Here is a 57,671-nt window from a genome sequence, read left to right on the forward strand (position 1 = left end):
ACAGACCACCAACACCAGGGTGCGGGGCATGAATGCGACCAACAACACATAGAAACCCACCAGCCAGCCACGGTGCGCGCCGCGCGCCCGGTGCAGTTGGTGGATGACCGCCAACCCCTGCAACAGCCACAGGGGGGAGAGTACGAGCAACAGGTCGGTGAGCAGGCCGGGACCGGGCCACCAGCCGCCGGCCACCGCCAGGGCCACCCCGGCGATGCCAAACACCGGATGCAGCCGGAAGGCGCGGAAATCCGCCCCGAAGCCGCCCGGATTGTAGACCTGGGCCTGCCACCAGCGCCCGATGAAGAGCCCCAACAACACCTGGAGCATTAGGCCCGCGGCAAAGGTCCCGGTGAGCCAAGGCGCCAGGCCCTCAAAGAGCGCCTGCGCCGCGCCCGCGTCCAGCCCGCCATCCTTGACCAAGGCCGTCTGAAAGGGCTCCATCAGCCGCAGCCAATGCCGGCTGGGATCGGCGATGAGGGCATGAATCGCCAGCATCGCCCCGGCCCCGGCCAGCCCCGCCACCTGGGCGGTGAACGCCAGTGAGCGGGAAAAGCGCAGGACGGCGGCGAGCACCCACACCGGGAGCCAGAGGATCAGCACCACCGCCAGGGCCGGCCAGGGCGAGCCCAACAGCATGGCACACACGACCATGCAGCCAAGGCCCGCCAAGCCGCCGACCCGGGCCCCATAGCCGATGCCGTTACGCAGGGTCACCAGGGCGACGGACGCGCTGCTCAGAAGCCCGACCAACGGGATCAGCAGGGACAGGACCCCGGTCCCCCAGGCGACCAGCACGGCGCTCGCCGGTCCCCGCATGATGAATTGAGCCAGCGGCTTCATCGGCCGGGGATGGGCGTGAGTCCTGGGCGGTACCGGGTGCGTAGCGCACCCGCCCGCATCAGGATCGGGCTCAATGCGCGTCGGTGTAGGGCAGCAAGGCCAGGAAGCGGGCGCGCTTGACCGCTTGGGCGAGCTGGCGCTGATACTTGGCCGAGGTGCCGGTGATGCGGCTCGGCACGATCTTGCCGGACTCGCTCACATAGGCCTTGAGCAGGTTGAGGTCCTTGTAGTCGATCTCGACGATACCTTCGGCGGTAAACCGGCAGTAACGCTTGCGACGGAAGAAACGGGAGCTATTTTCCATTTTATCTGGCCCTTTGAATTCGTTGGTGGCCGAGGTCGGTCTCAGTCGTTGTCCAAGTCGCCGCCAAGCGGCTCAGGACGCTCGCGCTCCTCACCGGTCTTCATCAGCGGAGACGGCTCGGTGACCGCCGCGTCACGGCGCAGGATCAGGTTGCGCAGGACGGCATCGTTGAAGCGGAAGGCACTCTCCAGCTCGTCGATCGCCTCCTGGTCGCACTCAACATTCATCAACACATAGTGGGCCTTGTGGACCTTGTTGATGGGGTAGGCCAAGGGCCGGCGGCCCCAGTCCTCAAACCGGTGGACCACACCGCCGCGCTTCTCCAGGTTACCGCGGTAGCGCTCTACCATGGCCGGCACCTGTTCGCTCTGGCTCGGGTGAACCAGAAACACTACTTCAAAATGTCGCATTACTGCTCCTCACGGATTGGCAGCCTCCAGTCCTGGTGTCGACCACCCGGGGACGGTGAGGCAAGGAGTTTCCCGGATTGCGGGAAACCGGGCATTATACGGAGCAGGGACGCAGAGTCAAAGAGAAGATTTTTTGTCCGCCAAATAAACGCAAATAAACGCAAATAAAACAGCCTATTGGACATCATCGATGGCATGTCCGTCGGGCGACGGACGCAGTGCCACGCCGTAGGTAGGGTCCGCTGTGCGGACCGATCGCCACTGGCCCGCGCCGCATCAAGCCACTGCGTCAGCCTCCGACCCGTCTTAATTTGCGTTCATTTGCGTTCATTTGCGGACAAATCTTCTTCTATCAGCCGAGCACCTCGGTCCCACCCAGGTACGGGCGCAGGACCTGCGGGACGGCGATCCGCCCGTCTGCCTGCTGGTAGTTTTCCAGCACCGCCACCAGGGTCCGGCCCACCGCGAGCCCGGAACCGTTGAGTGTATGCAGCAGTTCCGGCTTGCCGGTCTCGGGATTGCGCCAGCGCGCCTGCAGCCGGCGCGCCTGGAAATCGCCAAAATTGCTGCACGAGGAGATCTCACGGTAGGTCTGCTGGCCGGGCAGCCAGACCTCAAGATCGTAAGTCTTGGTCGAGGAGAACCCGAGGTCGCCGGTGCATAGGGTCACCACCCGGTAGGGCAGGCCCAGGCGCTGCAGGATCGCCTCGGCGTGGCCGGTCAGGGCCTCGTGGGCCGCCGCAGAGTCCGCCGGACGCACCAATTGGACCAGTTCCACCTTCTCAAACTGGTGCTGCCGGATCATGCCGCGGGTGTCCTTGCCGGAGGAGCCCGCCTCGCTGCGGAAGCACGGGGTGTGGGCGACCCAGCGGCGCGGCAGGGCATCCGCCTCCACGATGGTGTCGCGCGCCAGGTTGGTGACCGGCACCTCCGCCGTCGGGATCAAGTAGAAGTCACGCTCGCCCGGAACCTTGAACAGGTCCGCGGCAAACTTGGGCAACTGACCGGTCCCGCGCAGGCTCTCGGCATTGACCAGGTACGGGACATAGACCTCGGTATAACCGTGCTCCTGGGTGTGCAGGTCCAGCATGAACTGGGTCAGCGCACGTTGCAGCCGGGCGAGCGGCCCCGACAGGACCACGAAGCGTGCCCCCGTCACCTTGGCCGCCAAGTCGAAGTCCATCCAGCCGAGCGCGGTGCCCAGGTCCACATGGTCCTTGGGGGCGAAGTCGAACGAAGTCGGCTCACCCCAGCGGCGTTCCTCCCGGTTGTGGGTCTCATCCGCGCCGTCGGGGACGCTGGCGTCCGGCAGGTTCGGCAGGCTGAGTGCGATCTCGGCGATCTCGTCCTGGATGGCGGTCAACCGCTCCTCGGCGGCCTTGAGCGCTGCACCCAGGTCCGCCACCGCGGCCAGCAAGGGCGCCGTGTCCTCACCCGCCGACTTGGCCCGGCCGATCGCCTTGGCGCTCGTGTTGCGCTCATTCTGGAGTTCCTGCACCCGGACCTGCAGGCCCTTGCGCTCGCCCTCCAGGGACTCGATACGGGCGGTATCCAGCCGCATCCCGCGGCGGGCGAGTTGGGTGGCGACCAGGGCGAGGTCGGTCCGAAGCAGGCGGGGGTCTAACACGTCGAATCACCAGTCACACTACGAAGGGGCCAGGGCAGACAAACAACTGCCGGATTGGCCCGCAATTCTACACCGGTCGCCGCCCCGGCTTGCCTCAAGACAGCGAACTGTTTAGCCTCAGCGGACCATGAACCCCAGCGCCCCCCTCCCCCCGTCGGCCCACATCAAGGGCACCACCAAGCTCTGCGTCACCCGCCACGGCGAGACCGACTGGAATATCACCGGGATACTTCAGGGCTGGACCGACGTACCGCTCAACGACACCGGCCGCCAGCAGGCGCGCGACCTGGCCGAGACCCTGGCAGACTGCGGCTTTACCCTGGTCTGCACCAGTCCGCTGCGCCGCTCCGCCGAGACCGCGGAGATCATCGCCGCCGCCTGGGGATTGCCGCCGCCGACCGTCTCTGAAGGCCTGAAAGAACGGCACTTCGGCCGCTTTCAAGGCATGCCCAAGAGCGAATTGCTCATCTCGCATCCCGGCCTGCACCAGGAAATCGTGCGGCGCAATCCCGCCTGCCCGTTCGAGGAGGGCGAGTCGGTCGGTCACTTTGCCGACCGGGTCCTGGCCGCCCTGGAGGAGATCGCGCACACCCACGCCGGCACCCGCGTGCTGATCATCACACACGGCTGGGTGATGGATGTCATCACCCGCCACCTGCGCCATCTGCCGCGCACCGCCGTGCTCGACTTGAAGCGCAAGAACGGCGAGTCCATCTGGATCGCCAGCACCCCCGACACGCCGCTGGCCGAGAGCGACGCCACCTGAGCGCCCGCGACCACTCGGCCAGGGTCATAACAACCACCACCGAAGACACCCGACAGCATGCACCAACACCGCCCCCGGGCCGCGGCCCGGACACTGCTCCCGCTACTGCTCGCCGCACTCGCCGCGCCGCTGGCCGCCGCCCCGCCGGAGATCCAACCCATCCACACGGCGGTCATCCGCGCCACCACCGGACTGTGCCTGCGCGGCGCCATCTGTCATGTGGACAAGGCCGGGGTCTGGGTGCCCAAGAAAAAGGTCGCCATCGTCAGCGTCTCGGTGGCCGAGCAGGCGGAGATTGCACTTTACGTAGATTTGGAGGTCGCCACGCGCCCCGAAATGTACCAGTGCGCCGACAGCGACGCGACCGGCTGCATCTTCCGCATGAAATACGCCGGCCCCGGGCTCTTCGTCTACGGCGCCGAGCGCGGTAACACCTACCTGGGCTCCAACATCACCACCACCAACCTCACCTTCCCGACCGGCTACGGCATCGTGGTCCCGGCCGGCACCCCGATCTATGTCCATCTGGACGTTCGCAACCAGAGCCTCATCGACCTGAAGGTGGATCAGGACGCCTGGATCTATTACGTGCCGTTGGAGTAAGACGCCCCAGGAGACGGCGCAAGTTCAGTTGAAAGCGCCCTCAATGGTGCAGAATTTTGGACAGGAATAACTGCGCCCGCTCTGACCGCGGGGTGCCGAAAAAATCGTCCTTGGCGGCGTCCTCGACGATCCGCCCGTGGTCCATGAAGATCACCCGATCGGCCACCTTGCGCGCAAAACCCATCTCGTGGGTGACACACATCATGGTCATGCCCTCGGTCGCCAGTTCCACCATGACATCGAGCACCTCAGTCACCATCTCGGGGTCGAGCGCCGAGGTCGGCTCGTCGAATAACATGCAGATCGGGTCCATCGCCAGCGCCCGGGCAATCGCCACCCGCTGTTGCTGGCCGCCGGACAAGGCGCCCGGGTATTTCTCCGCCTGTGCCTTGAGCCCGACCCGCTCCAGCATCTTGAGCCCGCGGGCCGCGGCCTCATCCTTGGAACGGCCGAGCACCTTGATCTGGCCGATCGTGAGATTATCGAAAACGCTCAGGTGGGGAAACAACTCAAAGTTCTGGAAGACCATACCAACGTGTGAGCGCAACTTGGACAGATTGGTCTTGGGATCGGTGAGCGTCATCCCGTTGACCAGGATCGTGCCCTGCTGAATCGGCTCAAGGCCATTGACACAGCGGATCAGCGTACTCTTGCCTGAGCCCGACGGCCCGCACACCACCACCACCTCGCCCTTATTGACGTGGGTGGTGCAGTCGGTGAGCACGGCAAACTGACCATACCATTTGGAGACCTGCTCGATCTCAATCATGCTCATACTGCAATCCTCTTCTGTAGCCGGCGGACCAGTAAGGAGGCGCCGAAACAAAGCACGAAATAGACCGCCCCGGAAAACAGCAACAACTCGACCAGGCGTCCATCGCGATCGCCAACCTTATAGGCCGCCCCAAAAAAGTCCGCCAGGCCGATTACATACACGAGCGAGGTATCCTGAAACAGGATGATCGCCTGGGTAAGCAGCAGCGGCAGCATATTGCGGAACGCCTGTGGCAGCACCACCAGGCGCATGGTCTGGGTATAGGCCATGCCGAGCGCCTGGGCCGCGTTGACCTGGCCCCGCGGCACGCTGCGCACGCCGGCACGGATGATTTCCGAATAATACGCCGACTCGAACAGGGCGAAGGCCACCAGCGCCGAGGCCATACGGATATCGGTACCCGCACCCAAACCCGCCCAGTCCTTGAGCAGTGTCGGCACGATCAGATAGAACCACAGGATGACCATCACCAAGGGCACGGCGCGGAAGAGGTTCACATAGCCGGCCGCGAGCCATCCCAACATGCGGTTACCCGACAGCCGCGCCAGTGCCAGCAGGGTGCCCCAGAGGATACCCACCACCATGGCCACCAAGGTCAGCCGGAGTGTCATGAGCATACCGGAGCCCAGGATCGGCAGGGCGCCAGGGATGGAAGTCCAGTCGAATTCGTACATCACTGACCCTCGCGATGACCGGGCAAGCGGGCGCGCCGCTCCACCCAGCGCATACCGAACATGACGCAGACATTGATGAGCACATACAGTAAGGTCACGGCGATAAACGCCTCATAAGGCTGCGCCGTATAATCGACCAGTTGTTGGCCTTGGCGCGACAACTCGATCAGCCCGATGGTGGAGGCGACCGCCGAGTTCTTGAAAACATTCAGGAACTCTGAGGTGAGCGGCGGCAGGACGATACGCATCGCCAGCGGCAGCAGGACATAGCGATAGGCCTGAGGCAGGGTCAGGCCGATCGCCAGGGCGGCATTCTTTTGACCCCGCGGCAGTGACTGAAGACCGGCCCGCACCTGCTCGCACACCCGTGCCGCGGTGAAGCAACCCAGACACAGCAAGGCCGCAATAAACTGCTGAATCAGCGGGTCGGATTGCTTAATGGCGTCGCCTAAGCCCCGGGGCAGCAATTCGGGCAAGACGAAATACCAACTGAACAACTGCACCAGCAGCGGGACGTTGCGGAAGGCCTCGACATAGCCCGCGGCGAGCCCCGCCAGCCAGCGGTTCGGGACGGTGCGCAGCACCCCGAGCAGCGAACCAAGGACGAAGGCGATGACCCAGGCGCCGAGCGAAAGCAGCAGGGTCCATTCGAGCCCTTGGAGCAGCCATCCCAGATAGGTCCCCGAACCCGACGGCGTCGGGCTCAGGAACACACCCCAATTCCAGCTATAACTCATAGCGCCCGGTCGTTGGGATTGGCGTACAGCTTGACCATCTCAGCGGAGAGCGGAAAATTCAGGTTCAGCCCCTTAGGCGGGATCGGGCTCTCAAACCATTTGCGATAGATCGCCTTGGCCGCGCCGCCGGTCTCCAGCTCGGCGATGGTCGCGTCCACCAATTGCTTGAACTGCGGATCGTCCTTGCGCAACACGCAGCCATAGGCCTCCAGTGACGCCGGGGTGCCGACCACCGCCCAGTCGCCCGGGCGTTTGGCCTTGGCCAGCTCGCCATAGAGCAGTGCATCGTCCATCATGAAGGCGACCGCACGCCCGGTCTCCAGCATCAGGAAGGACTCGCCATGATCCTTGGCGGAGACGATCCGCATGCCCATCTGTTTATCTTCATTGAGCTTGCGGAGCAGCCGCTCGGAGGTGGTACCGGCGGTGGTCACGACCGTCTTGCCGGCCAGGTCGGCAAAGTCATGAATACCAGAATCCTTGCGGGTCAAGAGCCGCGTACCGACTACAAAGATGCTGTTGGAAAAGGCCACCTGTTGCTGGCGTTCCAGATTATTGGTGGTCGACCCGCACTCCAGGTCCACGGTGCCATTCTGCACCAGCGGGATGCGGTTCTGCGAGGTAACCGGATTGAGTTTGACCGCCAGGTCCGGCAGCTTGAGATCACGTTTGAGGGCATCCACGATCTTTAACGCAATCTCCTGCGAATAGCCGATGACCCGTTGCTGATCATCGTAATAGGAGAAAGGGATCGAGGATTCCCGATGGCCCAGGGTGATTGAATGCGTCTCCTCGATCTTCTTGAGTGTGCCGGTCGGCTCCTGGGCCTGCACGGCACTAGTCAGAAACACACAGCCAAGCACAGCAACCGAAAGACTGGACAAATTCATGGGCTATCTCCGTTCAGGGCATGTACAGATGGTGAGACAATCGTTGGTCTGAGGTTGGCGCCGGCACGCCGCTTGTTCGACATTATCGAGGGCCCGGGAGAAAACACAACCGGCACGGACGCAGTATCCGTGAACCGCAGCGACGGCGAATCGGCAGAACTGCTGAGGGTGCCTTGCTCTGCGTTGCGGCCGCGGCACGTCAAGTAAGGCGCCCCGAGGAACGGACACTGGTGGCGAATCATGGAAACCGCTGAATTCGCGCTTTCAAGTAATGCTGCCATGAAACACTGCACGGGGTGGGCGTGCCGCGTCTCTCGACCAACGTCACGCTCGGCACGCGCACTGACCGCCCGCAGCGGATGGCTGAGAAGCTATCCAGCGTGCAGGGGAAATTGGCGGACCAGCAGTGAGACGAGGCGCCGTCGGCCCCGGCGCGGCCGGGGGCCGCTCCTACGAGGGTCGCGCATGAGGCCGATCCGATCCGCTGGCCACCTGAAGATTCGCTGACAGTCATGCTCAGGCTTTGCCCAACGCGCCGGTCTTATGCTGTGCCTGGGTCTTGATAAATCGCAACGGGGGAGAAAATATGTGCAAGAATAAATATCAAGCATTGCATCGCTCGTCGCCTGGGCGCGAGTCATAACCACTAAGACGATAAAGTAATCGGCCCCCAGTTCCCGCGCTGCTCGCTCAGTTGTCGATAAATCAATGATCTGGACTAATATCCAAAGGCCAGTAACGCCGATAAACCGGTGACGGGCGCCGCCGGGATCGCGGGCGCCGCTACACCACAACCTGATCAACCACCATGCCGCCGACCGCCGATGCTCCGCACATCAAGCTTCAATCGCTGGTCGACATACACGATCAGCCATTCATTATCATCGACCGTGCGTTTCAGGTCGTGGCCATCAACCGCGCCTTCGAGGCCGTTTATCGCGTCTCGCGCACGTCGGCCGTGGGACGCCCCTGTTATCAAGTGGTTCCACCGGATATCCGGCCCTGCCCCTGTAGTCCGCAGGGCGGTCGCTGTCCCTTTATGGCCGTGTTCGCGGGGGAACACAGCGAGTCCGTGACCCACGCCTACCGCGACGGCGAGGGGCGCGAGCACTTGGCGCGCATTCAGGCCTACCCAATCCATACCGCCAGCGGTCAAAACGCGGTTGGCGAGTTGATCCAGCTCGACGCGGTACACCGGGATCCCAAGGTCGCGACTGCGGCAGGCGGGTTGCCCATGATCGGCAACTCACCGGGCTTTCGGGAGGTCTTGGGGGGGATTCTGACGGCCGCACAGTCGCTCGCCCCGGTCCTGCTCCAGGGGCCGACCGGGACCGGCAAGGAACTGGCGGCGGCGCACATCCACCGCCTGTCGCGGCGCAGCGCCCACCCCTTCCAGGTCCTGGACTGCACCACCTTGACCGGCGACCTGTTCGAGAGTGAGGTCTTCGGGCACGAGCGGGGGGCCTTTACCGGCAGTACCGGCGATCACCGCGGGATCTTCGAGCAGGCGGACGGCGGCACCCTATTCATCGACGAGATCGGTGAGATGCCCCTGCCGCTCCAGGCCAAGCTGCTGCGCGTGCTGGAGAGCGGGGAGTTCCGACGGGTCGGCGGGACCCGCATCCACCGGGTCGATGTGCGGGTGATCTGTGCCACCAATCGGGAACTGCGCGGAGTCCCCTGGTTTCGCCAGGACCTGTATTACCGCATCGCGTGCATCGCGCTGCGGTTGCCGTCACTGGCGGAGCGACGGGCCGACATCCTGCCCCTGGCCCAGGAGCTCCTGGGGCGCATCGGACGCGCCGACGGGCGGGACTACAGTTTGGAACCCGCGGCCATGGACGCCCTATTAGCCTATGATTTCCCTGGTAATGTGCGCGAGCTGCGTAACCTCCTGTGGGCCGCCGCGGCCACCGCGCAGGGGGGGCGCATCAGCGCCAGCCAGATTGTTGCGGCCCTCCCACGCGAGCCACCGATACCGCAGCCGGCCGCGCACGGCCACTGTCGGGCACCGCGCCCGATCGAATCGCGCCGCGTCCACTGGGAGGCGCAGCAGCTAGAGACCGCGCTCGCGCTGCACCAGGGCAACCGCCGCGCCGCCGCCCAGGAGTTGGGGGTCAGCGAGCGGACCCTGTATCGCAAGATTCGGTTGCACGGTCTCGATTGACGGACGCGCCGACGGGCACGCCAACTTTGATGGGCTTTTCGGGCGCCCGCCGTGCGGCTGGGCGTCGTGCAGGTCATGCCGGTGATCCTAAATCCGGCAGTTGCTCACGCCAAGTGAAAACCGCGATTTCTAGGGCGATTGGCCAACACGGTGGCCGCAACCTATTCTTTGGCATCAGCGTTTCGCCTTGCTGCGGGGGCCGCCCGGCAGGGGATTCCTGGCATCCGGGCTGCCCACGCGATCTGCTGGTTTGCCGCACAAAAAAAAATGGCCCCGCCGGCGGCTGCCGAGCGGGGCCAACGCACTAGAGTCGGTCTTGGGCTAGTTGCCGAAGCTCTTGCTCACGCTGTGGCACACATCGCAGCCGACCGCTTTGCCCGCTGCCACCGTCTTGCCACTGAACGTGCGGGCCACCGGGGTGCGCGAGAGCACGGTGCCCAGGTGGTCCGCACCGTGGCAAGCGCCGCAGGCACCGCCGCCAGGCTTGGCGTTCTCGGTCTTGGCCAGGCTCTTGTGCGCCGAGGACCAGAAGCGGCTGTCGTTCACCAGATGCATCCCGTGGGGACCGGCCAGGGTGTTGGAAGCCAGGGCGCTGGTGGTATGGCAGGTTGTACACTCGTTGATGGTCCCGGTGTGACCCTGGAGCTGCTTCGACGTCAGGTTGTCGTTGGCCGCGGCAATCCCGTTGGGCCACTCCGCGTGCGTTGCACCATGGCAGCCCTCGCACATCACCCCGCCGTGACCCGTGCTCATCCGATACAGGCGGGGATTGCCTGCCGCCGGATTGGCGAAGCCGTTGAAGGTCGCGGGCACCACCGACTCGGCGAAACGCTTGTTGACCGGCACGATGGGCGTCGCCTTGGCGTCGCTGGTCTTGAACGCCTGGCGCAGACGGATGCCGTCCTTATTGCCTGCGCTGTCCTTGGTGTTGACCAGGACCCCAGTGGTCGCGGCCAGGTTGGTGACAGCGTCGCCGGTGTGACAAGAGCCGCAGCCTGGCTCGTTGGCCCAAGGTACGCGCGGGGTGGCCGGGTTGGTATAGAAGTCCTTGGCCAGGATGAAGGCGCCCGGGTTGGTCGTGGAGACGTTGCGGGAGAAGTCATTGCCGATCTGGGCCATGCTGCCGTGGCAGTCAGAGCACAGCATGCCGCCGTTGAACATGGCCCCACGCAGGCACTTGGTGTTCTTGCCGGGGTGACATTGGTAGCAACTGTTCTCCAGCGCCGTGACCCGCGTCGCCTGGTTGGTGATGACCCCGTTGGCGTCCTGTACCGGGGCCGGGATGGCCATGAACAGGTTGCCGGGCAGCGACCCGTGGTGCCCATGCATCACGTTTGAATTGGTCTTGTGGGCGAGCTGATTGCGGCCATTGGCCGCGGTCCCGGGGGCACCGGACTGGGGGCCGACCTGGGCCAGGTCGAGCGCCGGGGTGTAGTGACAGACCTGGCAGACGACTGGATTTTTTTGCACCAAGGCCTTGTTGATCAGACAGCTCGGGCTGCCGTTAGGCGCGGCGGCGCTGATAATACACGGATCGGCACCACCGGCCGGACTCACATAGGCCGCCCCGTGCTTCAGGTCATGCAGACGCAGCACGTTGATGTCCGTTGCGTACTCGATGCTGACCCGGGCCGGCAAGGTGGTATCCGGGTCGTCCAGCCGGGTCGCCACCGGCAGCCCGGCATCGAGCAGTGTATTGGTGGGGGCACTGCTGCGGCTGCCCTGCACATCCGTCGGGTCGGCGTGACAGTTGGAGCAACTCGTCTCGCCGGAGATCGGCAGGACGGTGTCGGTGGTGGTGAGGACGGTGCCGCTCGCATTCTTGGCCTGGACCCGCACCAGCGGGAAGGGGTTCTCGCGCCCGAAATCGTCGAAGGCCGAGAAGGGGATGCCCGCGCCCTCATGCCAGTTGACGCCCTCGGCCACATAGCCGAAGGGGAAGTTCACAAAGAAGGGTTTGTTCTGGTAATGCTCCTCGACCGCTTGGGGGGTATTGGCCACATAGGAAGCACCGACTCCCGGCATGGAATGCTGCACGGCCGACAGGAAACCATCATGGCTACCCGGCTGCCCGGCGGGGCTGTCGACGATGCCGTCGGGACCGATATAGAGGTTCTCCACGTTCGCCACCGGCAGACCGCGGTCGGAGGTGGTCGGGAAGCCGCCCGTTGCCAGGGGGGTGAGTCCAACGCCGCCGGGGTAGAAGGCGTCATAGGCACCGTTCTTCAGCCCCTCCCAGAAGTTGGTCTTGTAGGTGCTGCCATCGGACTTGAGTCCCTCCATCACGGTCTGGCTGAGGATCGGGTCAGTCGGGTTGGCGACCGCGGAATAGGCCAAGGTGACGCCGGCTGGGTTGAGCACCGGCTTGCTGGCGGTCCCTTTCTGGATCACCTGCGCGAGCATCACCTGGAAGGGTGGCAGGATGCTGGCGATGCGCGTGTCGAGATCGCCGCAGTGCATCCCGAGATCGTTGATCGCCAGGACGCGGTAGTTGGTGTCGATCACCTGGCCCTGGGTCGGTACCAAGCTGCTGTTGGGGCCGCTGGAGTCGGTGCTCGTGGAGTTGATGGACACGCTCGGCGCCGTGCCCATGACCACCAGACTCAATAGGTTGGAGTTACCGACGTTACCCGCCGCATCGTAAGCCTTGGCGGTCCACGCATGGGTGCCCGCATCCGCGCTGGTGACTGACCAGGCGTAGCTGTAGGGCGCGGTAGTGTCGGTCGCCTTCAGCGTGGTCCCGTCATAGAATTCCACCCGGGTCACGCCGACATTGTCGCTGGCGTTGGCCGTGATGGCGACTGTTTGCGGGGGTGTCAGGGGACTCACGGCATTGGTGCCGATCGACGCGGTGGGGGCGACCGTGTCCCCAGCGCTGGGGCTGACGACGGCGCTGGCAATCGGCGAGTAGCCGCCCAGATTATCGGCGGCATCAACCGCGCGGACCCGGTATCGGTAGGTGTTGGGGGCTAGACCGGTGTCGCTGTAGGTGGTCGCCGTCGGGGCGTCGATCTGTAGGAAATTGGTACAGGATGCACCGCCGCAACGCTCCAGCCGGTAACCGGTCACGGCCACATTGTCGGTGGCAGCGGCCCAGGTCAGGTCGATCTGCCCGGTGCCGGCGGCCACGGCGGAAAGGGTGGCGGGGCGGCTCGGGGCCTGCGTGTCCACGGCGGTCCCGACGGTGACCGCGGCGGTGCAGTTGGCGACCGTACTACCGGAGCTCAGTCGCAAGCTGGTACTGAAGGTGCCGGTCTTGGCATAACTCACCGCCTGGCTGGCGCTGGTGGACGAGCTTGGATTGCCGCCCTGAAAGGTCCAGCGACGACTCGGGGTCTGCCTGAACCCGCTGGCGCTGTAACTCCAGGTGACACGCTGTCCGGGCTTGATGGTTGGGTTATTGGGCGAAATGGTACAGGTCGGGGGGCTTTGATTATCGTTCCGGCCGGAACGATTACTATTTCCTTCCTCGGCCTGGGCCCCGCCGGCCCACAAGACGGCGAGCCCCAGCACCATGGCTCTGGGTATTGGAACGATTAGGCGTTTAATCTTCATTGGCTATCACTCTTGCTCTGACTGCAATTGACGCATCGGATGATCGGGCGTTCCTGTCGGTATGGGGCGGCTTGCAACCCCAACCCGTGGTGTTGAGCCCCGAGCGGCAACCGCTCGATCCGGTCTCACTACCCCTTATGTGCGATCCGGGGACCTGGGACGTTCGACCCTGTGGAATGAGGGCCGCGGCCACTTGCTCTTTAATGACAGTTTCGGCTTGAACAGATGGCGCACGAAGGCCGTCCAGTCGGTGCAGAACACAAACAGCAATGCAAAGAACGCGCCATCGCCCGGCTAGCAACGGCCAATCGCGGGTAACCTGCGGGCCGGCTTGGCGGGGGGGATGGGCGCTGAGGATAGAAGGCAGGGGCGCTGGGGAGCGGGGCGCGGGAGGGGGTGACAACGCTGTCAGACGCTGGACCTGACAGACCTGACAGCGCTGTCAGGCGCTGTCAGGCGCTGTCAGGGACTAGAGTGGGTGCCGAGCAAGCTCAGTCCAAGGGTCGGATCGAATGTCGATGCGCATTAATTCGCATCGACACTTGGCTGTATGGCAAATGGTTGGATATCGCCTTAACCCAAGACCACCGGATTCTGCCAGCCGTCGGGGGGCGACAAGGTCGGGTCGGCCCCTGCCGGTCCCCAGGTCCCGGGCTCATACTCGTGGACCTGGATGCCTTCTTTCAGCATCGGATCGACGATGCGCCAGGCCTCCTCGACATAGTCCTCGCGGGCGAACAGGCTCGCATCTCCCGCCATGGCGTCGCCCAGCACCCGCTCGTAGGCGCCCATCTCGCCGGCCCCCGGGTTGCGGCTGGCGAGCAACTCAGTGTCTCTGCCGACCTGGGTACCCTCCGGGTCCATGACGGTGACACCCAGACCGATCGCATGGTCTGGGCCGATGCGGAAGCGGATATGGTTGGGCGCGGTCGTGCAGCACGGAAAGAGGCTGGGCGGGCGGCGCAGACGCACCACCACCTCGGTGCAGGTCACGGGCAGGCACTTGCCGGCGCGGATATAGAACGGGACGCCCTGCCAGCGCCAGGAGTCGACATAGAGGCGCAGGGCGGCGAAGGTCTCGACCTGCGAGTCCGGTGCCACCCCGCGCTCCGCCCGGTAGCCGCGAAACTGGCCGCAGATCAGGTCCGCCGCGCTCAGTGTCGGGATGGCCCTCAGCACCTTGATCTTTTCGTCGCGCACCGATTCGCTGTCGGTGCGGATCGGCGGCTCCATGGCCAGGTTGGCGAGTATCTGGAACAGATGGTTTTGGACCACGTCGCGCACCGTGCCGACCTGTTCATAGAAGGTGCCTCGGCCCTGGACCCCGAAGTCCTCCGCCATGGCGATCTGGATGCTCTCGACATAGTTGCGGTTCCAGATCGGCTCCAGAAATGCATTCTGGAAGCGGAAAAAAATCATGTTTTGAACCGGACGCTTACCGAGGAAATGATCGATGCGGAAGATGCGCCGCTCCGCGAAGCTCCCGTGCAGGATGCGGTTGAGCGCACGCGCCGAGTCGAGGTCGCGCCCGAACGGCTTCTCGACCACCACCCGGGCCTCCGCGGTACAGCCGGCCGCCGCCAACTGCTGCACCACCATGGGAAAGGCCGCGGGCGGGATCGCGAGATAATGGGTTGGGCGCCGGGCGCTACCCAGCGCTTGGCGCAGCGCCTGGAAGGTCGCCGGGTCGCGGTAATCGCCATCGACATAGCCGAACTGGGTACACAACTGCGCGAACGCCGCCTCATCGACCCCACCGCCGTGTTGCTCGAGACTCGCGCGGGCGTGCGCCTTGAACTGGTCGAGGTCCCAGCCGGCCCTGGACATGCCGATGATCGGCACCTTGAGATTGCCGCGCTTCACCATCGCCTGCAAGGCCGGGAAGATCTTTTTGAAGGCCAGGTCACCGGTGGCACCAAACAAGACCAGCGCGTCGGCATGGGGTTCGTTCATTGCTCGCCCCCCTTCTCCACATGCCCGCCGAACTCAAAACGCATGGCCGACAGCACTTGGTCCTGGAAGTCCGCCTGGCCGCGTGAGCTGAAACGCTGGTACAGCGCCGTCGTCAGCACCGGCACCGGCACCGCCTCGTCGATCGCGGCCTTGATGGTCCAGCGCCCCTCGCCTGAGTCCGACACCCGGCCGGCAAAGCCCGCAAGCTCAGGGTCTTTGGTGAGTGCCGCGGCGGTGAGGTCCAGCAACCAGGAGGCAACCACACTGCCGCGGCGCCACACCTCGGCGATGTCGGCCAACGGGAACTCGTATTGGTAGTGCTCGGGGTCGCGCAGGGGCGTGGTCTCGGCATCGACGTCATGCGCCTGGCGGCCGACATTGGCGGCGCGCAGCACGCCCAGCCCCTCCGCGTAGGCCGCCATCATCCCGTACTCGATGCCGTTGTGGACCATCTTGACGAAATGCCCGGCGCCGTTCGGCCCGCAGTGCAGGTAGCCCTGTTCAGCGGTGCCGCTCGCGGTTGTGCGACCGGGCGTGCGCGGCACCTCGCCGAGGCCGGGCGCCAAGGCGGCGAAGATCGGGTCCAGGCGCGCGACCACCGCGTCCTCGCCGCCGATCATCATGCAATAGCCCCGCTCCAGACCCCACACGCCCCCGCTCGTGCCGACGTCAACGTAGTGAACACCGTGCTGACCGAGCTCCTTGGCACGGCGCAGATCGTCCACATAATAGGAATTTCCGCCGTCGATCAGGATGTCACCCGCAGCGAGCAAGGGTGTGAGCGCGGCGATGGTCGCGTCAACCGCCGCCGCCGGGACCATCAACCAGAGCGCCCGCGGCTGCTCCAGCTTGGCGACCAGGTCAGCGAAGGAGTCGGCACCGACCACCGACTCCTGCACCAGTGCGTCCACCGCCGACGCCGACCGGTCGTAGACCACACAGCGATGGCCGGCGCCGACGATCCGCCGCACCATGTTGGCACCCATGCGCCCAAGCCCAATCATTCCGAGTTGCATCTGTTTGTCCTCATTAGACCGATTGCACCAAAATCCGGTAATCGCTCACGCCAAGGCGCCAAGCTCGCCAAGCTCGCCAAGAAATACAAGAGTGTAGACCGACTATCCAGATTACCGGCCGCGCCCCTGACCCAACGCCGATCACGCACTGAAAAACCTTGGCGGGCTTGGCGCCTTGGCGTGACAATGGCCCTTTCCAGGTTGACGGCGGCGCGGGCCCGGGAGGCGGCAGGCCTAAGCGGCGCCCCAGCGGCTATGGTCCTCTCCAATGTGGGTCTACCCAAGTGTACAAAAACCGGACAATCGTGTTTGATGATGAGCGAGCCGAAATGAAGGCAGATGGCAAACAGGTCAGCCGCTGGCACACCTTCGCGAACCCGCTCGAGCTTGAGCGGGCGGCCACGCGGATCGTACTGGCGAGCGCGCAACAGGCAATCGCCGAGCGCGGGGCCTTCCGTTGCGTACTGGCCGGGGGCAATACCCCGCGCGCACTGTATGGGTCACTGTGCAACGCCGTGACCGATTGGCGGGCCTGGACTCTCTATTTCGGCGATGAACGCTGTGTGCCGGCCGCTGACCCCAGCCGCAACAGCCGCATGGCGGGTGACGCCTGGCTCGATCGGGTCGCGATCCCTCCCCGGCAGATTCATGCGATCCCGGCGGAGCTCGGCCCCGAGCTTGGGGCCATCAGCTACGCCGAGGCGCTGGCGGGGGTCGGCGCATTCGATCTGGTGCTGCTCGGATTGGGCGAGGACGGGCATACCGCCAGCCTGTTTCCGGGCCGCGACTGGGAGCGCTCGACTACCTGGCCGGACGCCATCCCGGTGCATGACTCACCCAAACCGCCGCCACAACGGGTGTCGCTCAGCCCGGCCCGTTTGAGTCACTCACTCAAGGTTCTGTATCTGGTGGTTGGCGAGGACAAGCGGGACGCCGTCAATGCGTGGCAGGCAGGCCATCCGCTGCCCGCCAGCCGCATCTGCCCACCCGGCGGGGTGGATGTCTTGATGCACCTTTAAGATTTCGTGGGATGCCGGTGACGACGAGCGGCCAGTTGCCGGCCCCGGAGGGCAGCAGGGGCGAGCCGGACAGGACAGCTACCGTTTGCGGGCCTTGATCGTCACAGGCCGCTGGGCGGCCTGCGGTGGCGCTCGCCCAAACGCCGGAAAATGGTCTACACTTCGCCCTCAACAGCCTCCTTGGTCACGCCAGCCACGCCTGCGGAGCCTCGCGAATGCCCGGTTTAGGTCGTCTCAACCGCCCCCGCTGCCCGGCACCCCCCCCGCGGGTGGCCGACGCCCCCGGCCCCGCGGATACAATCCCCTATCTCTAGCAGGCTGTCGGACTTAGTGATGCAACCGATTGAATGCAAAGAGTTTCCTCTTTTGCGCCAAAAAGTCGTTTTCCTGTTTAATCAATCGGTTACGCCATCAAGTCCGACAGGCTGCTAGGGAGTCCCGGGCCGACGGCGGGCACCGTGCCAGGATCGGATTAGTTCAACACACATTTAGACTCGGCCTTGGTCATATTCCCGGCCACTGTGCTAGCCGCGCGGTCGTTGGTTCGCGCAGCGGACCCTACGGGGGCAGAGTAAGGCGTAGGGTCCGCTGTGCAGATGGACCCTCTGGTCGGAATTATGATCTAACGCACCTCTGGTGTTTCCCCGCAAACAGGAAGGATCTATGAAGACGAAACTGTTGAGTTTGATCTTTGTCGCGGCGGCCCTTAGCGGCTGTGCCCCAAACATGGCATTGCAGACCAGCTTGCAAGATGCACGCACTGAGAGCTGCAAGGCAACCTCGGAAACGGAGATCGCGGCGCTGTTCGATCGCTGGAATCGGTCGCTGCAAACCGGCGATCCGCGGAAGGTGGTCGCCAACTACGCGGAGCGGTCAATCCTCCTGCCCACCGTATCGAACAAGCCGCGCCTCACGCCTGCCGAAAAGGAAGACTACTTCAGTCACTTTTTGGAGAACCGCCCCTCCGGCAAGATCGACTTGCGATTCGTTGACCTCGGTTGCAACACGGCGCTTGATGCAGGCCTTTATACGTTCACGTTTGCAAAGACCGGTAAAACAGTCAGTGGTCGCTACAGTTACACCTACCGTTGGAATGGTTCTAAATGGCTAATTACCAGTCACCATTCCTCGGCAATGCCTGAGAAGCCTTGATCGTGGTTTCGGCCAGTCCGCTCTGTTCTGCGAGTCTGCGGCGGCCGAGTGGTTGGCGTCTCAGATCTGAATTCCGGCGTCCCGGCCGGAATGACGATCAAGACCGCCACGCGCGCAGGGAGAGGTTCAGTGGTGAATAATCAGGGCTCCGGTCTGCTACCGCGCCGCTTGGCCCGCCAAAGTCTTCTCGCGATGGCGCTCTGGTTGTCATTCACGATCGTCAGTTACCCAACCTGGGCGGCAACGGGCGCGGCGGGCGCCTGTGCGGTCAACCTCGATTCACCGATCCAAAATTTTTGCGAGGTCCAGCCCGGCGTCCTGTGGCGCGGTGCCAGGCCGGATCAACGCGGTGCCTCCTGGCTGATTGCGCAAGGCGTACGCACCATCGTCAACCTCGAGCTGGCAAACGAAGACGACTCCGCGTTTAGTAAGGCCGCAGTCGCGGACCCGCAGCGTCATGACATCGGGCTCTTTCGTCTTCGCGACTCGGAACTTGCGCCCATCATGCCGCCCGCGCTTGAGGACAATCGCTTGGCTTGGTTCCTGGCCATCGTCGCCCAGCAGCCAAGACCGATCTATGTCCACTGCCGCTCGGGTGAGAACCGAACCGGAGTCATGATTGCCGCTTACCGGGTGATCGTGGAAGGCGTGAGCGCCGAACAGGCCATTGAGGAGATGGGGCGCTACCATGGATTTTGGTTTACGAGCAGCGCCAACTATATCCGTGGGCTGTCACCGGGGCGCATTGCTGCCATCCGGCGCCAGACCAAAGAGCGGCAATCGAACGCGAAAGAGGATGCTCAGGTCGTCTGCGTCGAGGGGACCTGCACGGTGACCGATCGCTGAAACGGCCGCCATTGGCGCGTCGACCGCCGGCGTCACACCGCCGAGCGGCATCAAGAGAACCCGGCCTGGGTGTCAGGGCCGACCTCCCCCCTCCCCTCACGAAGCGCCGCGGGCCGCAAGCGGGCGGCCATCTTCTCTGGAGTCCAAGGCTTCAGCCTTGGTCCTGTCCATCCAAGGCTAACGGCCATGGCGCCCGCACCACCCCGCGAGATGGAAGTGGCGGGCGCTTTGGCCGTTCCCCCACCCCGCCCTCCCCCAATAGGGGAGGGAGAAGTGGAGCGCGCTCCCGGCGCAACTTTCACGATAAGCCTTGGACTCCGGCCCCGGGGTGGCAGCTATTCTCATCTTTCTCTGCGCCTCCGGGTCTCTGCGTGAGTCAATAATGTCTCACGCAGAGGCGCCGAGACGCAGAGAACGGTAAAATCCGGCTTGTCTCTGGGGCGAGTGGCCGGAACGATGATAAACGCCTATATTAGATTATCCGAATATTAGAGCAGCGTAATGCGCTTGCCCTGGCGCAAGGCCTGACACGCGCTCCTTGAAGCCGGGGCGAGAGCCGGTTAGCATTCAGTAACCCTGGCCGGACGCATTGGGGCAACCGACTTCACTTTTCAATTTTGCGAACGAGATTGGGTATCCGCCAATGGACCCTCGCCAGGTGTTAATTAAGACTGCCAAGGGCCAGGACGAGATCCGGACCAAGGCGAACAAACTCTCGATGCGTTCGCGTCGCTTCCTGATCCTGGTGGACGGGCAGAGCACGGTGGGCGATCTACTGACCCGGCTCGCGGTGCTCGGGGATGATATCGAGGCGCTACTGGAGGACCTGGTCGCCGATGGCTTTCTCGCCCCGCGGGACACGCTGCCCCCGCCCCGGGCAGCAGCGCCAGCGGCCCAAGCGCCCTCGCTACCCACGGAGTTCAACCTGGACAAGGCGAAGGGCTTCGCGCGCTACATCGTCCTGGGCAACCTCGGACCGCTCGGGGGGCGCCGCGCCGAGCGCATCGAGGCGGCACGCTCCGCGGGCGAGCTGCGCGTGGAGCTGGACGAACTGCGCGAGCAGTTGCCCAAGCTGCTGCCCAAACGGCAGGCCAAGCAAGTGTGGGACCAGTTGGAGCCGCTGATCCTGTCGGCGACGGTCGCCGACGACGTGCTCGCCCCGCGGGACCGTGTACCGGACACCCCCGCGGCGCCCCCGCCTGCGCCGGCCACGGCCGCGCCCCCCCTGCCGGCAGACTTTAACCTGGACAAGGCAAAGGGCTTCGCTCGCTACATCGTCCTGGGTGCCTTAGGACCCGTCGGGGCGCGCCGCGCCGAGCGCATCGAGGCGGCGCGCTCCCCGGGCGATCTGCGCCTGGAACTGGAGGACCTGCGCGAGGCCCTGCCCAAGCTCCTGTCCAAGCGACAGGCCCAACAGGTGGGTGAACAGATCGAGCCGCTGATCCAGTCCATCAGTCAACTCCAGGTGTAACGATGGGGCACCCCTGTGCCCCCCGGAAGGCGGTAGGATGCCGGGTTTGAGCCCGGCACCGCAACGGTGCCCGGCGCACCCATCAGGGGCTACCCATGAAGAGCAGAGAGTTGATGACCTGCGAGACCAAGGTCTTCGCGGATCGGATCAAGGCACTCAAGCCACAGGATTGCCGAGGGCCAGGCCGCGGTCGGTTAAGATCCGGCCATCGCCCCGTCGGCCCCCGACCAGAGACACCCACGCCCATGACCACCATCCGCGAATCCGATTTCATCCAGAGCATCGCCGATGCCCTGCAGTTCATCTCCTACTACCACCCGGCGGACTTTATCCACTCGCTCGCCGCCGCCTATGCGGCGGAGGAATCCCCGGCCGCCAAGGACGCCATGGCCCAGATCCTGGTCAACTCGCGGATGTGTGCCGAAGGGCACCGGCCCATCTGTCAGGATACCGGCTCGGTGGTCGTCTTTCTCAAGGTCGGCATGGAGGTGCGCTGGGACACCACACTGAGCATCCAGGCGCTGGTAGACGCCGGGGTACGTCAGGCCTATCTCCATCCGGACAACCTGTTACGCGCATCCATCGTCTCGCCACCCATCGGCGCGCGCACGAACACCGGGGACAACACCCCGGCGGTGGTCCATGTGGAATTGGTGCCGGGCGACCAGGTGGAGGTCCGCCTGGCGGCCAAGGGCGGGGGCTCGGAGAACAAGTCCAAGTTCACCATCTTGAATCCCAGTGACAGCCTGGTGGACTGGGTGCTCAAGACGGTCCCCCTGATGGGCGCCGGCTGGTGCCCGCCGGGGATGCTCGGGATCGGCATCGGCGGCTCGGCCGAGAAGGCGATGCTGCTGGCCAAGGAGTCACTGCTCGGCCATATCGACATCCACGTGCTAAAGGCCCGCGGGCCCGCCAACCCGATCGAGGAGTTGCGCCTGGAGCTGTTCGAGAAGGTCAATGCGCTCGGCATCGGCGCCCAGGGCCTGGGCGGACTCACCACCGTGCTGGACGTGAAGATCGAGACCTTCCCCACCCATGCCGCGTCGCTGCCCGTGGCGATGATCCCCAACTGTGCCGCGACCCGTCACGCGGAGTTCACCCTGGACGGTTCGGGTCCGGTGTCGCTCGCGCCGCCGCTGCTCAGCGACTGGCCCGCCATCGTCTACGACGCCACCGCCGGCGCCCGCCGGGTGAACCTCGACCAGGTCACTCGCGAGGAGATCGCCACCTGGCAGCCCGGCGAGCGCCTCCTGCTCTCCGGCCGCCTGCTGACCGGCCGGGATGCCGCCCACAAGCGCCTCACGGATCTGCTCAACAGCGGCGCCGGGCTCCCGGACGGGGTCGATCTCAACGGGCGCTTCATCTATTACGTGGGACCGGTGGACCCGGTGGGCGACGAGGTGGTCGGCCCCGCGGGCCCCACGACCGCCACCCGCATGGACAAGTTCACCGAACAGATGCTGAGCGAGACCGGCCTCATTGGCATGATCGGCAAGGCCGAGCGGGGTCCGGTTGCGATCGAGGCCATCCGCAAGCACCAGGCGGTCTATCTGATGGCCGTCGGCGGTGCCGCCTATCTGGTGGCCAAGGCCATCAAGTCCTCACGCCTCATCGCCTTCGAGGACCTGGGGATGGAGGCCATCCGCGAATTCGAGGTGCTGGACATGCCGGTGACGGTGGCGGTCGACAGCCGCGGCGAGTCGGTCCACGAGACCGGCCCGGCACAGTGGCAGGCACGGATCGGCAAGATCCCGGTCGTCGTCACGACTTGATAAGATTCTTGTCCGCAAATGAACGCCAATGAACGCCAATGAACGCAAATAAGACCGTTCATTTGCGGACGAATCATTCTTCGAATCCACACACGGAGATCAGGACCATGACCACCTATCCCGCCTTTCGTATCCACCAAGACGCGCAGGGGCACCATGCCGGTGTCGAGCAACTCCCACGCCCCACGCCCACCTTGGGCGAGGTGCTGGTCCGGGTCGGCTGGTCCGGCGTCAACTATAAGGATGCGCTGGCCGGGACCGGTCGCGGCAAGATCCTGCGCCGCTTCCCCTTGGTGGGTGGGGCCGATGGCGCCGGGGTGGTGGAGGAGTCCGCCCACCCCAATTATCGGCCGGGCGAGGCGGTCATCGCGACCGGCTGGGGGCTCACCCACGACCATGACGGGGGCTTTGCGAGCTACCTGTGCTGCCCAGGCGAGTGGCTGGTACACATGCCCGCCGGGCTCGACCCCCGCACCGCCATGATCCTGGGCACGGCCGGCTTCACCGCCGCACTGGCCGTCCACCGGATGCTGGTCAACGGTCAGGACCCGGCCATGGGTCCGATCCTGGTCACGGGTGCCAGCGGCGGCGTGGGCGCCATGGCCGTCGCCCTCTTTGCCCGGCTGGGTTTTGACGTCACCGCACTCTCGGGCAAGCCCGAGCTCGCCGACTGGCTGCGCCACCTCGGCGCCACCGAGATCGTGGCACGCGACGCACTGGCAGCAGCCACCCGGCCCTTAGAGAAGGCCCGCTGGGGCGGCGCGGTGGACAACGTGGGCGGCGAGGTCCTGGCCCAGATCACCCGCACCATCGCCCCGCACGGCAACATCGCCGCCATCGGCCTGGCCGCCGGGACCGACCTGAACACCACGGTGATGCCCTTCATCCTGCGCGGGGCGAGCCTCCTGGGCTGCAACTCGGTGGATGTCCCCTACCCCGCCCGCCGCGCACTCTGGGAACACCTGGCCAATGACTGGCAGCCGGCGGACCTGGAGTCACTGGTCGCGGAAACGGTCGGCCTGGACGCACTGCCGGAGGTCTTCGAGCGCATGCTCGCCGGCCGCACCCATGGACGGACCCTGGTCAAGCTCTGAGGCCCGGTTCCGGGTCTGCTGTGCCGGCGGTCGCAGAGTGCTGGCACCTGCTATCATTCCGGACCAAGAAACATTGAGGAGTATTCGCGATGGGCAGCCTCAGCGTCAGACGCATCGATGATGCGACCCTGGAGCATTTGCGGTTGAGGGCGGAACGCCATGGGGTCTCCATGGAGGAGGAAGCACGGCGCATCCTGAAGCAGGCGGTGGCCGCCCCGGAGCGCCTCGGCGACCTCGCCGTTGGTCTGTTCAGTCCCGCCTACGGGGTGGCGGATTTTGAGCCTCCCGAGCGCGACATCACCGAGCCGCTGGCGTTTCCCCAGTGATCGTACTTGATACCAACGTCGTCTCTGAATTCATGACATCGCCGCCGGCGGCGCCCGTGCTGGCGTGGCTGAACGCCCAAGACGCGGCCGGTCTCTACCTCACTACCATCACCATTGCGGAGATCGCCTTCGGCCTTCGCGCCATGCCCGACGGCAAGCGCCGGCAGCTACTACAGGACCGGTTCGAGCAATTCCTCGCGCAGGCGTTTCAGTCGCGTATCCTCGCCTTCGACGAGCCCGCCGCCCGCGCCTATGGCGAGATTCGCGGCGAGCGGCGCCAACAGGGGCGACCCATGAGTGCCTTCGACGGGCAGATCGCGGCCATCGCGAGGACCCGGGGCTGCGCCATTGCGACGCGCAACACCAGGGATTTCGAGGGCTGCGGTCTGGTGCTGATCGACCCCTTTGTCTATATGGAGTGAGCACGTCGGGCGGATGCCCGCCGGGCGATCCGTCATTACCCGAGCCGGCGGGTGGCGGAACCGCTGCGCGTTCCTCCGTCTGCGGGCCTTCGTCAGCACCATGATTCTCCCACCGAGACAGCGATGACCAGTGACCTGAAGGATTGGAAACAGACTGCCATCTACGCGGAAGTCGACTCGGGCGCGCAAGCCGGACGGCCCGGATTCGCAGAAGCCAAACATCTGCTCGACTCCTGCATGAACCGGATTCAAGCCGTGCTGCAACAGGGCGGGACCGCGGCAACGGATTTCACCTTGCACGACGCCCAACACGGCTACCACGTCGCCGAGCGCATGGTCGAGATCGTTCCCGAGGACGTGCTCTCCCGGCTCACGGCCTTCGAGCTCGCATTGCTGCTCTTGTCCGCCTACCTGCACGACATCGGCATGACGCCGGAGCAGCATCGCGTCCGCGGCCACTACAGGTACCTGCTGACCGGAGAGCCGAGCGGACTGGCGGCGACCGAGATCGACAGATTCCGCCAGTGGCTCGACGAGCACGGCGACGGCGTCACGCCGCCCCTCGCGGAGAGTCCGCCGACTGGTCGCACCCTGGGCGAGGCGGAATGGCTCGTCGCGCACTATTGCCGGGAACGCCACAACGATTGGAGCGGAGAATGGATCGAGGCCAATCTGGCCGGCGAACGCCTCGGGACCTACCAGAACTGGCGCGATAACCTGATTGCCATCTGCAAGAGCCATCACGTCGGGTTCGACGAGCTGGATCATCCCCGGTTCGATCCCATCATGGTTGGTGCTGGCCATGTGGTCCATCTGCGCTACCTGGCCTCGGTACTGCGCCTGGCGGACGTGTTGGAGAACGATCCGGAGAGGACGCCTGAGGTCGTACTTCGGCAGCGGGACGTGGATTCGTCCAGCCTCATCTATTGGCGTAAGGATCACGACATCACCACAACCAAGATTGGGGATCAGTATCGGCTCGAGGCGCATCCGCGCTCCGCACTGATCCACAAGGCCACCAGGGACACGGCGGCGATGATTGAGGCCGAGCTCCTCGTCTGCCGCCGACTCGCGAACGAGACCGATTTTTCCCGGCTGCGCGGCTCCAGCACGGAGATGCCGCACCGTTGGAATCTGAGCGCCACCCTGACCCAGCGCATCGAGCCGCTGGATGGCGCCTACGAATACATAGACGGCAGCTTTCGCCCGGACGTGCGCCGCGTGCTCCGGCTGCTCGCCGGTGTCGAGCTCTATGGCGATCCGATGGCAGCCGTGCGCGAGCTCTTGCAGAACGCCTTCGACGCCGTTCGCGAACGCATCGCACGCGAGCGTCTGTCCGACCCTGGCAATCCGGACCTGCCCGATATGCTGGGCAAGCTCTATTCGGTCCAACTGCATCTGGAGCGGGGAACGGATGGGGATTGGCTGGTCTGCAAAGATCGGGGTGCTGGGATGAGCAAGTCCATCATCCGCGATCATTTCCTGGTGAGCGGGGCGGTCAAGCGCGCCGATCTGCTGCAACTGGCCCGACGTTGTGAACAGGCCGACTTCCGCCTGGAGCGCACCGCCAGATTCGGGATCGGCGTGCTCAGCTTTTTCATGGTTGCGGATCGGCTGCACATCCGCACCAGGCGTTGCCAGTCCGCCCAGTCCGGCGAGGCCAACGGCTGGAGATTTGAAACCGACGGATTGAGCGGATTCGGCGAACTGAAGCGGGATCCGGACTGCCTCGAAGGGACTGAGGTTCGACTGCTTCTCAAGCCCGAGGTCATCGGCACGGATGCGAGCGCCTTTTGGGACAGGCTGTTGAGCTACGTTCGATCCGTGTTGCTGCATGTGCCTTGCAAGCTCCAGATCAAGTGCCCGTCGATCTCTGAAGCCTCCTGGTCCGTAGACGCCCCTGGATGGGTCCGCAAGCCGGGGGACTATGCCACCCAGTGTTTGACAGTGTTGGAATCCCCTGAAGAGCGGCCGTCAGGGCGGGGGGACCTGCCCGAGCAGCTCGGGGACTTGACGCCCTCAGAGCGGCTAACGCAGTGGCAGGGCGAGCGGGATCGGCGCACGCGGTTGCGCGAAGCGGCACACGAGCGACTGAGGTGGTCGCAGCCCGTCACCGGAGACTTGCCGGGCGGGCTGGGTCGTTTCCGTGTATTTTTCCCTTGGTTCGAGTTGGACGACGGGCCTTGCCTGGATTTCTTTAGCGTCAGAAAGGACGGAAGCACCAGGGTGCTCGAAACCGAAGGTCTGAGCGACAGGAGCACGCATGGTGTCTCTCCCTGGTGTCCCTTTGTCATGGGTTGGTTCGGCATGACGGCCGATCATGACGCCGACTCCCTGAAGGAGCATCGCTGGCGAGGTGTCATTGAGGTGGACTGGACGGCCGCCGCCGCCGCGGGTCTGGAGGTCAGTCGCAACCGACTGCAACCCAGCGAGCAGGCGTTGAAGGCTATACGAGACCTGTACAAGAATCTCGCCGGGCAGCTCAGCGAGTTTGCCCGATCGCATCAAGCATCGATCTATGCCCTGTACAATACGGCTTCGCTGGATATCGAGCCCCCGGCTGCCGAACGCCGCTTCTGGTTGTATGAGTACGAGACAGAGCGTCAGTTCAATTGGCGCGCGGTATCTTACCCCTCAATTCTATCAGGAAGGGCAATATTTGATCATGGCCAATTGCGTTGGCAGGGCTACGATTATCCAAGTCTTTGCACCATTGAATTATCGATGGCTATGCCCAGCACCGGTCATCTCTAGGCGGACCGGGAATCGATGCGTTTTATGAGAAAATCGGCCTCTTGGAACGCGGCCGCACTTCCGCCGGACCGACTGCTTGCGCGCATGGAGCGAGCGTGGATGCTCAAATCCGGGCACATTACACATCCTTGGATTTGGAGGAGAAACGTCAGCGCGGTTTGGACCAATGCGCCGACTTGGCGTGAACCCAGGGTCGCCTATCCCGAGATCGAGTTTCCCGCGGAATGGCAGCAGGTCTGCTTAGTCAACGATCGCACAGCTATCTATTTGAATCGAGACCACTGGTTGATCCGAGCGACGTCGAAGCACGCCTGGGAGCGATTGATAGACGGTACAGCCGGGAGTCTGGACCCGAGGACCAGGCGGGAAGAATGTGCGGCCTCGTCTGAGCTGTCGGCCGCCTGGTTCCTGTACTGCTTGTCGAGCAGCAACGAGACGCTCGTAAGGGGTCTCGCCGAGCATGCCCCGGACCTGATCCAAGAGCTTTGGAAGAGTGCAAGCTCTGACCAGACCGAACCGACTTGCTGGGCCTGGATTGCCCACACTCCCGGCGGGGCGTTGGTCGAAATCGGCGCACATGGCTGGCGTGAGTTCGACCCAGACAATAGTGACGACCAACGCGTCTGTGATGAGGTCATGCAAAAGCCTAGCGAAGACTGGTGCGTCTATCCAGTTTCCGGGGTGAATGAAGAGGACCAGTGATTGTGTGGTATGTAGCAGATACCAAAATGGCCTCTGCCGCATACCGCTGATTCAAGGCCAGTTGCAACGGAGAAGCATGGATGAGCCGCTTTGGGTGCCGGAACCGCGCGCGATCCGCCGTCAGCGGGCCGCCGAGCAGCCGAGCAGCCGAGCAGCCGAGCTCCGGAGGGTGCGTCGAGCGCTGCGAACTGCACCGCCCAGCCCCCATCCAAATGTCGCCCCACCTCGGCAACCGCCAGTCGCCGCGGTATGCTTGGCGGAGCCCACCCCAGCATCGCGGAGGATGCGTATGAACCTTCCCGCCCAGATACCCACCTTGAGCGTCCCCGACTATCTTGAGGGCGAACAGGAAAGCCCGATCCGCCATGAGTATGTGGCCGGTCGGGTCGTCGCCATGGCCGGTGCCGGCGAGGCCCATAACCGCATTGCCGGCAATCTGTTCTTTCACCTACGCTCGGCCACCCGCGGCACCCCTTGCGGCGTTTTCGTCAGCGACATGAAGGTCCGGGTGGCGACGCACGACGCCTTTTACTATCCGGACGTCGTGCTGACCTGCGACCCGACGGATCGGGAGTCCCTGTACAAAGCGTCACCCTGCCTGATCGCGGAGGTGCTGTCCCCGTCCACCGAGACGATCGACCGGCGCGAAAAGCTGCTCGCCTACCGCGCACTAACGGCACTGCGCTACTACCTGCTGGTGGCCCAGGATCGGCGGCTGGTAGAGGTCTATCAACGGGGTGCCGACGGTAGCTGGCACTACCAGGCCATTGAGGACGGCGAGTTGGCCTTTGCCTGCGGCGACCTCGACATCCGCTTCACCCTCGCAGACCTCTACGAGGACGTGGTGCTGCCCGCATAGGGCCGGCCCTGCGGGGCTTCGGCGGTCGGATAAGGCCGCGCGGCGTAGCCCAGATGGACCGCTGGCAGGAATCCGGGTGCGGCCTCGTGGACAACAAAAAGGGGGGCTGCCGCAAAATGGAGTCGGCCGCGTTCCCCCCAGCCGTCCCCGCTGCACTCCGGCATGCCGGGCCTCCCCGCCGCCTTTTGTGCATACACTCCGGCCGCCGGGGCGGCGGGTGCGCGGTTTTCCGCGCCGACTCAGAGAGTTTTGCGCCGGTGCAGCCGGCAGTGTTCACACTCTGGTCTTCAGGGCGGACAGGCGCGCTGTTCCCGCCGCGGAATACGCCGGGGTGTCTACACAAAACCGTTTTCCGTCCTCCCCCGGGACTTTTCCGCGCGAGTCTATCCTGCTGTCTTAAAATAAGAAATTACGATCGTTGCCGGATGTGCGCCAGAGGGAGAACGGAAAGCGATTTTCCGGAGCGGAAAAGTGCGCCAGGGGACCGGAACGCTCGCCGGTGAACACCGAAAATCCGCACAGGAAATCGCTACGACAGAAACCTTGTCATTTTGGCGGTCAGCGTTGACGCAATTTCGGAAACCGACGCGGATTTGTCGTCAGTGACTCACCAAATGGCGCGGTGGTGCGCAAAAAAGCCCCCACGACCTTCCTTAAAGGTTAGCCTAGCAGGCTGTCGGACTTAGTGATGCAACCGATTGAATGCAAAGAGTTTCATCTTTTGCGCCAAAAAGTCGTTTTCCTGTTTAATCAATCGGTTACGCCATCAAGTCCGACAGGCTGCTAGAGGTCTTGATGCCCTGAGCCGCAGCACGTTCTTTCCCACCACCGAGGCCGCGCACGCGCTCGGGCTGCTTGGGCCACCTTGCCGCCGCACGGCCAGGACGAAGGAGCGAAGCGCCGTCCACGACGCCGCGGGATAGGGCGCACGGGACTACCGCCTGTCCATCGCAACGGCTATCCTCCGCGCACCCCTGCTCAATCCTGATCACCGCACGCCACCCATGACACCCCCGCCCGAAGCAGATCCGCAGATCGACCCGAGTCGTTTCTCCGCCCTCCCCGGCGGAAAGCGCAAGCTCAATTGGTTCGCCTTCGAGTTGGCGTGCGAGATCCGCCAGGCGATCGCGCCGCCGCTCGCGCGCACGCTCGCCAAGCGCGGCTATGATCGCGCGCGCATCGACGGCTCCTGCATCGCACTGGCGATCGGACTGCAAGGGGTGGTGCTGAAGCAGCTCAGGGGCGAGATCCCGCAGATGGAGATCGGTTGGGAGCAGGTCGAGGCCGCCTTTCCGGGCCTGACCGACAAGCTGCTCGATCGGTTGTTAGACGCTACGGGGACGGCCTGGGAGCGGCTCCTGAGCGTCTGCGTGGCCTGTCCGTCCGCCTGTGTGACAAATAAGGACGACCATTGTCCGATGTTCGACGACCCGCTTTATTCCGACGGCTGATGCGGAGTCACTGGTCGCGGAAACGGTCGGCCTGGACGCACTGCCCGAGGTCTTCGAGCGGATGCTCGCCGGCCGCACCCATGGGCGGACCCTAGTCGAGCTCTGAGCTCCGGTTCCGGACCCGCTGCGCCAGATCAGGTGGCAATCAGGTGCCGTCGCGGTCCGCCGGTTCCCTCATCCACCCGGCGATATCGCGTTTGCCATGGAGTATGCGCCAGACATCGATGTGGTCCTCCCGCTCGCAGTAGAAAACGAGGTGCGGGTAACGCGCCAAGGGCCACGAACGCAGCCCCGGCAGATCCAGCTCAATGGCGTAGCGCGTCGACCCTGTCGCCGGGTGGGCGCCGATGTGGGCGTAGGCTCGCTCCAAGGCGTCAATAAATCCAAGCGCGGCCCGAGCCGCGTGCCGGGCCAGATAGTCGTCGATGATCGCCTCGACATCCCGCGTGGCCTGTTCGCGAGGGATGACCGGCTTCTCGGTCACGCTCAAACGCCCCGGCTGACGCGGGTCCGCAGTGCATCGAAATAGGTCCGGTCGGCGGGCGCCGCCGCGGCGGAGTCGGCGCCATCAAGTAGCAAGCCACGCAGCCGCTGGCGATCCTGGTCCCGCTGGATCAGCTCGCGCACATACTCGCTGCTGGTGCCGAGCCGGCGTCCGGCGACCTGCTCGTCCACATAGGACTGGAGCGCGTCGGGTAGGGAGATATTCATGGTGCTCATAACTGGAAGAATATCATAGCGGCAGCGATGCGGGGGACACCGCGGCGGGCTACCACGCCGGTCCAGGGGCTCCGGACCCCCGATGATGCACTGGGTCGTGGCATACTGGCGCAAAGCCCCGGGCGATGCACGATGCCGCGCAACGGTATTGCGAGCCAACACTGCCTGGGCGCCCCGCTCCTTTTGATCGAACCCTGAGCCCGAACCCGATGGACTACGATCTGACGCGCCTTTCGACCCGGTCTTTCGAGCAACTGGTCCAGGCATTGGCCGTCGCGGTGCTCGGCCCCGGCGTGAACGTGTTCGGCGACGGGCCGGACGGCGGGCGCGAGGCGACCTTCGACGGACCGGTGCCGTTTCCGAACGCCGCCGCACCCTGGGATGGCTATGGCGTGATCCAGGCCAAGTTCCGCCAGCGCCCCCTCGGTGGCGGCAGGGATGCCGATTGGGTCATTGACGCGCTCAAGGCGGAGATGGAAAAGTTCATCGACCCGGATCGCAAGCTGCGCCGGCCCGAGTACTACCTGTTCGCGACCAACGTGGTGCTGACCCCGGCGGCCGGCAGTGGCGGCAAGGATCGGGTCGCCGCCCTCTTCGATGACTATCAAGACCGGCTCGCGTTCAAGGGCTGGCATGTCTGGGATCACGACCAGTTGTGCATGCTGCTCGATACCCAGGAGGCGGTCCGCACCGCCTATGCTGCCTGGATCACGGCCGGGGACGTGCTCGCAAACCTACTGGCGCAGATCGCGCCGCGGACCCAGGACTTCCGGGCCATCATGGTCAACTACCTGCAGAAGGAACTGCGCGCCGAGCAATACGTCAACCTCGGCCAGGCCGGCCACAACCCCGAGGGGCCCGTACCGCTGGCCCGGGTGTTCATCGACCTTCCGGTCGGGGAGCGGGACACCGGACCGCTCGCCTTCGGCGCCGGGCGGCTGGCGTCGAAAACGCCCGATCAGCCCACCGGGATCGCCGAGTTGCTCGAGATCGGCGGGCGGCGGCTGGACCCTGCCTCCAATCCGCATAAGCCGCCAGCGCCGGGCGCCTTCACTCATATTTTTCTGGAACTTTTTGGGGATATATTAGGAAAGAGCACTCCGCCAGGCCGCATCATCCTGATTGGCGGCCCCGGCCAAGGCAAGAGCACGCTGACGCAGTTCCTGTGCCAACTGCATCGGGTCGCCCTACTCACCGACATCGCCAAGGCCCCGCTGCTCCCGGAGGCGTACGACGCCTGCAGGCTGATCCGGGAGCAATGCGGGCGGGCGTCCCTGGCCCTGCCGGCCATGCCGCGCTTCCCGGTACGCATCGAGCTGAACCGCTTTGCCGCGGCCCTCAGTGCGCGCGAGGTGTCGTCCCTATTCGGCTGGTTGCTCGCGCTGGTGCGCCGACGCACCGAGCGTGACCTGTGCGCGGACGACCTGCGCGCCTGGCTCAAGGCGTGGCCCTGGCTGCTGGTGCTCGATGGCCTGGACGAAGTACCGGCCACCTCGAACCGCAAGGAAGTGCTCGATGCGGTGCAGGACTTTCTGGTCGATGCCAACGACTGCAATGCCGACCTGCTACTGGTCGCGACCAGCCGCCCCCAGGGGTATAACGACGACTTCTCCCCACGCTATTTCCGCCATCGGGCACTGCTGCCGCTTGCGGTATCCCGCGCACTGCAATACGCGCAGCGCTTGGCCGAACAGCGCTGGGGCGCCGACCAGGACAAGGTGTCGCGCATCCGCGAACGCATGGCCCAGGCCGGGCGGGAGCCGGCCACCGCCCACCTGATGCAGAGCCCGTTGCAGGTCACGATCATGACCCTGCTGGTGGAGACGGTCGGCCAGCCGCCGCGCGAGCGCTGGCGCCTGTTCGACGAGTACTACCGCATCATCGTACAACGGGAGCGGGAGCGCGCAATCCCCGCCGCCGATCTGCTGAACACCCACGAGGCGCAACGTCTTTCTATTCGCCGCCGGGCGCTGTTTCCATGACCGGGAGCACCTGCGCTACAGCATCCATACGCTGTGCTGCGAACTCAACGAGGGCGCCGGCCTCGATCGTGTGCTGCTGACCGGCTCCCAGCTCGCGCTCGACATCCTCGAAGACGGCGCGGTCGCCCGCCAGCCCGCGCAGTTGCGCCTGTTCGCCCGGCTTGCGCTGCGACTGACGGAGCTGCCGCCCGGCGATGCGCACTCTCGGCTGGCGCGCCAGTATCGGCCCGAGGTGGATGCGGTATTCCAGGAGGAGCTGGGCCGCGCCTTGGCGGACAGCGATCCAGTGCGCCGGCTCGGCGCATGGCGGACGTTGTTGCCGCTGGTGGATGGACAGGTGCTCTGGACCAAGGACTTGGCGGAGGCCAATTGGCCAGCGTCCCCCGAAGAGGCTATAGAAATTGTGGAAGCCAGCATGACAGGGAGGCTTGGCAGATGGGCGTTAGATCGATGGAGTGAGATCGTTTTTGAATTACCGCCCGTGCGCGTTCTCCGGTTTGTTACAAGCTATCAGATTGTAAGAAGGCTGAAACTGATTGATGAGGACCCCTTCGAAACCGTTGATAAGTTGATCGCGGTCAAGCAGTTTGCCGTGCTCGAAGGTTCTGCCGAACATATCGATATTGCTCTTCAACCAGTTCAAGAGCCGCTGCATTGGCGGCTTGTGGGCTCGTTCCCAAGGAATGCTGTAACGCTTTCAGAGATTCCGCCGTCAGCACGATCCGATTGGAAATGGATCGGCCTGATCGGAGCTTTTCTTAATCGCCCCAGTTTGGGGGCGCTCGCCGAGCTCTTGCGCAGTCTGCCTGACGGAAGCTACTCAAAAGGCATTGGAGACGAGGTTTCGTGCTATACACCGTGGCCGGTCGGCGCATGCGTGACTGCGATCCGTCAGGGCTACAATAAGGAACGCCTGATCGACCTCGTTTCAACCGGCGCGTTAGGGACGCCGGAGGAATGGCGACGCGCGGAGATACGGTGGGCCAGCCAAGGATTGACATTCTCGGACCTTGAATACACTCCCAAAAACGACCTGCCCTTTGATCACGCAATAGAGCGTATCGGTTTCCCCTCCGACGTCGCGGGATGGGTCCGGAACTATAGCAGCGACGACCAATTTGGCGCTCTTGCTGAACTGAGCCGATCCATAAATCGCGAGACTGCCCGCCGGGCTCTTGCCATGTACTTGTTTGACCAGTTGGAGTGGGCCGATCCCACGCGCTCGGCACGCCGGTGGCTCAAGAATGAAGAGCTTCGAGAAATCGTTGCCCACGGGCGCGATCGCGAGGTTGGCTTGGACTGCATTTACCAGTTGTCGATTGCGCTAGGCGAGACAGACGAGTCGGCCGAAATCTTGGATATGCTCGGTGATGTCAAAGAAATCGACGCAGGCGAACGAGATGTTACCGCAGAGGTAGGCGCTTCCCTTGAGCAAGCCGCCATCGCCCATCCCCACCGCGGCGGCCTGCTGCGCCTGCTCGCCAAGGCTTGCACGGACGGGTACACGCCGGAAGATCCGCGACTCCTGCCGAACCCCGCCGACTTCGGCGACGCCCGCATGCAGGCCGCTGCCTGGCTAGTCATCCTGGCCCAAGGGCGCCTTGCGCCTGAACGGGCAGGCACGCTGGTCAAGGTGCTAATCGACTGCTCGACCGAGGAGCCGAGCGCGGTGGATGACGCGCTCGGGATCATTTCCAACAACGATCTGCCGGACGCGAGCGCCGAGGCCGTCCTGTTGGCGCTGATTGAGACCCTACCGCCGGAACGCTGGCAGACCCGTGGCGCGGTCATCGCCGCGATGCAGGAGCACCTGCGGCGTTACCCGTCCGCGAACCCGGACCTTGCCTGAACGTCTATGGACTGGCAACCGAGGTCCGGAGGGTGTGGCAAGCGCGACGAACCGCACCGCCCGGCGCCCTGGCCAGTCCAAATGTCGCCCCACCTCGGCAACTGCCAGTCGCCGCGGTATGCTTGGCAGGGTCCACCCCAACATCGCGGAGGATGCGTATGAACCTGCCCGCCCAGATAGCCACCTTGAGCGTCCCCGACTATCTCCAGGGCGAACAGGAAAGCCCGATCCGCCATGAGTATGTGGCCGGCCGGGTCTTCGCCATGGCCGGTGCTGGCGCGGCCCATAACCGCATTGGCCTAAATCTCGCATTTCACCTGCGCTCGGCCACCCGCGGCACCCCCTACGGCTCCTGAGCGTCTGCGTGGCCTGTCCGTGCGCGTGCGTGACGAATAAGGACGACCATTGTCCGACGTTCGACGACCGGCCTTGATCCTTATTCCGGGCATCCCGCGAACATTCGTCGCGGCCTGGGGGCCGCTCCTACCTGCGTAGGAGCGACCCCCAGGCCGCGACGGGTTGCCGCAAGCGCCGGTCTAGCGGGAGCGATGACCAAGGCCCGACGCCCCGCTCTATTCCGACGGTTGATGCGCTTGCAGAGGAGGAAACGGCATGGCCCCAGCCGTCGCTTACAACCGCGCCAGCCACGCCTCGACCGCGGCCTCGATCTGCGCATAGGCCGCCTCGCCAGCGTCGCGCCCGCGGCGATAGGGGTCTGTAATCTCGCCCTCAGACCAGTGCCCCAGCAAATAGACCTTGCCCGCGGCGGTTGGGGCCATGTCCAGCAGTTCACGACGCTGCGCCTGTTCCATCACCAGCACCAGGTCCGCCCAGCGAATCAACTCGGGCTCGATCGGCCTGGACTCATGGGCCGAGAGGTCCAAACCGTGCTCCGCCGCCACCAGGCAGGTGGTCTCATCCGCCGGGTAGCGCAGGCCCGCCATCAGTCCGGCAGAGGCGACCTCGATCGTCCTGCCGGCGCGCGCCAGACGCGCGCGCAGCAGCGCCTCCGCCAGCGGACTGCGGCAGAGGTTTCCTGTGCAAACGACAAGTAAATGACGGAACATCAAATTACGCTCCGGTCGACACTCGGTGACATGGACTGCCAACCAGCAGGCTCAGCCCACATTCGGGAATGGCTCACGCCAAGGCGCCAAGCTCGCCAAGCAATACAGATCAGCTAGACCGGACATCCCGATCACCCGCCGGGGACAGGCCCCAGCGCCGATAACGCCCGCAACACCCTTGGCTCGCATGGCGCCTTGTCGTGACAATTGCCCTTTTCAGAAGCACGCGTCTTACGGCCCGGGCCACCCCTGAGCGCCGGGGCGGCGACAGTGCCGCCGCCCCGGGTTGTCGACCTTACTTGATCTCGCCCTGCAAGAGTTCGAGGATGCGTTGCGCGGAGGCCGACCCATCCGGTTTGCCGCTGGCGCCCAGGACACTGACGCGGGTCTCCTGGCCCCGGGCCTCCACCTTGATCTGGTATTCCTTCACCGGATCGATGTCGGACTTGCGCCAGAAGGCCAAGCGGTCGCCCCAAGTGCGCCTTTTCCCGGCCGACCCGGCGTCCACATCCTCATAGCGGACGTAATAGGCACCGCGACTCATGTCGCGATCCTTCACCGCGAAGCCGGCGCGATCCAAGGCCCCACCGGTGGTTCGCCAGCCACGCTGGAACTCGTCGTTGATCACCAACACGGGCACCCCGCCCTCGGTCACCAAATGCGAGATGCCGGCCCCCGGTCGTGCGCCGGTGGTCGGCGCAGCCGACCGACCGGTGGAGGTCAGCGCCGCCGCGGCCTTCTTGTCGGTGGCACCCAAGGACAGCATCAGGCGACGTAGCATCTCGGCCTCCTTGCCGGGATCGTTCTTGCCGGGCTGCCAGACGGTGCGTTTACTGTCACCCAGGGTGCCGGTATCGAGCTTCTCATCCATGCCCTTGTGGGTCAGATGGACCTCCGTGGTCCCGGGCTTGACCCCGGCTTCCATGCGGACGGTATATTGATCGCGGGTAGCCGTCGCATAGAGACCATCGGCGACCTTGCGAATCATACGGGTCACGAAATCGGTCGGGACCTCCGCTCGGTTCTCGATCCAATCGGTCTTCATCACCCCGACCGCCGGATTCTGCTCGACCAGCAGAATGCCCTGCTCCCGCCAGAACGCCACCACGCGCGGCCATACCTGCGGCGGGACCGAGCCGACCTCGAGCCAACGGGAATCGCCACTGCGGCGCAATTCCACGTTCTCTACCGCGGGCAGGACCGCCCCCGAGCCAGCGTCCGTCTGGGAGCCCTGCCGCCGTTGGTCACGGACACCCGCGTATTGCGAATAGGTGGCGCCGCCGGAAACGGGCGGGACATCCATGGCGTCGTCGAAGTTCGCGCCCTTGAGATCCGGGGGCAGTTCCAGGTTTTGCTCGGCCTGGCGACTCTTCTTGTAGGCGACGCTCTGATCGGGGAGCAACTCTTGCAACGTGGCGGAGCCACAGCCGGTCATCGCGCAGGCGACCAGTAATATCAGACTCAACCGGACGGCGGGGCCGCCCAGGACACAGGATCGTCTCAAGGTCTTGGGCCTCTCGGTGAATACGCGTTGCGGGACGGGTGCAAGCCGTCCCGCATCACAGGACGCCCGCCTGTTGCAAGGCGGAGCGCACACGCGCATGGAAAGAATCGGAGAGCCAGGTCAAGGGGAGCCGGATACCGACCCCACATAGCCCCAACTCGACAGCGCCCCATTTTACCGGGATCGGATTGGACTGCACGAACAAGTCGCGGTGCAGCGCGGCGAGACGCCGATCGACTGCGCGGGCGGCGGCCCGATCACCCGCGAGTGCGGCCTGACACATCGCCTGCATCAGGCGCGGGGCCAGATTGGCGGTGACTGAGATCCCGCCGTCACCGCCCAGCAACAAAAAGTCGCAGGTCGTCGCATCGTCCCCGCTGTAGAGTGCAAAGCCCTCGCGACAGGCCGCGCGCAGGATCGCCACCCGCTTCAGGTCACCGGTCGCGTCCTTGATCCCGACGATGTTTGGGACCTCCGACAACCGCGCCACCGTCTCCGGCAGCATGTCGCACGCCGTACGACCCGGGACATTGTAGAGGATCTGGGGTAGATCGACGGCCTCGGCCACCGCCCGGTGGTGCAGATAAAGCCCTTCCTGTGTCGGCTTGTTGTAGTAGGGGGTGACCAGCAGGGCGGCGTCGGCCCCAACCTCCTTCGCGCAACGGGTGAGCGTTATGGCCTCCCGGGTGGAGTTCGCCCCGGCGCCGGCGATCACCGGGACCCGGCCGGCGGCCAATTCCACGGTACGCGCAATCACCCGGCAATGCTCGGACTCGTCCAGGGTCGCCGATTCACCGGTGGTCCCCACCGAGACGATGGCCGTGGTCCCGGCCTCCACATGGAAGTCGACCAGACGCTTCAGGCTCGCGTCATCGAGCCCACCATCGGCATCCATGGGCGTAATCAGGGCTACGATACTGCCGCACAACATGCTTGAAGCTCCAGTTGGGTGGAAAAGCGGCCCATGGTAGCCCCCACGCACCCCTCGGGACAACTGTCACGGGAAGGCCGCCTGACACAGCCCGAGCAGCGCCGCCGGGAACAGGCCCAAGAACAGGATGGCGAGCCCGTTGACGGTCATGGCCGCCCGCACCCCGCCGGTGGTCACGATCGGCACGGCCGTCGTCGGCTGGTCGAAATAGATGAACTTGACAACCCGCAGGTAGTAGAAGGCCCCGATGATCGAGAAAAAGACCGCCACCAAGGCCAACCACACCATGTCGACCCGCACCACGGCCTCGAGCACCAACAGCTTGCCCATGAAACCGACCGTCGGCGGCACCCCGGCCGCGGAGAACATCAGCAGCGCCATCATCGCCGCATACCAGGGGTCACGCTCGTTCAGCCCCTTCAGGTCCTCCAGATTCTGCGCGTCGAACCCCTCGCGGCTCAGGATCGTCAGGATACCGAAGGCCCCCGCCGCCATCAGTGCATAGGTGAGGGTGTAGAACATGGCCGACGCGTAGCCTTGCGTCGACCCCGCGAGCAGCCCCAGAAAGATGAAACCGACATGCGAGATGGTCGAATAGCCGAACATGCGCTTGATGTTGGACTGGGCAATTGCCGCGACATTGCCAAGTCCGATGGACAGCACCGCGAGGATCGCCAACATCCCCTGCCAATCCGTATGCAGCGCGTTGAGTCCCTCCACCAGCAAGCGCACAATCATCGCGAAGGCCGCGATCTTGGGGGCCGAACCCAGGAACATCGCGACCGGGGTCGGCGCCCCCTCGTAGATATCCGGCACCCACATGTGAAACGGCACGGCACCGAATTTGAAGCCGATCCCGATCACCAGGAAGGCGACACCGAAGACCAGCACCTTATTGCCACTGCCCTGCTCCGCCACCGCGCGCGCCACGGCGCCGAGTTCGATCGAGCCGGTCGCACCATAGATCATGGAGATGCCGTAGAGCAACAGGCCCGAACCGAGCGCCCCCAGGACGAAATATTTCATCGCCGCCTCGGACCCCAACTTGGAATCCCGGTCGAAGGCCACCAGCGCGTAGAGCGATAACGCCAGCAGCTCCAATCCGAGATAGAGGGTGAGGAAGGTATTGGCCGAGATCATCACCAACATGCCAAGCACCGCACAGAGTGACAGCACATAAAACTCGCCCGCCAAGAGATTGCGGTCCTTTAGCCAGGGGCGCGCATAGACCAGGGTCAGCGCCGACACGATCAATGCACCCGCCTTCAGCAGGTCGCTCATGAGGTCGCGCACCACGTTGCCGTCAAAGGCCAGCACCCGTTCGCCGCCCCCGACCAGACCGGTGAGCACGAACGCCACCAGTAGACCGATGAGGGCCAAGACGTGGTTGACGCCCTTGTCCTTCTCCTTGAGATAGAGGTCCACCACCAACACGACAGCGGCGGTGATGAGGATCGCAATCTCCGGCAGGATCGGCAGCAGATTGGCGGAGTTAAATGGCATGGGCATCGTCCGTAGCGACAGGCGCCCGGTTGGCCGTCAGCGGCCGCACCGGGCGGTTAAAATGGGTTATCGGCCGAGGGCGCCAGCGACGCCACCGGAATCGGCTTGCCCCGCAGGCACGCAGCCGACTCTGCGGCCGGCAGCTTGCAGACGCCGACCTGGGTGACCAGATTCTGGACCGTGGTGTGCATCACATTCACCAGGGGTGCCGGCCACAGGCCGAACAACAGCACCGCCGCCGCCAGGGCACCGAGATTGAAGACCTCACGGCCATTCAAGTCCTGAAGCGCTGCCACCTGGGGGTTCGCCACCTCACCGAAGACCACCCGTTTCACCATCCAGAGGGTAAAGGCGGCGGCCAGCACCAGGGTGGTGGCCGCCAGGAAGGCGAACCAGAAATCGGCCCGGAAGGCGGCCAAAATCACCATGAACTCACCCACAAAACCCGAGGTGCCCGGGAGCCCGGCATTGGACATGGCGAAGAACACCAGGAAGGCACCGAACCAGGGCATGGTATTGATCACCCCGCCGTAGTCGGCGATCTTGCGTGAATGCACCCGGTCATAGAGTACGCCGACGCACAGGAACAGTGCCCCGGAGATGAATCCGTGGGAGATCATCTGTACCATACCGCCTTCGATCCCCATCACCGACCCGGTGCTGACACCGGAGTGGCGCACGATCGAGAATACGATAAAGAAGCCCAGCGTGACAAACCCCATGTGCGCAATCGATGAATACGCGATGAGCTTCTTCATGTCCTGCTGGACCAGTGCGACGAAACCGATATAGACCACCGCGATCAGTGACATGGCGATGATCAGCCAATCCAGCGAGGCACTGGCGTCGGGGGCGATCGGCAGGCTGAAACGCAGGAAGCCATAGCCGCCGATCTTAAGCATGATCGCCGCCAGGATGACCGAGCCACCGGTCGGGGCCTCCACGTGGGCGTCCGGCAGCCAGGTATGGACCGGGAACATCGGCACCTTGACCGCAAAGGCGAGCAGGAAGGCGATAAAGATCAGCACCTGGGCGTTCATACCCAGCTCCAGCGCCTGGAAATCGAGGATACTGAAGCTGCCCGCCTTGAAATACAGGTAGATCAGCGCGACCAACATGAACACCGAGCCAAAAAAGGTGAACAGGAAAAACTTGATGGTCGCATAGACCCGGTTCGGCCCACCCCAGACCCCGATGATGATGAACATCGGGATCAGCATGGCCTCCCAGAAGACATAGAACAGCAAGGCATCGAGCGCGGCAAAGACCCCCACCATGATCCCCTCCATGATCAGGAAGGCGGCCAGGTATTGGGAGGGCCGATAGGTAATGACGTCCCAACCGGCCACCACCACGAAGATGGTCACGAAGGTGGTGAGCACGATCAGCGGCATGGAGATCCCGTCCACCCCCAGGTGATAGAACACCTTAAAGCTCGGGATCCAGGACACGTGCTCGACGAACTGCATCTGTGCGGTGCTGCTGTCGAAGCCGAGCCACAGACCCAGGCTCACGACAAAGGTCAGCACCGCGAAGGTCAGCGCCATCCATTTAGTGAATTGACGGTTGCCGTCGCCGCTCGCGAGCACGGCGATGCCGCCCACGATGGGCAGCCAGATGGTTAGCGTCAGCAGGGGGAAACCCGATTCCATCGTCTTGTGTCTCCTGGATCAGAGGGCCACGAAGATCGTCAACAGGCCGACGAGCCCGACGATCATGGCGATGGCATAGTGATAGAGAAAGCCGGTTTGCAGGCGGCTCGTGAGTCCGGCCAGGCGCCCCACTGAATGTGCCGACCCGTTGACGATGGCACCGTCAATCAGGACTTCATCGCCGCCCTTCCAGAACACCCGGCCGACCGACTGACTGCCCCCACCGAAGACCCGCTGGTTGAAGTCGTCGCAGCCGTATTTGTTGACCAGCACCCATGTGAGCGGGCCACTGTACTTTTGGATCTGCTCATCGATTCGCGGATTAAATGAATGCACAAACCACCAGATCAGACCGGCGCCGACCATGCCGCCCATGCTCAGGTAGAAGACCTCGGAATGCAGGCCGTGGATCACATACTGCAATGGCCCATGAAACTCCTCGCGAATCTTCATCAGGGTATCATGTGCCGGCGTGACCATGATCGCATCCTTGAACCAATCGCCAATGAGCAGCGGCTCGATGGCCAACCAGCCGCTCACGGCAGACAGCACCGCCAACGCCACCAAGGGCACAGTCACCACCCAGGGCGACTCGTGCAGATGGTGGCGGGTGTGGTCATTCATGCGCTCCTTGCCATGGAAGACCAGGAAATACAGTCGGAAGCTGTACAGGGCGGTCACCACGACACCGATGGTGAGCAGGACGCTCGCATAGTGGGCACCGTAGAGCGTCGACTCCTCCACCGCCTCAATAATGGCATCCTTGGAGAATGAACCGGCCAACCCGGGGAACCCGGTCAGGGCCAGGGTGCCGACCAGGAAGGTGATCCAGGTGATCGGCAGATATTTGCGCAGAGCGCCCATGTTGCGGATGTCCTGGTCATGGTGCATCGCCAAAATCACCGAGCCGGCGGCCAGGAACAGGAGCGCCTTGAAAAAGGCGTGGGTCATCAGATGGAAGATGCCCGCCGCATAGGCCGAAGCGCCCATCGCAGTGACCATATAGCCTAATTGCGACAGGGTCGAATAGGCCACCACCCGTTTGATGTCGCTCTGGACCAGGCCGATCAGTCCAGTGAACAATGCGGTGGTCGCGCCGACGATCATGACGAACGAGAGTGCCGTGTCCGAGAGTTCATACAGCGGAGACATCCGCGCCACCATGAAGACACCGGCGGTGACCATGGTGGCCGCATGGATCAGGGCGGAGATCGGCGTCGGACCCTCCATGGAATCCGGCAGCCACACATGCAGCGGCACCTGGGCGGACTTACCCATAGCACCGATGAAGAGCAGCACACAGATCAGTGTCATCAGCGAGACCCCGCCGAACACCGCCACCTGGGTCTGGGCGAACTCCGGTGCCCGGGCGAAGACCTCCTTGTAGTCCATCGAATTGAAATACATCGCCACCGCGGCGATGCCGAGGATGAAGCCGAAGTCACCCACCCGGTTGACCAGGAAAGCCTTGAGGTTGGCGAAGATCGCCGACTCGCGCACCGACCAGAACCCGATCAGCAGATAGGAGACCAGCCCCACCGCCTCCCAGCCGAAGAACAACTGCATGAAGTTGTTGGACATCACCAACATCAACATGGCGAAGGTGAAGAGCGAGATATAGGAGAAAAAACGCTGATAGCTATTGGTGCCGACCTTGGAGTCGTGCGGCCAGTTATGTTCGTCATCCGCCATATAGCCGATGGTGTAGATGTGTACCATGAGTGAGACGAAGGTCACGGTGGCCATCATCAGGACGGTCAGCCGGTCGACCAAAAAGCCGACCTGGAACCGGATGCCGTCGGAGACCATCCAGGTATAAAGCGTCCCGTTGAAGGTGCCCTCATCGTGCCAGATGAACCGCGACAGGGTGTAGAGCGACAGGGCGGCGGACACGCTCACACCCAATATGCTCACCGAGTGCGCACCGCGCCGGCCGATTCGCCCACCGAAAAATCCGGCGACGATGGCGCCGATCAGGGGGGCGAGCACGATGGTCAGGTAGACTTTTTCCATCTCACGTTGGCTCTTTCTCTAGGGCATCCGCTGTGACTGCAAAGTCATATACGGCTGCCGATAAATGGACAGGATTAACAGGACTCGTTCCCACGCTCCGCGTGGGAATGCAGTCTTGGTCGCTCAGCGGCCATGACGCGCACACGACGTCGATGCGGTTGAGCTGGCCTTTGGCACCAGCCAAGGCTGCGCGACTGGCTTGCGAGGTCATCCCTTCAAGCTGTCGAGGTCCTCCACGTTAATGGTCCGCCGGTTACGGAACAACACCACCAGGATCGCCAGCCCGATGGCCGCCTCGGCGGCCGCCACGGTCAGGATGAAGAACACAAAGACTTGTCCCGTGATGTCATGCCGAAAGTGCGAAAAGGCGACAAAATTGGTATTCACCGCCAATAGCATCAACTCGATGCACATCAACAGGACAATCACGTTCTTGCGATTGAGGAAAATCCCTGCAACCCCGATGGAGAACAGGATGCCGGCCACAATCAGATAGTCGGAGAGTGCGATCATCGGGGCTCGTCCTTCGCTTCTGCCAGGGTCTCGGGGGTCTCAAGCGGGCCCACCGAGGCCATCTTCACGATCCGGATACGATCCGGGCCCTTCTTCACCCGCGACTGAACCGCGGGGTCGATCGTCTTGGTGTCGGTACGGCGCCGCATGGTCAGCCGGATGGCGGCGACAATCGCCACCAACAGGAGCACCGCGGCCAGCTCGACTGGATAGACATAGGTGGTATAGAGCGACATCCCCAAGTCATGCGTATTATTCACATCCAGACCGGCCGCGGGGGGACTGGGGAAGTGTGTCAGCCCGAAGTTGGCCGGCCCCACGATCCACACGATCTCGCCCAGCATCAGCAAGGCCACCGCGGCACCGAGCGGCAGATAGCGGATAAAGCACGCCCTCAGGGTGGCGATATCGACATCCAGCATCATCACCACGAAGAGGAATAAGACCATCACTGCGCCGACATACACGAGGATCAGCACAATCCCCAGGAATTCGGCCTCCAGGAGGATCCACAGGGCGGCGCCGCTCACGAAGGTGACCACCATCCACAGCACCGCATGCACCGGATTGCGGCGGCTGATCACCATCCCAGCCGAGGCGAGGGCGATGGCCGCAAAGCAGTAGAACAGAAATTTCTCAAAGCCCATGGATGAATCCAACGTGAGTCAATTAGCCGGGTTGACGCAATGCGCTCTAGCGATAAGGCGCATCGGCCGTGCGGGCCGCAGCGATCTGCGCCTCGTATTGGTCGCCGATGGCAAGCAGTTTCTCCTTGGTCATGATGTTCTCGCCCTGCGCCTCGAAGTGGTACTCGTAGACCCCGGTCTCCACGATGGAGTCCACCGGGCAAGATTCCTCACAAAACCCGCAATAGATGCACTTGAAAAGATCGATGTCATAGCGCGTGGTGCGTCGCGAGCCGTCGGCCCGGACCTCCGCCTCGATCGTGATGGCAAGCGCCGGGCAGGTCGCCTCGCACAGCTTGCACGCGATACAGCGCTCCTCGCCATTGGGGTAGCGGCGCAATGCGTGCAGCCCCCGGAACCTGGGTGAGGCGGGCGCCTTCTCTTCCGGATACTGGACGGTGAACTTGCGCTTTAGGAAATAGCCCCCGGTGACCCGTAACCCCTTGAATAATTCAAAGAGAAACAGACTCCGGAAATAGTCGCTCGCGGTCTTCAGCATAACTGGCTCCTGGGTATCTGGTGTGTCATCTAGGCAGACCACCAAGGCGGCAACTTAGCGACGACGGCACCGGCCACCACCAGAATCCAGACGATCGTGATCGGGATGAAGACCTTCCAGCCCAGGCGCATGATCTGATCATAGCGGTAGCGTGGAAAGGTGGCACGCAACCACAGGAACAGGAACATGAAGCCGAAGGTCTTGAGCAATAGCCAGTGGAATCCATTGTCCAGCCCGATGATGCCATGCACCCAGGTCTGGGGGAAGGGCGAGAGCCAGCCGCCCAGGAACATGATGGCCGACAGGGCCGAGATCAGTATCATGTTCGCGTATTCCGCCAGGAAGAACACCGCGAACCCCATGCCTGAGTATTCCACATGGAAACCCGCGACGATCTCTGACTCCCCTTCCGCCACGTCGAAGGGTGCGCGATTGGTTTCGGCCACCCCCGAAATCACATAGACCCCGAACAGCGGCAGCAACGGCAACCAGTACCAGGTCAGCACACTGCCTGACTGGGCCCGGACGATCTCCCCGAGATTGAGGCTACCTGCCGCCACCAGCACGCCCACCAGGGCGAACCCCATGGCAATCTCGTAGGCGACCATCTGCGCGGCGGACCGCATGGCCCCGAGTAGTGCGTATTTCGAGTTGGAGGCCCAACCGGCAATGATGATGCCATAGACCCCCAGCGAACTCAGGGACAGGATATAGAGCAGACTCGCATTGATATCCGCGACGACCAGACCGTCATCGAAGGGGAACACCGCCCACGCGGCGATCGCCGGGACGATGGCAATCAACGGTGCAATGAGAAAGAGCGTCCGATCCGCCTTGGTCGGCAGCACGATCTCCTTCATCATCAACTTGACTGCATCGGCAATCGGCTGGAGCAGGCCGCGGGGACCGACCCGGTTGGGTCCGATGCGCACCTGCATATAGCCGATCACCTTGCGCTCGGCCAGGGTGTAATAGGCGACCAGGCCCAGCAAGGGCAAAACAATCGCCAGGATCTTGAGTAAGATCTGGATCAACAGCGGCAGGGCATTCCACAGCTCGATCATTGGCCGCTACTCCGCCTTGGAAAGACTGACAGGGGCGAACTGGTCGCCAAGGGTCTCGCTGCCCGGGACACCCGCGGGGATGCGCGCACAGCCAAAGGGTACCCGGTGGTCGATGATGACCTGGGTGCGTACCGCCCCCCCGTCCTGACTCACGTCCACGGCATCGCCCGCGGTGAGCCCCAGGTCAGCCGCCTGTCCCGGGTTCAGCGCAACCCCGAAGGCCGCCATGGCAGGGGTCCGCTGCAACGCCGGCGCGCGACGCACCAATGGATCGATCGCGTAGGGCGGCACCTCGCCGAGCCGTATCAGCCCCTCGCCAACGCCCAGGGGCGCCACCGCGAGCTCACCCGCCGGGGTATTGTCGAGCCGCGCCGACTCGCACAATTGCGCCAACTCGGCGCGGATTTCGGCCGTGTCGCAATACTCGAAGCCTTGCAGGTCGAGCAGGTTACCGAGCACCCGCAGCACCTTCCAGCCAGGCCGGGCCGCCCCGGGAGGGGGTACCGCGCCCTGAAAACTCTGCCAGGTGCCGGCGGCGTTCACGAAGGTCCCGGAGGTCTCGGCGAAGGCACCGATCGGCAGCAGCACATCCGCCACCGCCTCCAGCGACGCGGAGCGGAAGGCACTGGCCGCGACCACGAAGTCGGCCTGGGCCAACGCCTCCATCGCGAGCCCCGGATTGCCGAGGTCCAGCGCCGGCTCCAGCCCCCACAGCACCATTGTGCGGCAGGGCGCGGCCAACATCTGGGAGACCGCGAGCCCCGGCCGGGGCGCCGGCAAACCCCCAGGCAACACGCCGGGCAGGGCCCCGGCCAGCGCCGCACCGACACTGTTGGCCGCGGCCGGCAGATAGCCGACTTTACACCCACTGAAACTGGCAATCACATAGGCCAAGGCCTTGAGCAAGGTGTAATCCGGGTGGGCGGCGGCCACCGCCCCGAGCAGGATCAGACCAGCGCCATTGCCGCCCGCGGTGCGCAATGACGCGGCGATCTCCTGGTGCCGCGCGTCGGGTTTGACCCCCGCCATGACACCCCGCAGGACACCGAATCCGCTGGCCCCGAGCGCCGCGGCAATGCCCGCCAGGTCCGCCACCATCCCGGCCGGCCCCCGAGCCAATTGAGTCGCAGGATGAGTGAGATCGAGGGGCACCGGGTTGATCAGGGCGAGCGTGCCGCCGGCCAACACCGCCTGACGCAAGCGATGGGCGAGCAGCGGCTGTTCCGCGCGCAGGTCGCTGCCGATCGCCAGCACCGACTCCTGGGTCTGAAGCTCCGGGATACTCACCCCGAGCCAGGGCAGACGCGGATCGGCACCCTCGCCGCGGAAGTCGCGCTGGCGCAGGCGATGATCGATGTTCGGGCAACCCAAGCCCCGGGCGATGGCCTGGGCTAAATAAAGCTCTTCCAGGGTGGCGGTGGGGGCCATGAGCCAGCCGGTGGCGTCGCCATCGGCGGCCTTGAGCCGCTCCGCCACCAGGGTCGTCGCCTGCGTCCACTCCACCGGCACCCAGACACCGTCGCGCTTTACCAGCGGTTCGGTCAGCCGGTCAGGGCCATTCAGACCCGCATAACTGAAGCGGTCCCGATCCGAGATCCAGGTCTCGTTGACCGACTCGTTGTCGCGTGGGTGAACGCGCATGACCTGGCCGCGGCGCACATGCAACCGCAGATTGGAGCCAACCCCATCGTGCGGGGCAATGCCGTCCAGCGCGGTGAGTTCCCAGGCGCGAGCGGTAAAGCGCGACGGCTTGGCGGTCAAGGCCCCGACCGGGCAGAGGTCGATGATATTGCCTGACAGTTCGTGGACCAGCGGATGGCCGGCATAGGTGCCGATGCGCATCCATTCGCCGCGTCCGGTCGCACCCAGCTCGCGCAGCCCGGCGATCTCGGCCCCGAAGCGAACACAGCGGGTACACTGGATACAGCGCGTCATGTCGGTGGCGATCAGCGGACCCAAGTCCTCGTCCATGACGACGCGCTTGCCCTCGTTGAAACGCGAACAGTCGGCGCCATAGCCCATGGCCACGTCTTGCAATTCGCACTCACCACCCTGGTCGCAGATCGGGCAATCCAGCGGATGGTTGATCAGCAGGAATTCCATGGTCGAGCGCTGGGCCTCGATCGCCTTGGGCGAACGGGTCTGCACCTTCATGCCGGCACACACCGGGGTCGCACAGGCCGGCACCGGCTTGGGGAAGGGACGCCCGCCCTGCTCCGCCTCCACCAGACACATCCGGCAGTTGGCCGCAATGGAGAGCTTCTGGTGATAGCAGAAGCGCGGGATCGCGATGCCTTCACGATCCGCCACGGCGATGATCATCTCGCCCGGGGCCGCCGCGCAGGCGCGCCCGTCGATTTCGATGGTGAGCTTATCCGTCATTGCGGTGTCTCGCTGTGCGGCTCATTTGTCCAGGACCAAAGCTCAGGCGGCATGGCTCGCCCCCTGCTCGATCAACTGCACGAACTCGTCGCGATAGTGTTTGAGGAAGCTCTGCACCGGCATCGCCGCCGCATCCCCCAAGGCGCAAATGGTCCGTCCGCCGATCCGCCCGGCGACACTATCCAACAGGTCCAGGTCGGCCGGGCGCCCCCGCCCCGCCGCGATGCGCCCCACCACGCGCGCCAACCAACCGGTACCCTCCCGGCACGGGGTGCATTGGCCGCAGGACTCACGCATATAGAAATTCGACAGGTTGGCCAGAACCTTGACCATACAGGTGCCCTCGGCGATCACGATCACCGCACCGGAACCCAGCATCGAACCCACCTTGACCAGCGAGTCGTAGTCCATATCGGTCTGCATCATCAGGTCCCCCGGCACCACCGGCACCGAGGAGCCGCCGGGGATCACGGCCTTGAGCGCCCGCCCATCTTTGACCCCGCCGGCCATCGCCAGCAGGTCCCGGAAGGGTGTGCCGAGCGACACCTCGACATTGCAAGGCGCGTTCACATGTCCGCTGATGGAGAAGAGCTTGGTCCCGCCATTGTTCGGCCGCCCCTGGTCCAGGAACCATTGGCCGCCGCGCTCCAGAATCACCGGCACCGAGGCCAGGGTCTCGGTGTTGTTGATAGTGGTTGGCCGGCCATAGAGACCGCACTGCGCCGGGAACGGCGGCTTGAAGCGGGGCTGCCCCTTCTTGCCTTCGATTGACTCGATGAGTGCAGTCTCTTCACCGCACACATAGGCGCCGGCGCCAGCGTGGGTATAAAGATCGAAGTCCACCCCGGAACCCAGCACATTGCGCCCTAACAGGCCCGCGGCATAGGCCTCGGCAACCGCACCCTCAAAGCACTCGATCGGCTCGAAGAATTCGCCGCGGATATAGTTGTAACCCACGCTCGCGCCGATGCAGTAGCCGGCAATGGCCATGCCCTCGATCAACTGGTGCGGGTTGAATCGCAGAATATCGCGATCCTTGCAGGTCCCCGGCTCGCCCTCGTCCGAGTTACAGACGATGTATTTCTGCCCCGGCGCATTACGCGGCATGAAGCTCCATTTGAGCCCGGTGGGGAAACCGGCACCGCCGCGACCACGCAGATTGGAGAGTTTGAGCTCCTCGATCAGGGCTGCCGGGTCCACCTTATCGCGCAGGATCCGCTCCCACTGCGCATAACCGCCCAGGCCGCGATAGGCGTCCAGGGCACAGCGCTCTCCCGCGGGAAAGTGCAAGGTGCGAAAACAAACCGTATTCTCTTGCGAGTTCAGGGCCATTACTCAAGTCCCTCGATCAGGGTATCCAGGGACGCCGCCGACAGCTTCTCGTGAAAGGTCTTGCCGATCAACACCACCGGCGCATCCCGGCAGGCCCCCAGACACTCAACCTCTTTGAAGGTAAAGCGCCCGTCAGCCGTGGTCTCACCGGGTTTGACCTGGTACTTGTGCTCGACATGGTGAATCAGGTCTTCGGAACCATTGAGCATGCACGAGATGCTGTTGCAGATGCAGACCTTATGCTTGGCGGTCGGTTTGAGATCGTACATGCCATAGAAGCTGGCGACCTCATAGACCGCCACCTCGGGCAGATCGAGATAGGCCGCCACGTCGTCCATGAGCTCCCGAGTCAACCAGCCGCCGTTATCGTCCTGGACAATCGTGAGGGCCGGCATCACCGCCGATTGTTTCCACTCCGACGGGTACTTGGCGAGGTGCGCATCGATCGCTGCGCGGATCTCGGCGTTAAACAGGGTTGCGCGGTCCCGGTCGTGGATCACGGCCAGCGGGGCGTCACGGAAGCTCATTAGCGGTCGATCTCCCCAAATACGATGTCCAGCGTCCCGATGATGGCCACCACGTCCGCCAGCATGTGACCCCGGCTCATCTCATCGAGTGCAGCCAGGTGCGGAAAGCCGGGGGCGCGGACCTTGAGCCGATAGGGCTTGTTGGCGCCGTCGGAGATGATATAACAGCCAAACTCACCCTTAGGCGCCTCGACCGCCGCATACACCTCGCCGGCCGGCGTACCATAGCCCTCGGTAAAGAGCTTAAAGTGGTGGATCAGGGCCTCCATGTCCTCTTTCATCGCGAGCCTGGACGGCGGCATGACCTTGCGATCGTCCACCGCCACCGGCCCCGGGTGGTGGCGCAGCCACTCTACGCATTGGCGCATAATATAATTGGACTGGCGCATCTCTTCCATCCGCACCAGATAACGATCATAACAGTCCCCATTGACGCCGACCGGAATATCGAAGTCGACTTTGGAGTAGGCGGCATAGGGCTGCTTCTTGCGCAGGTCCCACTCGATCCCGGAGCCGCGCAGCATCGGACCGGTGAAGCCCAATTGCAGTGCCCGCTCGGGTGAGACCACACCAATGCCCACGGTGCGCTGCTTCCAGATACGGTTGTCGGTCAGCAGCGTCTCGTATTCGTCCACCAGCGCGGGGAAGCGCTCGGTGAAGTCGGCGATAAAATCGAGCAAGGACCCCTGGCGGGCGGCGTTGCGGGCCGTCATCTCCTTGGCGCTGTGCCAGGGGGTGGCGCTCGTCTGGTACTGCGGCATCACCCCCGGCAGGTCCCGGTAGACGCCGCCTGGGCGATAATAGGTGGCGTGCAGGCGGGCGCCGGAGACCGCCTCATAACAATCCATCAGGTCTTCGCGCTCGCGAAAGCAATACAGGAAGACCGACATGGCACCGATATCCAGCGCATGGGCGCCGAGCCACATCAGATGGTTGAGGATGCGGGTGATTTCGTCGAACAGGGTGCGAATGTACTGGGCGCGTTCCGGCGCCTCGATCCCCAAGAGCTTCTCGATGGCACGCACATAACCGTGCTCACTGCACATCATGGTGACATAGTCCAAGCGATCCATGTAACCGATGCTCTGGTTATAGGGCTTGGTCTCGGCCAGCTTCTCGGTGCCGCGATGCAGCAGACCGATATGGGGGTCGGCGCGCTCGATCACCTCGCCGTCCAATTCCAGCACCAACCGCAGCACACCGTGAGCGGACGGATGCTGGGGACCGAAATTCAGTGTGAAATTGCGGATCTCAGGCATGTTTCGTCACTCCGGATTCACGCCCCGCATAACGGCTGTCATCCCGAATCACCTTTGGCACCAGGACGCGCGGCTCGACGGTGACAGCGACATAGACCACGCGCCCTTGAGTCGCGTCGTAGCGCATCTCCACCTGGCCCGAGAGTGGAAAGTCTTTGCGAAACGGGTGGCCGACGAAGCCATAGTCGGTGAGGATGCGGCGCAGGTCCGGGTGACCGCGGAACAGTATTCCGAAGAGGTCGAACGCCTCGCGCTCAAACCAATTGGCCGTCGCCCACACCGAGATCACCGAATCCACCATGGGCGCCGCGCCGCCGGCATAAACCCGCACGCGCAACCGTCGGTTGTGCGCCAATGACAGCAGGTGATAAACCACCGCGAAACGCTCAGGTCCATCCAGCGTGAGGTTCAGGTCGCGATCCACCGCGCGACCGAAGCCGACGCCGGCCCCCGCCTGGGTGTCCCACTCGGTCTGGCCGTAGGCCGCATAATCCACCCCACAGCAATCGATCAACTGCTCGAAGTGCAAGTCCGCATGGTCGCGCAGCGTCAGGCAGACGGGGAGCAACTGCGCGGCAGGCACCACCAGGGTGACCTCGCCGGGGGCGCTCAGGATTTCGCAACCGTGCTGCGCCAGGTGTCTCGCGAGGGCCTGTTCGAGCCCGGCAAGTCTGGTGTCACCGGTCAGTGATTCTGTTGCCATGGGTCCTGGTTACTATCTAAACGGGTTGGCGGGCGATGGTATTGGTGCGGCGGATCTTATTCTGCAACTGCAGGATCCCGTACAGCAAGGCCTCGGCAGTCGGCGGACAGCCGGGCACATAGACATCGACTGGGACGATACGGTCGCAGCCCCGCACCACCGAATACGAATAGTGGTAATAGCCGCCACCATTGGCGCAGGAACCCATGGAGATCACCCATCGCGGCTCGGCCATCTGGTCATAGACCTTACGCAGGGCCGGGGCCATCTTGTTGACCAGGGTGCCGGCGACAATCATCACGTCGGACTGGCGCGGGCTGGGACGAAAGATGATACCGAAGCGATCCAGGTCGTAGCGGGCCGCCCCGGCATGCATCATCTCAACCGCGCAACAGGCCAGACCGAAGGTCATGGGCCACAGCGAACCGGTCCGCGCCCAATTGATGAGCTTGTCGGCCGTGGTGGTGACGAAGCCCTGTTCGAGGACACCCTCTATTCCCATTCCAAGGCCCCCTTCTTCCACTCGTAGATGAAACCGACCACCAGCACCGACAGGAACACGAACATCGCCCAGAAACCATAGACACCCAAATCCGGGAGCACCACCGCCCAGGGGAACAGGAAGGCGATCTCCAGGTCGAAGAGGATGAACAGGATGGCCACCAGGTAATAACGCACATCGAACTTCACGCGCGCACTTTCGAACGCCACAAAGCCGCACTCGTAAGGTGAGTCTTTCTCGGCATCTGGCCGACGGGTGCTGAGCACGGCGCCAGCAAGCATCGCACCGCCACCCACCAGGGCGCCGACGACGATGAAGATCAAGATGGGCAGATAGTTGCTGAGCACTGTTCCTCCAGACCGCAATCGTTACTAAAGTGTCACGGTTCCTTGGTAATGAGTCTAAAGCCCAAACCCGCATCAAGTCAACCGGCCCAATGATCCTTATAGAAAACTTTTCAGTCAACTATCCGGGCGGCAAAAAAAAGCGGCATGTCGCAGAGGCGACATGCCGCTTTACTGATGGTGCCGACGGCCAGACTCGAACTGGCACGGCTTGCGCCACTACCCCCTCAAGATAGCGTGTCTACCAATTTCACCACGTCGGCTAAAAACTCGTCAATCAAAAACTCAATTTGCCGGTGCCTGCACCGGCGGGGCGACCGGGGTGGCCGGCGCCACGACCTCAACCGGTTTATCCGCTGCGGGCGGACTGACCACGGCAACCGGCTTCGCCTCTTCGACCGCGGCCGCAGGTTGCGCCGGCTCAACGACCGCTATCGGGGCTGGCGCCAAGGCCGGAACCTCGATCGCCTGCTCCTTGACCGGCACCTTAACCTGCTCAATCACCGGCGGTACCACCTCCGGCTCGACCACCGCTGGCGTGGCTGGTACAACGACCGCTGGAGCCGCCGGTGCAACTACCGTTGGAGGCGCTGCTACCGCCGCTGGAGCCATTGGCACCGCGGTCGGAACATCCGCCGACGGCGCCGCAACAGCCAGCGCCCCAGGAACCGCGGGCACATCCGAAACGCCCGACTTAACCACCACTCCGGGTACGGCCGGCACTCCGGAGGATGATACCGCAGAAGGCGGCTGCGGCGCCACCGGTGCCGGGACCTGCACCTTGGCCGGCGTCTCCACCTTCACCGCCATTCCATTGGCGCCATCCATCAACCCGACCGGCTTGCCGCCCTTGGCCGCATAATACGCCATTGCCATGCTGGTGAGGAAGAACAATGCAGCAATAACGCCGGTCGCGCGGGACAGGAAGGAACCGGAGCCACGCGCGCCGAACACGGTGGCCGAGGCCCCGCTGCCAAACGCCGCACCCGCATCAGCCCCACGCCCATGCTGAATCAGCACCAGTGCGATCAGCGCGATGGATAAAAAGACTTGGGTGACGGTCAGGATAGTATGCATGAAATCATTCGTCCGGTCTCGTCCTTGTGTCGCTTAAAAGAACCTACGTATTTGCCGCCGCGTCACCGGCCCTAGCAATTGCCAGGAACTCATCGGCGTTCAGGGCGGCCCCGCCGATCAGACCGCCATCGATATCCGGCTGGGACAACAGCTCCGGGGCATTACTGCCCTTCATGCTGCCACCGTACAGGATACGGATCTTCTGCGCCACCACCGCATCCTGAGCGGCCAGGCGGGCACGGATGAAGGCATGAACCTCCTGCGCCTGGGCGGGCGTGGCGGTCTTGCCGGTGCCGATCGCCCACACCGGCTCATAGGCCAACTCCCAGGCACCGAACGCAGCGATGCCGCAGAGCGCGATAATGCCGTCGATCTGGGCGGCGATCACGGCCTCCATGTCACCGCGCTCACGCTCTTCCAAGGTCTCACCGACGCACAGAATCGGGGTCAGACCCACGGCGACGGCCGCGACCAACTTCTTCGCGATGATGGCCTCGTCCTCGCCGTACAGCGCGCGACGCTCGGAGTGGCCGATAATCACGTACCGGCAGCCGAAGTCGGCCAGCATCGCCGCAGCGACCTCGCCGGTAAAGGCCCCGAGCGTCTCGGTGGCGCAATTTTGCGCGCCCAAGCGCACACGGCTGCCTGCCAGGGCCTGCTCGGCCATCTGCAGGAACGGAAACGGCGGGCAGACCGCCATCTCGCTGTGCTGGATCGACCCTGCGCCGCCGACGACGCCGGCCAACAGCCGCTCCACGCTGGCCTTGGTTCCGTTCATTTTCCAGTTACCGGCAATCAGTGGCTGGCGCATGTGCATCTCCTCAAAATTTGAGCCCGGCAATTTATCTTGATCAGGCCTGGAAATCAACCGAAAATTTGCCGTAAACTACCCCCCATGAGCAAGTCTAAGAAAAAGTCGGACGGCGGCTCCACCATCGCACTCAACCGGAAGGCGGGGCATGACTATCACATCGAGCAGCGGATCGAGGCCGGACTGGTCCTGGAGGGCTGGGAGGTCAAGAGCCTGCGCGCCGGGCACATCCAGATCAAGGAGTCGTATGTAAAGATCCTCCACGCCGAGGCCTTCCTGATCGGCTCGCACATGACGCCGCTGCCGACGGCCTCGACCCACGTCAGCCCGGACCCGACCCGCACCCGCAAGCTCCTGCTCAAGCGGCACGAGATCAACCGCCTGATCGGGGAGACCGAGCGCGCCGGCTACACCCTGGTGCCGACCGCCATGTACTGGGTACACGGCCGGGCCAAGCTCGAGATCGGCCTCGCCAAGGGCAAAAAGCTCCACGACAAACGTGCCGCCGAGAAGGACAAGGACTGGCAGCGCGAGAAGGGACGGCTGTTCAAGGCTGGCTGAGGGGCTCACGCCAAGGCTTCTTTTGCGCGTCGCCCGTCGCCAGGCGGCCCCCGGGAAAAGCCAAGGGACTCACGCCAAGGCGCCAAGCCGCCAAGGGGTTTTCGCTCGCCCCCTCCGCCGCGGCGGCGACTGGACTCCGTCATGCCGGCCGGGACGCCGGCATCCAGGCCAGGGACGGTAAGCCGCGTCGCAGGACGATATACAAGTGTTTGACTGCGCTGGTTCTAATGCGCGCCAGGAGACGCCGCGCCTGGGAGCAGCGCACCCCAGTGCGGAGCGATCTCGCAATCAATCATGGCCTTGCGTCTTGCGGATAGACTGGCCGCACTGGGATTGGGCAAGTATTCGGCGGAACGGCTTCCGTTAGCCTGGATGGAGTGCAGCGGAATCCAGGTGTTAACGCCGCAAAAAACTGATTCTTTCGCGACAAAAGACTGTACTGCGGTTGCGATCGGGTTTCCAGGCAACCGACATCAAGCCGTCAACAGCGCGCCCGCGCGCGGGACCCGCGCGGACGCGTAGAATGCGGCCATGGATGTTTCAAAAATTCTCGATCCCTTAAACGATGCCCAACGCGAGGCGGTCAGCGCCCCGGCGGGTACCCGTCTGGTGCTGGCCGGGGCCGGCAGCGGCAAGACGCGGGTGCTGGTGCATCGCATCGCGTGGCTGATCCAGGTGGAGCAGGCGCCGCCCTGGTCCCTGCTGGCAGTCACCTTCACCAACAAGGCGGCGCGCGAGATGCGCACCCGCATCGAAGAGATGCTGGACCACCCCGTGGGCGGCATGTGGGTGGGCACCTTCCACGGGCTCACCCACCGCTTTCTGCGCGCCCACTGGCAGGACGCGGGGCTGCCCCAGCACTTCCAGATCCTCGACGGCGACGACCAATTCCGGCTGATCCGCCGCGCGCTCAAGACCCTGGAGTTGGACGAGGCCAAGTGGCCGCCGCGTCAGGTCCAGAGCTTCATCAACAAACAGAAGGACGAGGGGCTGCGCCCGGACCATGTGGACGCCGCCGGCGACCGCTATCGGAGCCAGATGGTCGCCATCTACCGCGAGTACGAGGCGGCGCGCCGGCGCGGCGGGTCGCTGGACTTCGCGGACCTGCTGCTGTGCGCACACGAACTGCTGCGCAGCCGCGCGGACCTCCTGCACCACTACCGGGAGCGCTTCCACCACATCCTGGTGGACGAGTTCCAGGACACCAACGCCATCCAGTATGCCTGGTTACGGCTCCTGGCCGGCACCAACGACAACCTGTTCGCGGTGGGCGACGACGACCAGTCGATCTACGGCTGGCGCGGGGCGCGGGTGGAGAACATCCAGTCGCTGGAGCGCGACTTTCCCGGTTGCCAACTGGTCCGCCTGGAGCAAAATTATCGCTCCACCGGCACCATCCTCAAGGCCGCCAACGCACTGATCGCCCGCAACCCCCACCGGCTCGGCAAGAACCTCTGGACCGAGGACGGCGAAGGGGAGCCGATCCGCCGCTATGCCGCCTTCAACGAGGTGGACGAGGCGCGTTTCGTGGTGGAGCGCATCCGCAAATACACTACCGACGAGGGCTACCGGCGCGCCGAGTGCGCCATCCTCTACCGCACCACTGCCCAGTCCCGGCTATTTGAAGAGGCCCTGATGAACGCCCAGGTCCCCTTCCGGGTCTACGGCGGGCTGCGCTTCTTCGAGCGCGCGGAGGTCCGCGACACCCTGGCCTATCTGCGCCTGCTGAATAACCCGGACGACGACGGCGCCTTTGAGCGGGTCGTCAACACCCCCACCCGCGGCATCGGCGATCGGACCATCGACCTGCTGCGCGAACAGGCGCGCGGGTCCGCGGTCTCGCTGTGGCAGGCGGCGCTGGATGTCATCAGCGCCGGCACCCTGGGCCCCCGCGGCACCACGGCGCTCGTGCGTTTCGTCGATCTGATTCGGGAATGTAACACCGCCACCCAGGGCCTGGACCTGGCCGAGATGGCCACCCATGTCATCGAGGCCGCACAAC

Annotated in this window: 53 protein-coding genes and 1 tRNA gene (2 of these 54 cut by a window edge); 21 read left to right on the forward strand and 33 right to left on the reverse strand. The window is 64.1% G+C overall.

Features of this window, described 5'->3' with window-relative positions:
- From QZX93_RS01995 to serS, 4 genes are all read right to left on the reverse strand, one after another.
- Positions 1-843 carry the 5' portion of a DUF2232 domain-containing protein gene (locus QZX93_RS01995; RefSeq protein ID WP_295388878.1) on the reverse strand. Its footprint begins 69 nt before the window's first position, so the window shows 843 of its 912 coding nt (coding positions 1-843); it begins with the start codon at positions 841-843; the stop codon falls past the left edge of the window.
- Between the two features lie 70 nt (positions 844-913).
- Positions 914-1,147, reverse strand: coding sequence for a 30S ribosomal protein S18 (gene rpsR / locus QZX93_RS02000; protein ID WP_295388879.1), 234 nt, complete (start codon positions 1,145-1,147; stop codon positions 914-916).
- 41 nt (positions 1,148-1,188) lie between these two features.
- Positions 1,189-1,557 (reverse strand): 30S ribosomal protein S6, encoded by a 369-nt coding sequence (rpsF, locus tag QZX93_RS02005; RefSeq protein ID WP_295388880.1) that lies wholly within the window; start codon positions 1,555-1,557, stop codon positions 1,189-1,191.
- Between the two features lie 352 nt (positions 1,558-1,909).
- On the reverse strand, positions 1,910-3,184 hold the full coding sequence (serS, locus tag QZX93_RS02010) for a serine--tRNA ligase (protein WP_295388881.1): 1,275 nt from the start codon (positions 3,182-3,184) through the stop codon (positions 1,910-1,912).
- Between the two features lie 127 nt (positions 3,185-3,311).
- Here serS and QZX93_RS02015 point away from each other — a divergent pair, with 127 nt between their 5' ends.
- The gene (locus tag QZX93_RS02015; protein WP_295388882.1) at positions 3,312-3,950 is read left to right on the forward strand and encodes a histidine phosphatase family protein; all 639 of its coding nucleotides are present in this window, start codon (positions 3,312-3,314) and stop codon (positions 3,948-3,950) included.
- A 57-nt stretch (positions 3,951-4,007) separates the two neighbouring features.
- A complete protein-coding gene (locus QZX93_RS02020) occupies positions 4,008-4,553 on the forward strand; it encodes a hypothetical protein (RefSeq protein ID WP_295388883.1) in 546 nt (181 codons plus the stop codon).
- Between the two features lie 40 nt (positions 4,554-4,593).
- On the opposite strand, the gene QZX93_RS02025 is transcribed toward QZX93_RS02020, so the two are convergent.
- The 4 genes from QZX93_RS02025 to QZX93_RS02040 are packed head-to-tail and all read right to left on the reverse strand — an operon-like array spanning position 4,594 to position 7,590.
- On the reverse strand, positions 4,594-5,322 hold the full coding sequence (locus QZX93_RS02025; RefSeq protein WP_295388943.1) for an amino acid ABC transporter ATP-binding protein: 729 nt from the start codon (positions 5,320-5,322) through the stop codon (positions 4,594-4,596).
- Between the two features lie 2 nt (positions 5,323-5,324).
- Positions 5,325-6,002, reverse strand: coding sequence for a glutamate/aspartate ABC transporter permease GltK (gltK, locus tag QZX93_RS02030; RefSeq protein ID WP_295388884.1), 678 nt, complete (start codon positions 6,000-6,002; stop codon positions 5,325-5,327).
- Positions 6,002-6,739 carry an amino acid ABC transporter permease gene (locus tag QZX93_RS02035; RefSeq protein ID WP_295388885.1) on the reverse strand — a complete coding sequence of 246 codons (738 nt, stop codon included), beginning with the start codon at positions 6,737-6,739 and terminating at the stop codon, positions 6,002-6,004. Before QZX93_RS02035 ends, gltK begins: the two co-directional genes overlap by 1 nt.
- Positions 6,736-7,590, reverse strand: coding sequence for a glutamate/aspartate ABC transporter substrate-binding protein (locus tag QZX93_RS02040; RefSeq protein ID WP_295394315.1), 855 nt, complete (start codon positions 7,588-7,590; stop codon positions 6,736-6,738). Before QZX93_RS02040 ends, QZX93_RS02035 begins: the two co-directional genes overlap by 4 nt.
- A 326-nt stretch (positions 7,591-7,916) precedes the next feature.
- Here QZX93_RS02040 and QZX93_RS02045 point away from each other — a divergent pair, with 326 nt between their 5' ends.
- Complete coding sequence (locus QZX93_RS02045; RefSeq protein ID WP_295388944.1) at positions 7,917-8,039, forward strand: hypothetical protein; 123 nt, start codon at positions 7,917-7,919, stop codon at positions 8,037-8,039.
- Positions 8,040-8,437: 398 nt separating this feature from the next.
- Positions 8,438-9,796, forward strand: a complete 1,359-nt coding sequence (locus QZX93_RS02050; RefSeq protein WP_295388887.1) for a sigma-54-dependent Fis family transcriptional regulator — start codon at positions 8,438-8,440, stop codon at positions 9,794-9,796.
- A 321-nt stretch (positions 9,797-10,117) separates the two neighbouring features.
- Here the strand turns inward: QZX93_RS02050 and QZX93_RS02055 are convergent, their stop codons facing one another.
- From QZX93_RS02055 to gnd, 3 genes are all read right to left on the reverse strand, one after another.
- Positions 10,118-13,351 carry an Ig-like domain-containing protein gene (locus QZX93_RS02055; protein ID WP_295388888.1) on the reverse strand — a complete coding sequence of 1,078 codons (3,234 nt, stop codon included), beginning with the start codon at positions 13,349-13,351 and terminating at the stop codon, positions 10,118-10,120.
- A gap of 573 nt (positions 13,352-13,924) precedes the next feature.
- Positions 13,925-15,304, reverse strand: coding sequence for a glucose-6-phosphate dehydrogenase (zwf, locus tag QZX93_RS02060; RefSeq protein WP_295388889.1), 1,380 nt, complete (start codon positions 15,302-15,304; stop codon positions 13,925-13,927).
- Positions 15,301-16,320: a phosphogluconate dehydrogenase (NAD(+)-dependent, decarboxylating) gene (gnd, locus tag QZX93_RS02065; RefSeq protein WP_295388890.1), complete on the reverse strand. Its 1,020-nt coding sequence runs from the start codon at positions 16,318-16,320 to the stop codon at positions 15,301-15,303. Before gnd ends, zwf begins: the two co-directional genes overlap by 4 nt.
- A gap of 329 nt (positions 16,321-16,649) precedes the next feature.
- Between gnd and pgl the strand changes: the two genes are divergently transcribed.
- From pgl to QZX93_RS02125, 12 genes are all read left to right on the forward strand, one after another.
- Complete coding sequence (gene pgl, locus QZX93_RS02070) at positions 16,650-17,339, forward strand: 6-phosphogluconolactonase (RefSeq protein WP_295388891.1); 690 nt, start codon at positions 16,650-16,652, stop codon at positions 17,337-17,339.
- A gap of 663 nt (positions 17,340-18,002) precedes the next feature.
- Positions 18,003-18,491, forward strand: coding sequence for a DUF4440 domain-containing protein (locus QZX93_RS02075; protein ID WP_295388892.1), 489 nt, complete (start codon positions 18,003-18,005; stop codon positions 18,489-18,491).
- A gap of 132 nt (positions 18,492-18,623) precedes the next feature.
- Positions 18,624-19,337, forward strand: coding sequence for a tyrosine-protein phosphatase (locus tag QZX93_RS02080; RefSeq protein WP_295394318.1), 714 nt, complete (start codon positions 18,624-18,626; stop codon positions 19,335-19,337).
- Between the two features lie 658 nt (positions 19,338-19,995).
- Positions 19,996-20,808, forward strand: coding sequence for a hypothetical protein (locus QZX93_RS02085; RefSeq protein WP_295388894.1), 813 nt, complete (start codon positions 19,996-19,998; stop codon positions 20,806-20,808).
- Between the two features lie 245 nt (positions 20,809-21,053).
- Positions 21,054-22,580, forward strand: coding sequence for a fumarate hydratase (locus tag QZX93_RS02090; RefSeq protein WP_295388895.1), 1,527 nt, complete (start codon positions 21,054-21,056; stop codon positions 22,578-22,580).
- Positions 22,581-22,687: 107 nt separating this feature from the next.
- On the forward strand, positions 22,688-23,674 hold the full coding sequence (locus QZX93_RS02095; protein WP_295388896.1) for a YhdH/YhfP family quinone oxidoreductase: 987 nt from the start codon (positions 22,688-22,690) through the stop codon (positions 23,672-23,674).
- An 89-nt stretch (positions 23,675-23,763) separates the two neighbouring features.
- Entirely contained in the window at positions 23,764-24,000 is a 237-nt protein-coding gene (locus QZX93_RS02100) for a hypothetical protein (protein ID WP_295388897.1), read from the forward strand.
- Positions 23,997-24,422, forward strand: a complete 426-nt coding sequence (locus QZX93_RS02105) for a type II toxin-antitoxin system VapC family toxin (RefSeq protein ID WP_295388898.1) — start codon at positions 23,997-23,999, stop codon at positions 24,420-24,422. The genes QZX93_RS02100 and QZX93_RS02105 overlap by 4 nt, the downstream gene beginning before the upstream one ends.
- A gap of 51 nt (positions 24,423-24,473) precedes the next feature.
- On the forward strand, positions 24,474-27,176 hold the full coding sequence (locus tag QZX93_RS02110) for a hypothetical protein (protein ID WP_295388899.1): 2,703 nt from the start codon (positions 24,474-24,476) through the stop codon (positions 27,174-27,176).
- Between the two features lie 99 nt (positions 27,177-27,275).
- Entirely contained in the window at positions 27,276-27,878 is a 603-nt protein-coding gene (locus QZX93_RS02115) for a hypothetical protein (RefSeq protein WP_295388900.1), read from the forward strand.
- A 289-nt stretch (positions 27,879-28,167) separates the two neighbouring features.
- Positions 28,168-28,737, forward strand: a complete 570-nt coding sequence (locus QZX93_RS02120; protein WP_295388901.1) for a Uma2 family endonuclease — start codon at positions 28,168-28,170, stop codon at positions 28,735-28,737.
- Between the two features lie 1,004 nt (positions 28,738-29,741).
- The gene (locus QZX93_RS02125) at positions 29,742-30,188 is read left to right on the forward strand and encodes a hypothetical protein (protein ID WP_295388902.1); all 447 of its coding nucleotides are present in this window, start codon (positions 29,742-29,744) and stop codon (positions 30,186-30,188) included.
- A gap of 145 nt (positions 30,189-30,333) precedes the next feature.
- Here the strand turns inward: QZX93_RS02125 and QZX93_RS02130 are convergent, their stop codons facing one another.
- Together QZX93_RS02130 and QZX93_RS02135 are read right to left on the reverse strand one after the other, a co-directional pair.
- On the reverse strand, positions 30,334-30,672 hold the full coding sequence (locus tag QZX93_RS02130; RefSeq protein WP_295388903.1) for a type II toxin-antitoxin system RelE/ParE family toxin: 339 nt from the start codon (positions 30,670-30,672) through the stop codon (positions 30,334-30,336).
- A gap of 2 nt (positions 30,673-30,674) precedes the next feature.
- Complete coding sequence (locus QZX93_RS02135; RefSeq protein WP_295394321.1) at positions 30,675-30,908, reverse strand: type II toxin-antitoxin system ParD family antitoxin; 234 nt, start codon at positions 30,906-30,908, stop codon at positions 30,675-30,677.
- 209 nt (positions 30,909-31,117) lie between these two features.
- On the opposite strand from QZX93_RS02135, the gene QZX93_RS02140 reads away from it, so the two are divergent.
- The 3 genes from QZX93_RS02140 (at position 31,118) to QZX93_RS02150 (ending at position 35,095) form a co-directional block, all read left to right on the forward strand.
- Positions 31,118-32,890 carry a hypothetical protein gene (locus tag QZX93_RS02140; RefSeq protein WP_295388905.1) on the forward strand — a complete coding sequence of 591 codons (1,773 nt, stop codon included), beginning with the start codon at positions 31,118-31,120 and terminating at the stop codon, positions 32,888-32,890.
- A gap of 70 nt (positions 32,891-32,960) precedes the next feature.
- The gene (locus QZX93_RS02145; protein ID WP_295388906.1) at positions 32,961-34,739 is read left to right on the forward strand and encodes a hypothetical protein; all 1,779 of its coding nucleotides are present in this window, start codon (positions 32,961-32,963) and stop codon (positions 34,737-34,739) included.
- 158 nt (positions 34,740-34,897) lie between these two features.
- On the forward strand, positions 34,898-35,095 hold the full coding sequence (locus tag QZX93_RS02150) for a Uma2 family endonuclease (RefSeq protein ID WP_366759515.1): 198 nt from the start codon (positions 34,898-34,900) through the stop codon (positions 35,093-35,095).
- A gap of 273 nt (positions 35,096-35,368) precedes the next feature.
- Here QZX93_RS02150 and QZX93_RS02155 read toward each other — a convergent pair whose 3' ends face one another.
- From QZX93_RS02155 to tpiA, 20 genes are all read right to left on the reverse strand, one after another.
- A complete protein-coding gene (locus QZX93_RS02155) occupies positions 35,369-35,806 on the reverse strand; it encodes a low molecular weight protein-tyrosine-phosphatase (protein ID WP_295388907.1) in 438 nt (145 codons plus the stop codon).
- 295 nt (positions 35,807-36,101) lie between these two features.
- Positions 36,102-37,310 (reverse strand): outer membrane protein assembly factor BamC, encoded by a 1,209-nt coding sequence (gene bamC / locus QZX93_RS02160; RefSeq protein WP_295388908.1) that lies wholly within the window; start codon positions 37,308-37,310, stop codon positions 36,102-36,104.
- A 55-nt stretch (positions 37,311-37,365) separates the two neighbouring features.
- Positions 37,366-38,241 carry a 4-hydroxy-tetrahydrodipicolinate synthase gene (dapA, locus tag QZX93_RS02165; protein WP_295388909.1) on the reverse strand — a complete coding sequence of 292 codons (876 nt, stop codon included), beginning with the start codon at positions 38,239-38,241 and terminating at the stop codon, positions 37,366-37,368.
- 66 nt (positions 38,242-38,307) lie between these two features.
- Entirely contained in the window at positions 38,308-39,744 is a 1,437-nt protein-coding gene (nuoN, locus tag QZX93_RS02170; RefSeq protein ID WP_295388910.1) for an NADH-quinone oxidoreductase subunit NuoN, read from the reverse strand.
- A gap of 56 nt (positions 39,745-39,800) precedes the next feature.
- On the reverse strand, positions 39,801-41,396 hold the full coding sequence (locus QZX93_RS02175) for an NADH-quinone oxidoreductase subunit M (RefSeq protein WP_295388911.1): 1,596 nt from the start codon (positions 41,394-41,396) through the stop codon (positions 39,801-39,803).
- Positions 41,397-41,414: 18 nt separating this feature from the next.
- Positions 41,415-43,409, reverse strand: coding sequence for an NADH-quinone oxidoreductase subunit L (gene nuoL / locus QZX93_RS02180; RefSeq protein WP_295388912.1), 1,995 nt, complete (start codon positions 43,407-43,409; stop codon positions 41,415-41,417).
- A gap of 207 nt (positions 43,410-43,616) precedes the next feature.
- A complete protein-coding gene (gene nuoK, locus QZX93_RS02185) occupies positions 43,617-43,922 on the reverse strand; it encodes an NADH-quinone oxidoreductase subunit NuoK (RefSeq protein WP_295388913.1) in 306 nt (101 codons plus the stop codon).
- Positions 43,919-44,569, reverse strand: a complete 651-nt coding sequence (locus QZX93_RS02190; protein WP_295388914.1) for an NADH-quinone oxidoreductase subunit J — start codon at positions 44,567-44,569, stop codon at positions 43,919-43,921. The genes nuoK and QZX93_RS02190 overlap by 4 nt, the downstream gene beginning before the upstream one ends.
- Before the next feature lie 46 nt (positions 44,570-44,615).
- Positions 44,616-45,107 (reverse strand): NADH-quinone oxidoreductase subunit NuoI, encoded by a 492-nt coding sequence (nuoI, locus tag QZX93_RS02195; RefSeq protein WP_295388915.1) that lies wholly within the window; start codon positions 45,105-45,107, stop codon positions 44,616-44,618.
- Between the two features lie 29 nt (positions 45,108-45,136).
- Positions 45,137-46,171: an NADH-quinone oxidoreductase subunit NuoH gene (gene nuoH, locus QZX93_RS02200; RefSeq protein WP_295388916.1), complete on the reverse strand. Its 1,035-nt coding sequence runs from the start codon at positions 46,169-46,171 to the stop codon at positions 45,137-45,139.
- Positions 46,172-46,177: 6 nt separating this feature from the next.
- Positions 46,178-48,553 (reverse strand): NADH-quinone oxidoreductase subunit NuoG, encoded by a 2,376-nt coding sequence (nuoG, locus tag QZX93_RS02205; protein ID WP_295388917.1) that lies wholly within the window; start codon positions 48,551-48,553, stop codon positions 46,178-46,180.
- Between the two features lie 42 nt (positions 48,554-48,595).
- Positions 48,596-49,879 carry an NADH-quinone oxidoreductase subunit NuoF gene (gene nuoF / locus QZX93_RS02210; RefSeq protein WP_295388945.1) on the reverse strand — a complete coding sequence of 428 codons (1,284 nt, stop codon included), beginning with the start codon at positions 49,877-49,879 and terminating at the stop codon, positions 48,596-48,598.
- A 5-nt stretch (positions 49,880-49,884) separates the two neighbouring features.
- On the reverse strand, positions 49,885-50,412 hold the full coding sequence (locus QZX93_RS02215; protein ID WP_295388918.1) for an NAD(P)H-dependent oxidoreductase subunit E: 528 nt from the start codon (positions 50,410-50,412) through the stop codon (positions 49,885-49,887).
- The gene (locus tag QZX93_RS02220) at positions 50,412-51,671 is read right to left on the reverse strand and encodes an NADH-quinone oxidoreductase subunit D (protein WP_295388919.1); all 1,260 of its coding nucleotides are present in this window, start codon (positions 51,669-51,671) and stop codon (positions 50,412-50,414) included. The genes QZX93_RS02215 and QZX93_RS02220 overlap by 1 nt, the downstream gene beginning before the upstream one ends.
- Complete coding sequence (locus QZX93_RS02225; protein WP_295388920.1) at positions 51,664-52,374, reverse strand: NADH-quinone oxidoreductase subunit C; 711 nt, start codon at positions 52,372-52,374, stop codon at positions 51,664-51,666. The genes QZX93_RS02220 and QZX93_RS02225 overlap by 8 nt, the downstream gene beginning before the upstream one ends.
- 16 nt (positions 52,375-52,390) lie before the next feature.
- Positions 52,391-52,876, reverse strand: coding sequence for an NADH-quinone oxidoreductase subunit B family protein (locus QZX93_RS02230; protein WP_295388921.1), 486 nt, complete (start codon positions 52,874-52,876; stop codon positions 52,391-52,393).
- A complete protein-coding gene (locus QZX93_RS02235) occupies positions 52,867-53,223 on the reverse strand; it encodes an NADH-quinone oxidoreductase subunit A (RefSeq protein WP_295388922.1) in 357 nt (118 codons plus the stop codon). Before QZX93_RS02235 ends, QZX93_RS02230 begins: the two co-directional genes overlap by 10 nt.
- Positions 53,224-53,398: 175 nt before the next feature.
- A tRNA-Leu gene (locus QZX93_RS02240) sits at positions 53,399-53,483 on the reverse strand.
- A gap of 22 nt (positions 53,484-53,505) precedes the next feature.
- Positions 53,506-54,297 carry a preprotein translocase subunit SecG gene (gene secG, locus QZX93_RS02245; protein ID WP_295388923.1) on the reverse strand — a complete coding sequence of 264 codons (792 nt, stop codon included), beginning with the start codon at positions 54,295-54,297 and terminating at the stop codon, positions 53,506-53,508.
- A gap of 43 nt (positions 54,298-54,340) precedes the next feature.
- The gene (gene tpiA, locus QZX93_RS02250; protein WP_295388924.1) at positions 54,341-55,108 is read right to left on the reverse strand and encodes a triose-phosphate isomerase; all 768 of its coding nucleotides are present in this window, start codon (positions 55,106-55,108) and stop codon (positions 54,341-54,343) included.
- A gap of 84 nt (positions 55,109-55,192) precedes the next feature.
- Here tpiA and smpB point away from each other — a divergent pair, with 84 nt between their 5' ends.
- Together smpB and uvrD are read left to right on the forward strand one after the other, a co-directional pair.
- The gene (smpB, locus tag QZX93_RS02255; protein ID WP_295388925.1) at positions 55,193-55,669 is read left to right on the forward strand and encodes an SsrA-binding protein SmpB; all 477 of its coding nucleotides are present in this window, start codon (positions 55,193-55,195) and stop codon (positions 55,667-55,669) included.
- 531 nt (positions 55,670-56,200) lie between these two features.
- Positions 56,201-57,671, forward strand: partial view of a DNA helicase II gene (gene uvrD / locus QZX93_RS02260; protein WP_295388926.1) — the 5' portion only. 710 nt of this gene lie beyond the right edge of the window; the window shows 1,471 of its 2,181 coding nt (coding positions 1-1,471); its start codon is at positions 56,201-56,203; its stop codon lies off the right edge, out of view.

It is taken from the genome of uncultured Thiodictyon sp. (assembly GCF_903946935.1).
Lineage (GTDB): Bacteria > Pseudomonadota > Gammaproteobacteria > Chromatiales > Chromatiaceae > Thiodictyon.

Coding starts and splice junctions, on each gene's coding strand:
- rpsR (WP_295388879.1), bottom strand. CDS start 1,147: ATGGAAAATAGCTCCCGTTTCTTCCGTCGCAAGCGTTACTGCCGGTTT.
- rpsF (WP_295388880.1), bottom strand. CDS start 1,557: ATGCGACATTTTGAAGTAGTGTTTCTGGTTCACCCGAGCCAGAGCGAA.
- QZX93_RS02015 (WP_295388882.1), top strand. CDS start 3,312: ATGAACCCCAGCGCCCCCCTCCCCCCGTCGGCCCACATCAAGGGCACC.
- QZX93_RS02020 (WP_295388883.1), top strand. CDS start 4,008: ATGCACCAACACCGCCCCCGGGCCGCGGCCCGGACACTGCTCCCGCTA.
- QZX93_RS02025 (WP_295388943.1), bottom strand. CDS start 5,322: ATGATTGAGATCGAGCAGGTCTCCAAATGGTATGGTCAGTTTGCCGTG.
- gltK (WP_295388884.1), bottom strand. CDS start 6,002: ATGTACGAATTCGACTGGACTTCCATCCCTGGCGCCCTGCCGATCCTG.
- QZX93_RS02035 (WP_295388885.1), bottom strand. CDS start 6,739: ATGAGTTATAGCTGGAATTGGGGTGTGTTCCTGAGCCCGACGCCGTCG.
- QZX93_RS02050 (WP_295388887.1), top strand. CDS start 8,438: ATGCCGCCGACCGCCGATGCTCCGCACATCAAGCTTCAATCGCTGGTC.
- QZX93_RS02055 (WP_295388888.1), bottom strand. CDS start 13,351: ATGAAGATTAAACGCCTAATCGTTCCAATACCCAGAGCCATGGTGCTG.
- zwf (WP_295388889.1), bottom strand. CDS start 15,304: ATGAACGAACCCCATGCCGACGCGCTGGTCTTGTTTGGTGCCACCGGT.
- gnd (WP_295388890.1), bottom strand. CDS start 16,320: ATGCAACTCGGAATGATTGGGCTTGGGCGCATGGGTGCCAACATGGTG.
- pgl (WP_295388891.1), top strand. CDS start 16,650: ATGAAGGCAGATGGCAAACAGGTCAGCCGCTGGCACACCTTCGCGAAC.
- QZX93_RS02075 (WP_295388892.1), top strand. CDS start 18,003: ATGAAGACGAAACTGTTGAGTTTGATCTTTGTCGCGGCGGCCCTTAGC.
- QZX93_RS02090 (WP_295388895.1), top strand. CDS start 21,054: ATGACCACCATCCGCGAATCCGATTTCATCCAGAGCATCGCCGATGCC.
- QZX93_RS02095 (WP_295388896.1), top strand. CDS start 22,688: ATGACCACCTATCCCGCCTTTCGTATCCACCAAGACGCGCAGGGGCAC.
- QZX93_RS02100 (WP_295388897.1), top strand. CDS start 23,764: ATGGGCAGCCTCAGCGTCAGACGCATCGATGATGCGACCCTGGAGCAT.
- QZX93_RS02115 (WP_295388900.1), top strand. CDS start 27,276: ATGCTCAAATCCGGGCACATTACACATCCTTGGATTTGGAGGAGAAAC.
- QZX93_RS02120 (WP_295388901.1), top strand. CDS start 28,168: ATGAACCTTCCCGCCCAGATACCCACCTTGAGCGTCCCCGACTATCTT.
- QZX93_RS02125 (WP_295388902.1), top strand. CDS start 29,742: ATGACACCCCCGCCCGAAGCAGATCCGCAGATCGACCCGAGTCGTTTC.
- QZX93_RS02135 (WP_295394321.1), bottom strand. CDS start 30,908: ATGAGCACCATGAATATCTCCCTACCCGACGCGCTCCAGTCCTATGTG.
- QZX93_RS02140 (WP_295388905.1), top strand. CDS start 31,118: ATGGACTACGATCTGACGCGCCTTTCGACCCGGTCTTTCGAGCAACTG.
- QZX93_RS02150 (WP_366759515.1), top strand. CDS start 34,898: ATGAACCTGCCCGCCCAGATAGCCACCTTGAGCGTCCCCGACTATCTC.
- QZX93_RS02155 (WP_295388907.1), bottom strand. CDS start 35,806: ATGTTCCGTCATTTACTTGTCGTTTGCACAGGAAACCTCTGCCGCAGT.
- dapA (WP_295388909.1), bottom strand. CDS start 38,241: ATGTTGTGCGGCAGTATCGTAGCCCTGATTACGCCCATGGATGCCGAT.
- nuoN (WP_295388910.1), bottom strand. CDS start 39,744: ATGCCATTTAACTCCGCCAATCTGCTGCCGATCCTGCCGGAGATTGCG.
- QZX93_RS02175 (WP_295388911.1), bottom strand. CDS start 41,396: ATGGAATCGGGTTTCCCCCTGCTGACGCTAACCATCTGGCTGCCCATC.
- nuoL (WP_295388912.1), bottom strand. CDS start 43,409: ATGGAAAAAGTCTACCTGACCATCGTGCTCGCCCCCCTGATCGGCGCC.
- nuoK (WP_295388913.1), bottom strand. CDS start 43,922: ATGATCGCACTCTCCGACTATCTGATTGTGGCCGGCATCCTGTTCTCC.
- QZX93_RS02190 (WP_295388914.1), bottom strand. CDS start 44,569: ATGGGCTTTGAGAAATTTCTGTTCTACTGCTTTGCGGCCATCGCCCTC.
- nuoI (WP_295388915.1), bottom strand. CDS start 45,107: ATGCTGAAGACCGCGAGCGACTATTTCCGGAGTCTGTTTCTCTTTGAA.
- nuoH (WP_295388916.1), bottom strand. CDS start 46,171: ATGATCGAGCTGTGGAATGCCCTGCCGCTGTTGATCCAGATCTTACTC.
- nuoG (WP_295388917.1), bottom strand. CDS start 48,553: ATGACGGATAAGCTCACCATCGAAATCGACGGGCGCGCCTGCGCGGCG.
- QZX93_RS02215 (WP_295388918.1), bottom strand. CDS start 50,412: ATGAGCTTCCGTGACGCCCCGCTGGCCGTGATCCACGACCGGGACCGC.
- QZX93_RS02220 (WP_295388919.1), bottom strand. CDS start 51,671: ATGCCTGAGATCCGCAATTTCACACTGAATTTCGGTCCCCAGCATCCG.
- QZX93_RS02225 (WP_295388920.1), bottom strand. CDS start 52,374: ATGGCAACAGAATCACTGACCGGTGACACCAGACTTGCCGGGCTCGAA.
- QZX93_RS02230 (WP_295388921.1), bottom strand. CDS start 52,876: ATGGGAATAGAGGGTGTCCTCGAACAGGGCTTCGTCACCACCACGGCC.
- secG (WP_295388923.1), bottom strand. CDS start 54,297: ATGCATACTATCCTGACCGTCACCCAAGTCTTTTTATCCATCGCGCTG.
- tpiA (WP_295388924.1), bottom strand. CDS start 55,108: ATGCGCCAGCCACTGATTGCCGGTAACTGGAAAATGAACGGAACCAAG.
- smpB (WP_295388925.1), top strand. CDS start 55,193: ATGAGCAAGTCTAAGAAAAAGTCGGACGGCGGCTCCACCATCGCACTC.